General features: G+C 37.5%; 51 protein-coding genes (2 of these 51 cut by a window edge). 45 read left to right on the top strand and 6 right to left on the bottom strand.

What is annotated here, in order from left to right:
* The 11 genes from H9650_RS01500 to H9650_RS01450 all read left to right on the top strand — a co-directional run.
* Window positions 1-411 carry the end of a solute carrier family 23 protein gene (locus H9650_RS01500; RefSeq protein ID WP_191696408.1) on the top strand. 909 nt of this gene lie to the left of the window's left edge, so only the last 411 of its 1,320 coding nucleotides appear in the window; its start codon lies beyond the left edge, outside the window; the stop codon is at window positions 409-411.
* 148 nt (window positions 412-559) lie between these two features.
* Window positions 560-1,438, top strand: a complete 879-nt coding sequence (locus H9650_RS01495) for an aspartate carbamoyltransferase catalytic subunit (RefSeq protein WP_191696407.1) — start codon at window positions 560-562, stop codon at window positions 1,436-1,438.
* Between the two features lies 1 nt (window position 1,439).
* A complete protein-coding gene (locus H9650_RS01490; protein WP_191696406.1) occupies window positions 1,440-2,720 on the top strand; it encodes a dihydroorotase in 1,281 nt (426 codons plus the stop codon).
* Window positions 2,717-3,817 (top strand): carbamoyl phosphate synthase small subunit, encoded by a 1,101-nt coding sequence (locus tag H9650_RS01485; protein ID WP_191696405.1) that lies wholly within the window; start codon window positions 2,717-2,719, stop codon window positions 3,815-3,817. Before H9650_RS01490 ends, H9650_RS01485 begins: the two co-directional genes overlap by 4 nt.
* Complete coding sequence (gene carB, locus H9650_RS01480) at window positions 3,810-7,007, top strand: carbamoyl-phosphate synthase large subunit (protein ID WP_191696404.1); 3,198 nt, start codon at window positions 3,810-3,812, stop codon at window positions 7,005-7,007. Before H9650_RS01485 ends, carB begins: the two co-directional genes overlap by 8 nt.
* Window positions 7,004-7,780, top strand: a complete 777-nt coding sequence (locus tag H9650_RS01475; protein WP_191696403.1) for a dihydroorotate dehydrogenase electron transfer subunit — start codon at window positions 7,004-7,006, stop codon at window positions 7,778-7,780. The genes carB and H9650_RS01475 overlap by 4 nt, the downstream gene beginning before the upstream one ends.
* Entirely contained in the window at window positions 7,777-8,691 is a 915-nt protein-coding gene (locus tag H9650_RS01470; protein ID WP_191696402.1) for a dihydroorotate dehydrogenase, read from the top strand. Before H9650_RS01475 ends, H9650_RS01470 begins: the two co-directional genes overlap by 4 nt.
* A complete protein-coding gene (gene pyrF, locus H9650_RS01465) occupies window positions 8,688-9,398 on the top strand; it encodes an orotidine-5'-phosphate decarboxylase (RefSeq protein ID WP_144537986.1) in 711 nt (236 codons plus the stop codon). Before H9650_RS01470 ends, pyrF begins: the two co-directional genes overlap by 4 nt.
* Entirely contained in the window at window positions 9,395-10,027 is a 633-nt protein-coding gene (gene pyrE / locus H9650_RS01460) for an orotate phosphoribosyltransferase (RefSeq protein ID WP_144537987.1), read from the top strand. Before pyrF ends, pyrE begins: the two co-directional genes overlap by 4 nt.
* Window positions 10,028-10,470: 443 nt before the next feature.
* Window positions 10,471-10,794, top strand: a complete 324-nt coding sequence (locus tag H9650_RS01455; RefSeq protein ID WP_144537988.1) for a hypothetical protein — start codon at window positions 10,471-10,473, stop codon at window positions 10,792-10,794.
* Between the two features lie 366 nt (window positions 10,795-11,160).
* Window positions 11,161-11,910 carry a hypothetical protein gene (locus tag H9650_RS01450; protein WP_144537989.1) on the top strand — a complete coding sequence of 250 codons (750 nt, stop codon included), beginning with the start codon at window positions 11,161-11,163 and terminating at the stop codon, window positions 11,908-11,910.
* A gap of 196 nt (window positions 11,911-12,106) precedes the next feature.
* Here the strand turns inward: H9650_RS01450 and H9650_RS01445 are convergent, their stop codons facing one another.
* A complete protein-coding gene (locus tag H9650_RS01445; RefSeq protein WP_144537990.1) occupies window positions 12,107-13,297 on the bottom strand; it encodes a coenzyme F420-0:L-glutamate ligase in 1,191 nt (396 codons plus the stop codon).
* A gap of 112 nt (window positions 13,298-13,409) precedes the next feature.
* Here H9650_RS01445 and H9650_RS01440 point away from each other — a divergent pair, with 112 nt between their 5' ends.
* Window positions 13,410-14,288, top strand: coding sequence for a LysR family transcriptional regulator (locus tag H9650_RS01440; RefSeq protein ID WP_144537991.1), 879 nt, complete (start codon window positions 13,410-13,412; stop codon window positions 14,286-14,288).
* Between the two features lie 299 nt (window positions 14,289-14,587).
* On the top strand, window positions 14,588-15,067 hold the full coding sequence (gene psiE, locus H9650_RS01435; RefSeq protein WP_144537992.1) for a phosphate-starvation-inducible protein PsiE: 480 nt from the start codon (window positions 14,588-14,590) through the stop codon (window positions 15,065-15,067).
* 136 nt (window positions 15,068-15,203) lie between these two features.
* Here psiE and H9650_RS01430 read toward each other — a convergent pair whose 3' ends face one another.
* On the bottom strand, window positions 15,204-16,910 hold the full coding sequence (locus H9650_RS01430; RefSeq protein ID WP_191696401.1) for a transglutaminase domain-containing protein: 1,707 nt from the start codon (window positions 16,908-16,910) through the stop codon (window positions 15,204-15,206).
* A gap of 893 nt (window positions 16,911-17,803) precedes the next feature.
* Between H9650_RS01430 and H9650_RS01425 the strand changes: the two genes are divergently transcribed.
* From H9650_RS01425 to H9650_RS01395, 7 genes are all read left to right on the top strand, one after another.
* On the top strand, window positions 17,804-19,261 hold the full coding sequence (locus H9650_RS01425; RefSeq protein ID WP_144537994.1) for a DASS family sodium-coupled anion symporter: 1,458 nt from the start codon (window positions 17,804-17,806) through the stop codon (window positions 19,259-19,261).
* Window positions 19,262-19,306: 45 nt separating this feature from the next.
* A complete protein-coding gene (locus tag H9650_RS01420; RefSeq protein WP_191696400.1) occupies window positions 19,307-22,102 on the top strand; it encodes a 2-oxoglutarate dehydrogenase E1 component in 2,796 nt (931 codons plus the stop codon).
* A gap of 23 nt (window positions 22,103-22,125) precedes the next feature.
* Window positions 22,126-23,358 (top strand): 2-oxoglutarate dehydrogenase complex dihydrolipoyllysine-residue succinyltransferase, encoded by a 1,233-nt coding sequence (odhB, locus tag H9650_RS01415; RefSeq protein WP_151110617.1) that lies wholly within the window; start codon window positions 22,126-22,128, stop codon window positions 23,356-23,358.
* A gap of 734 nt (window positions 23,359-24,092) precedes the next feature.
* A complete protein-coding gene (locus H9650_RS01410; RefSeq protein ID WP_144537997.1) occupies window positions 24,093-25,361 on the top strand; it encodes an ammonium transporter in 1,269 nt (422 codons plus the stop codon).
* A gap of 63 nt (window positions 25,362-25,424) precedes the next feature.
* On the top strand, window positions 25,425-26,378 hold the full coding sequence (locus H9650_RS01405) for a DUF294 nucleotidyltransferase-like domain-containing protein (RefSeq protein WP_318245376.1): 954 nt from the start codon (window positions 25,425-25,427) through the stop codon (window positions 26,376-26,378).
* 20 nt (window positions 26,379-26,398) lie between these two features.
* Complete coding sequence (locus H9650_RS01400; protein WP_191696399.1) at window positions 26,399-27,118, top strand: exonuclease domain-containing protein; 720 nt, start codon at window positions 26,399-26,401, stop codon at window positions 27,116-27,118.
* Window positions 27,119-27,600: 482 nt separating this feature from the next.
* Window positions 27,601-28,467: an alpha/beta fold hydrolase gene (locus H9650_RS01395; RefSeq protein WP_225215856.1), complete on the top strand. Its 867-nt coding sequence runs from the start codon at window positions 27,601-27,603 to the stop codon at window positions 28,465-28,467.
* Between the two features lie 69 nt (window positions 28,468-28,536).
* Here H9650_RS01395 and H9650_RS01390 read toward each other — a convergent pair whose 3' ends face one another.
* The 3 genes from H9650_RS01390 to H9650_RS01380 all read right to left on the bottom strand — a co-directional run bounded on the left by H9650_RS01390 (window position 28,537) and on the right by H9650_RS01380 (window position 32,175).
* Window positions 28,537-29,727 (bottom strand): M14 family metallopeptidase, encoded by a 1,191-nt coding sequence (locus H9650_RS01390; protein ID WP_144538001.1) that lies wholly within the window; start codon window positions 29,725-29,727, stop codon window positions 28,537-28,539.
* A gap of 113 nt (window positions 29,728-29,840) precedes the next feature.
* On the bottom strand, window positions 29,841-30,323 hold the full coding sequence (rraA, locus tag H9650_RS01385) for a ribonuclease E activity regulator RraA (RefSeq protein WP_191696397.1): 483 nt from the start codon (window positions 30,321-30,323) through the stop codon (window positions 29,841-29,843).
* Window positions 30,324-30,489: 166 nt separating this feature from the next.
* Window positions 30,490-32,175, bottom strand: a complete 1,686-nt coding sequence (locus H9650_RS01380) for an Rqc2 family fibronectin-binding protein (protein ID WP_191696396.1) — start codon at window positions 32,173-32,175, stop codon at window positions 30,490-30,492.
* Between the two features lie 284 nt (window positions 32,176-32,459).
* Here H9650_RS01380 and gmk point away from each other — a divergent pair, with 284 nt between their 5' ends.
* From gmk to spoVM, 13 genes are all read left to right on the top strand, one after another.
* The gene (gmk, locus tag H9650_RS01375) at window positions 32,460-33,080 is read left to right on the top strand and encodes a guanylate kinase (protein ID WP_144538004.1); all 621 of its coding nucleotides are present in this window, start codon (window positions 32,460-32,462) and stop codon (window positions 33,078-33,080) included.
* Window positions 33,081-33,305 carry a DNA-directed RNA polymerase subunit omega gene (rpoZ, locus tag H9650_RS01370; protein WP_144538005.1) on the top strand — a complete coding sequence of 75 codons (225 nt, stop codon included), beginning with the start codon at window positions 33,081-33,083 and terminating at the stop codon, window positions 33,303-33,305.
* Window positions 33,306-33,466: 161 nt separating this feature from the next.
* Window positions 33,467-34,675 carry a bifunctional phosphopantothenoylcysteine decarboxylase/phosphopantothenate--cysteine ligase CoaBC gene (gene coaBC / locus H9650_RS01365; protein ID WP_144538006.1) on the top strand — a complete coding sequence of 403 codons (1,209 nt, stop codon included), beginning with the start codon at window positions 33,467-33,469 and terminating at the stop codon, window positions 34,673-34,675.
* Window positions 34,672-37,083 (top strand): primosomal protein N', encoded by a 2,412-nt coding sequence (gene priA, locus H9650_RS01360; RefSeq protein WP_191696395.1) that lies wholly within the window; start codon window positions 34,672-34,674, stop codon window positions 37,081-37,083. Before coaBC ends, priA begins: the two co-directional genes overlap by 4 nt.
* A 24-nt stretch (window positions 37,084-37,107) precedes the next feature.
* On the top strand, window positions 37,108-37,599 hold the full coding sequence (gene def, locus H9650_RS01355; RefSeq protein WP_144538008.1) for a peptide deformylase: 492 nt from the start codon (window positions 37,108-37,110) through the stop codon (window positions 37,597-37,599).
* The gene (gene fmt, locus H9650_RS01350) at window positions 37,596-38,537 is read left to right on the top strand and encodes a methionyl-tRNA formyltransferase (RefSeq protein WP_151110601.1); all 942 of its coding nucleotides are present in this window, start codon (window positions 37,596-37,598) and stop codon (window positions 38,535-38,537) included. The genes def and fmt overlap by 4 nt, the downstream gene beginning before the upstream one ends.
* Window positions 38,534-39,886: a 16S rRNA (cytosine(967)-C(5))-methyltransferase RsmB gene (gene rsmB / locus H9650_RS01345; RefSeq protein ID WP_151110599.1), complete on the top strand. Its 1,353-nt coding sequence runs from the start codon at window positions 38,534-38,536 to the stop codon at window positions 39,884-39,886. The genes fmt and rsmB overlap by 4 nt, the downstream gene beginning before the upstream one ends.
* Before the next feature lie 38 nt (window positions 39,887-39,924).
* Window positions 39,925-40,671: a Stp1/IreP family PP2C-type Ser/Thr phosphatase gene (locus tag H9650_RS01340; RefSeq protein WP_151110597.1), complete on the top strand. Its 747-nt coding sequence runs from the start codon at window positions 39,925-39,927 to the stop codon at window positions 40,669-40,671.
* A 2-nt stretch (window positions 40,672-40,673) separates the two neighbouring features.
* Entirely contained in the window at window positions 40,674-42,662 is a 1,989-nt protein-coding gene (gene pknB, locus H9650_RS01335) for a Stk1 family PASTA domain-containing Ser/Thr kinase (protein ID WP_191696394.1), read from the top strand.
* Window positions 42,663-42,678: 16 nt separating this feature from the next.
* On the top strand, window positions 42,679-43,560 hold the full coding sequence (gene rsgA, locus H9650_RS01330; RefSeq protein ID WP_191696393.1) for a ribosome small subunit-dependent GTPase A: 882 nt from the start codon (window positions 42,679-42,681) through the stop codon (window positions 43,558-43,560).
* Between the two features lie 2 nt (window positions 43,561-43,562).
* On the top strand, window positions 43,563-44,231 hold the full coding sequence (rpe, locus tag H9650_RS01325) for a ribulose-phosphate 3-epimerase (RefSeq protein ID WP_144538014.1): 669 nt from the start codon (window positions 43,563-43,565) through the stop codon (window positions 44,229-44,231).
* On the top strand, window positions 44,228-44,884 hold the full coding sequence (locus tag H9650_RS01320; RefSeq protein ID WP_151110591.1) for a thiamine diphosphokinase: 657 nt from the start codon (window positions 44,228-44,230) through the stop codon (window positions 44,882-44,884). The genes rpe and H9650_RS01320 overlap by 4 nt, the downstream gene beginning before the upstream one ends.
* Window positions 44,877-44,993, top strand: a complete 117-nt coding sequence (gene spoVM / locus H9650_RS20860) for a stage V sporulation protein SpoVM (protein WP_370455728.1) — start codon at window positions 44,877-44,879, stop codon at window positions 44,991-44,993. The genes H9650_RS01320 and spoVM overlap by 8 nt, the downstream gene beginning before the upstream one ends.
* A 61-nt stretch (window positions 44,994-45,054) precedes the next feature.
* On the opposite strand, the gene rpmB is transcribed toward spoVM, so the two are convergent.
* Window positions 45,055-45,243 (bottom strand): 50S ribosomal protein L28, encoded by a 189-nt coding sequence (gene rpmB / locus H9650_RS01310; protein ID WP_093263405.1) that lies wholly within the window; start codon window positions 45,241-45,243, stop codon window positions 45,055-45,057.
* A gap of 322 nt (window positions 45,244-45,565) precedes the next feature.
* On the opposite strand from rpmB, the gene H9650_RS01305 reads away from it, so the two are divergent.
* The 12 genes from H9650_RS01305 to smc form a co-directional block, all read left to right on the top strand.
* Window positions 45,566-45,928, top strand: a complete 363-nt coding sequence (locus H9650_RS01305) for an Asp23/Gls24 family envelope stress response protein (protein ID WP_151110589.1) — start codon at window positions 45,566-45,568, stop codon at window positions 45,926-45,928.
* A gap of 16 nt (window positions 45,929-45,944) precedes the next feature.
* Window positions 45,945-47,600 (top strand): DAK2 domain-containing protein, encoded by a 1,656-nt coding sequence (locus H9650_RS01300; RefSeq protein WP_191696392.1) that lies wholly within the window; start codon window positions 45,945-45,947, stop codon window positions 47,598-47,600.
* A 213-nt stretch (window positions 47,601-47,813) separates the two neighbouring features.
* Window positions 47,814-48,476, top strand: coding sequence for an L-serine ammonia-lyase, iron-sulfur-dependent subunit beta (sdaAB, locus tag H9650_RS01295; protein ID WP_144538019.1), 663 nt, complete (start codon window positions 47,814-47,816; stop codon window positions 48,474-48,476).
* An 11-nt stretch (window positions 48,477-48,487) separates the two neighbouring features.
* On the top strand, window positions 48,488-49,387 hold the full coding sequence (gene sdaAA, locus H9650_RS01290; RefSeq protein ID WP_144538020.1) for an L-serine ammonia-lyase, iron-sulfur-dependent, subunit alpha: 900 nt from the start codon (window positions 48,488-48,490) through the stop codon (window positions 49,385-49,387).
* Window positions 49,377-51,425: an ATP-dependent DNA helicase RecG gene (recG, locus tag H9650_RS01285; protein ID WP_144538021.1), complete on the top strand. Its 2,049-nt coding sequence runs from the start codon at window positions 49,377-49,379 to the stop codon at window positions 51,423-51,425. Before sdaAA ends, recG begins: the two co-directional genes overlap by 11 nt.
* Before the next feature lie 97 nt (window positions 51,426-51,522).
* Window positions 51,523-52,089 (top strand): transcription factor FapR, encoded by a 567-nt coding sequence (gene fapR, locus H9650_RS01280; protein ID WP_144538022.1) that lies wholly within the window; start codon window positions 51,523-51,525, stop codon window positions 52,087-52,089.
* Window positions 52,090-52,104: 15 nt separating this feature from the next.
* A complete protein-coding gene (gene plsX / locus H9650_RS01275) occupies window positions 52,105-53,100 on the top strand; it encodes a phosphate acyltransferase PlsX (RefSeq protein WP_151110585.1) in 996 nt (331 codons plus the stop codon).
* The gene (gene fabD / locus H9650_RS01270) at window positions 53,093-54,043 is read left to right on the top strand and encodes an ACP S-malonyltransferase (RefSeq protein WP_144538024.1); all 951 of its coding nucleotides are present in this window, start codon (window positions 53,093-53,095) and stop codon (window positions 54,041-54,043) included. The genes plsX and fabD overlap by 8 nt, the downstream gene beginning before the upstream one ends.
* Window positions 54,036-54,782: a 3-oxoacyl-[acyl-carrier-protein] reductase gene (gene fabG / locus H9650_RS01265; RefSeq protein ID WP_151110583.1), complete on the top strand. Its 747-nt coding sequence runs from the start codon at window positions 54,036-54,038 to the stop codon at window positions 54,780-54,782. Before fabD ends, fabG begins: the two co-directional genes overlap by 8 nt.
* Before the next feature lie 115 nt (window positions 54,783-54,897).
* A complete protein-coding gene (acpP, locus tag H9650_RS01260; protein WP_093263354.1) occupies window positions 54,898-55,134 on the top strand; it encodes an acyl carrier protein in 237 nt (78 codons plus the stop codon).
* Between the two features lie 177 nt (window positions 55,135-55,311).
* Window positions 55,312-56,070: a ribonuclease III gene (gene rnc / locus H9650_RS01255; protein WP_151110581.1), complete on the top strand. Its 759-nt coding sequence runs from the start codon at window positions 55,312-55,314 to the stop codon at window positions 56,068-56,070.
* Between the two features lie 3 nt (window positions 56,071-56,073).
* A protein-coding gene (gene smc, locus H9650_RS01250) for a chromosome segregation protein SMC (protein ID WP_191696391.1) crosses the window boundary here: on the top strand, window positions 56,074-57,671 show its beginning. It continues 1,957 nt past the right edge of the window; only the first 1,598 of its 3,555 coding nucleotides appear in the window; it begins with the start codon at window positions 56,074-56,076; its stop codon lies beyond the right edge, outside the window.

The following is a 57,671-nucleotide window of genomic DNA, read 5'->3' as shown; positions in this document are numbered from 1 at the left end:
ACTTATGGCGAAAATATTGGTGTGTTAGCCATTACACGAGTTTATAGTGTGTACGTAATAATGGGAGCAGCAGTTGTTGCAATCTTGCTATCCTTCTTTGGTAAAGGAATGGCGCTTATCACAACAATACCTACCGCAGTTCTCGGAGGGGTATCTATCCTGCTGTTTGGGATTATTGCTTCTAGTGGGTTGCGCATGCTAGTAGAAGCAAATATTGATTTTGGAAACAGTCGCAACCTAGTTATTGCATCTGTTATCTTAGTAATCGGTATTGGTGGAGCTAAATTTATCGTAACGGAAGCATTAAGTATAGAAGGAATGGCACTAGCTGCCATCGTTGGAGTAGTTTTAAACTGGATTCTTCCTGGAAGAAAAGAAGCTGAATCATCTGGAAATGACACAATAGAATAATGACCTTTTAATAAGTTGAACAGAGAGTCAGCGAAGGGTTCGGACCAAAAAAGAGATTTTTACTTATAGAATCTCTACTTTGGTTATGCTTAACGGACCTTCTCGAATTTTTCGAGGAGGTTTTTTTATAAAAGAAAGGCGGATATTCATGAAAAATTTAGTATCAATGAAAGATTTGTCAGTTGAACAAATACTAGCTATTTTAAAACAAGCACAAGCGTTTCGTGAAGGCGCCGTCTCAACTTTAAAAAACAAATATACAATGGCTAACTTATTCTTCGAACCGAGTACAAGAACGAAAATGAGCTTTGAAATGGCTGAAAGAAAGCTACAGCTGGAGGTGTTACCTTTTGATGCGGGTTTTTCTAGTACATTAAAGGGTGAGACACTATATGACACAGTAAAAGTACTAGAATCTATAGGCTTGGATGCATTAGTTATAAGACATGAACAAAATAACTATTTCAATGAACTGGTAGGGAAAGTGAGACCTGCAATCATCAATGGAGGGGACGGCACTGGAAACCATCCCACTCAAAGCCTTTTAGATATCTTTACTATTTGGCAAGAATTTGGGGGATTGAAGGATAAAATAGTCACAATAGTAGGGGACATAGCGCATAGTAGAGTGGCAAGATCGAATGCAGATGCTTTAACTAGGCTAGGAGCTAAAATTCATTTTGTGTGTCCACGTGAATGGCAAGCAGAATTTGAAACTACTAATAGTTTTGATGATGTAATTGAAGTAAGTGATGTTTTAATGATGCTACGAGTGCAACATGAAAGGCACGATGGTTCGATATCATTTTCAAAGGAAGAATACCATCAATCCTATGGTCTGACTTTGGAGCGAGAAAGCAGGATGAAAGAAGGATCAATTATTATGCACCCTGCTCCGTTTAATCGTGATGTGGAAATTGCAAACGAATTAGTAGAATGTGAGCGTTCTAGAATTTTTAAGCAAATGGAAAATGGTGTTTATATCCGAATGGCTGTTATTGAGATGATCTTGAAAGGGAGAGAATAACATGACAAAAATAATTCAAAACGTTCAACTAGTAAACCAATCAGGTGAATTAGAAACTACTTCTGTTGTAGTTAAAGAAGGGATAATAACAGAAATCCACCCTACTCCAACTTTAGCAGAGGCACAAGTAATCGATGGTAAAGGAATGTTACTCTCATCAGGTTTTATTGACGTACATGTGCATCTACGTGAGCCAGGTGGTGAACAAAAAGAAACGATTGAAACTGGTACAAAAGCTGCTGCAAAGGGTGGATATACAACTATCTGTGCAATGCCTAATACTCGTCCAGTCCCAGATACAGCTGAAAACTTCTCACATGTACTAAACTTAGTAGAAAAAAATGCACTTGTAAGAGTGCTTCCATATGCTTCAATTACAATACGCCAAGCTGGTAAAGAACGCACAGATATTGCTTCACTTAAAGAGCTTGGGGCATTTGCTTTAACCGATGACGGCGTGGGAGTACAGACGGCGGGGACAATGCTAGAAGCAATGCAAGAAGCAGCAAAGTACCATATTCCTGTAGTAGCACACTGTGAGGATAATTCACTTTTATATGGTGGAGTAATGCATAAAGGGAAACGAAATGAAGAGCTTGGATTAAAAGGAATCCACTCTGTTTCAGAATCAGTACATATTGCGAGAGATATATTACTAGGTGAAGCTGCAGGTGCACATTATCACGTATGCCATGTTAGTACTAAGGAATCTGTTCGAGTGATACGAGACGCAAAGAAGGCAGGCATCCATGTAACGGCAGAAGTAAGTCCTCACCATTTAATACTTTGTGAGGAAGATATTCCATCCAATGATGCAACTTGGAAGATGAATCCCCCCTTAAGAGGAAGGGACGATATGATGGCATTGCGTGAGGGACTATTAGATGGAACATTAGATTTTATTGCGACAGATCATGCACCTCACACAGAGGAGGAAAAAGCACTAGGATTTGAAAAGGCTCCATTTGGAATCGTTGGATTAGAAACGGCTTTTCCATTGTTGTATACACATTTTGTGAAAACTGGAGAATGGACGTTAAAGCAACTTTTAGATTTCTTAACAATCAAACCGGCGAACGTATTTGGCTTTGAATTTGGCAAGTTAGAGATTGGAGCTCCAGCAGATCTAGTATTGATAGATTTAAATAAAGAACAAAAAATAGAAAAAGAAGCATTCTTATCTAAAGGGAAGAATACACCATTTGATGGCTGGGTTTGTGCAGGTTGGCCACAAGTTACTATCTTTAACGGAGAAATCGTATGGCAGGAGGAACAAGCATGAAAACTAGATATTTAATATTAGAGGACGGTTCGGTATTTAAGGGGAATGCTTTTGGAAGCGAAAAAGGAACTGTTGGTGAGGTTATTTTCACTACAGCAATGACAGGCTATCAGGAATCTATTTCGGATCCATCCAATTGTAGTCAAATTCTGACTTTCACGTATCCTATGGTTGGTAACTACGGTATAAATCCAGATGATTTTGAAGCTATTGAAATAGGCTTGTCAGGAATCGTTGTTCGTGAATTGGCGGAGCATCCATCTAACTTTCGCAACCAAAGTACATTAGATGAATTTTTAACAGAAAAAAATGTACCAGGAATTGAAGGAATAGATACGCGTAAGCTAACACGCATTATTCGAAAGCATGGTTCACTCAAGGGTAAGATGACAAACGCTGGAGAAGAAGTAAATGTGGGAGAAATTGTAGCAATACTAAAAGCTACTGAAATACCTAAAAACGTAGTCGAGCAGTCATCTATTACTAGACCGTATCCAAGTCCTGGACGTGGAAAACGAGTAGTATTAGTAGATTTTGGCATGAAGCATGGTATTTTAAGAGAGCTAAACAAGCGTGACTGTGACGTGATTGTAGTACCTTTCAACACATCAGCAAAAGAAATTCTAGCAATGCGTCCCGATGGGGTCATGTTATCTAACGGACCTGGGGACCCAACAGATATACCAGAAGCAATTGAGATGGTAAAGGACTTAATCGGTAACGTCCCGATCTTTGGAGTTTGTCTTGGTCATCAGTTAATTTCTCTAGCGAGTGGTGCCACTTCATTTAAATTAAAATTCGGTCATCGAGGTGGGAATCATCCAGTAAAAGACTTAACTACTGGAAGAACTGAGCTAACTTCTCAAAACCATGGCTATGCGATTGATGCAGATTCTATATCCAATACTGACCTTGAAATTACTCATGTAGCTTTAAATGATGGAACAGTTGAAGGTGTAAGACATAAAACATATCCAGTCTTCTGTGTACAGTTCCACCCGGAAGGTTCATGTGGACCAGAGGATTCCACACACTTATTTGATCAATTTATAGAGTTAATGAATAAAGAAAGCAAAAAGGAGACTTCACATGCCTAAACGTAAAGATATAGAAACTATTTTAGTAATCGGATCTGGTCCAATTGTAATCGGTCAAGCTGCAGAGTTTGACTATGCGGGGACACAAGCATGTATTTCCCTAAAAGAAGAAGGCTATAAAGTAATACTAGTTAACTCCAATCCCGCAACTATTATGACAGATACGGAAATTGCGGACAAAGTATATATTGAGCCAATAACTCTTCCATTCGTAAGTAAGATTATCCGTAAAGAGCGCCCAGATGCAATACTTCCGACATTAGGGGGTCAAACTGGCTTAAACATGGCTATTCAGCTAGATGAATCTGGCATATTAGACGAGTTAGGGATAGAAATTCTTGGTACGAAGCTAGAGGCAATTCACAAAGCAGAGGACCGGGATTTGTTCAGAACATTAATGAATGAACTGAACGAGCCAGTACCTGAAAGTGACATTATCCACAATCTTGAGGAAGCAAAAACCTTTGTGGAGCGTATTGGATACCCAGTAATCGTAAGACCAGCATTCACATTAGGTGGAACTGGAGGGGGTATTTGCCATAATGATGCAGACCTAGTCGAAATCGTTACAAGTGGTTTAAAGTATAGTCCCGTGACTCAATGTCTATTGGAGAAATCCATTGCGGGCTATAAAGAAATAGAATATGAGGTAATGAGAGATTCAGCTGACAATGCAATCGTCGTATGTAATATGGAAAACGTAGACCCAGTAGGGATTCATACTGGAGATTCAATTGTAGTGGCTCCGACGCAAACATTATCTGATCGTGAAAACCAAATGCTTCGAAATGTATCCTTAAAGATTATTCGTGCTTTAAAAATAGAAGGTGGATGTAACGTACAACTTGCTTTAGATCCACATAGCTTCAATTACTATATTATTGAGGTTAATCCACGTGTAAGCCGTTCATCTGCGCTTGCTTCAAAGGCGACAGGTTATCCAATTGCAAAGCTCGCAGCAAAAATAGCGGTAGGACTTACATTAGATGAAATGATGAATCCTGTTACGGGAAAAACATACGCTTGCTTCGAGCCAGCTTTAGATTATATTGTAGCGAAAATACCTAGATGGCCTTTTGACAAATTTGAATCAGCTAAACGTAATCTTGGCACCCAAATGAAGGCAACAGGAGAAGTAATGTCCCTTGGACGTACTTTTGAAGAAGCAATTCTAAAATCAGTTCGTTCTTTGGAAACAGGTCACTTTCATCTTGAAATGAAAAATAGCGATTCTATTACAGATGAATGGATTGCTAAGAGAATTCGCCGCGCAGGAGATGAGCGCTTATTCTTTATCGGTGAAGCGTTACGCCGTGGAGTGACAATCGAGCAAATTCATGCGTGGAGTCAAATTGATTTATTTTTCTTAAATAAATTACAAAATATCGTTAAATACGAAAAGGTAATTCAAGATAATCCTTTCAATAAGGAAATTTTATATAAAGCAAAGAGAATGGGCTTTGCAGACAAAACAATCGCAAAATATTGGAATGTGAAAGAGATAGAAGTATATAACTTTAAAAAGGAAAGCGATATTGTCCCAGTTTATAAAATGGTAGATACATGTGCTGGAGAGTTTGAATCAGAAACGCCTTATTTCTATGGAACGTATGAAGAGGAAAATGAATCTATTCGTACGGATAAAGAAAGCGTGATTGTGCTTGGTTCTGGTCCAATTAGAATCGGGCAAGGTGTAGAATTCGACTATGCAACTGTTCACTCTGTATGGGCGATAAAAGAAGCCGGTTATGAAGCAATTATTATCAATAACAATCCAGAGACAGTTTCGACTGATTTCTCTATTTCAGATAAATTATACTTTGAACCGTTAACTGTGGAAGACGTTATGCATATCGTGGATCTTGAGCAGCCAAAAGGTGTAGTTGTACAGTTTGGTGGTCAAACAGCGATAAACCTAGCAGAAGCATTAGAAGAAAGAGGAGTAAAAATATTAGGTACTACTTTAGAGGATATCGATCGAGCAGAAAACCGTAATAAATTTGAATCTGCTCTTCACGAAATTGGAATACCTCAACCACTAGGTAAAACTGCAGTATCTGTAGAAGAAGCAATTGAAATTGCTAATGAAATTGGTTACCCGGTATTAGTGAGACCTTCTTACGTACTTGGTGGACGCGCAATGCAAATCGTTTATAACGAAGATGAGATTAAGCACTATATGGAAAATGCTGTAGAAGCAAGCCCTGAAAAGCCGGTTCTAATCGACCGTTATTTAACAGGAACAGAGGTTGAAGTAGATGCAATCTGTGATGGAGAGAATGTCTTAATACCAGGTATTATGGAGCATATTGAGCGAGCTGGAGTCCATTCAGGCGATTCTATTGCCGTATATCCACCACAAAAGTTATCTCAAAAACATATAGACACCCTGGTTGACTACACAACAAGGCTTGCTAGAGGCTTAAAAATCGTAGGTCTGATGAATATTCAATATGTAATTTCTAAAGATGAGGTTTATGTGATTGAGGTAAACCCACGCTCAAGCCGTACAGTACCATTTTTAAGTAAAATAACCTCTATACCAATGGCAAACATTGCAACAAAAGCGATTCTAGGACACTCTATTGTTGAGCAGGGATACAAAACAGGACTGGCACCAAATAGTCCAGAAGTATTCGTAAAAGTACCAGTTTTCAGTTTTGCTAAGCTTCGTAGAGTTGATATTACACTCGGACCTGAGATGAAATCAACAGGAGAGGTAATGGGGAAAGACATAACACTAGAAAAAGCACTTTATAAAGGCTTAGTGGCAGCAGGTATGGAAATTAAAGATCATGGATCTGTACTAATGACTATTTCTGACAAAGATAAAGAGGAAGCAACAGATATTGCTAAACGTTTTCACGCAATTGGATTCCGTATCATTGCGACAGAAGGGACGGCAAAAGCGATTCTATCTGCAGGTATTCCAGTAGATATAGTAGACAAAATTGGCTCGAAGGGCACTACTTTATTAGATGTGATACAAAAAGGGGAAGCTCAATTTGTTATTAACACTTTGACGAAAGGAATGCAGCCAGAGCGTGATGGCTTCCGTATTCGAAGAGAGTCAGTCGAAAATGGAATACCTTGCTTAACTTCATTAGATACTGCAGAAGCTATGGTTCGAGTAATTGAGTCGATGAGTTTTTCTACAGATACGATGAAATTACAGGAGGTTCGCGCATGATTAGACAAGAGCAAATGTGCGTTGTACATCAGCAAAAGATAGCAACGAACATTTTCGAGCTTACCTTAAAAGGACAGCTCGTGCAGGATATGAAACAGCCAGGCCAATTTGTTCATATACGAGTGTCTAATCAAATGGAACCTTTATTGCGTAGACCAATTAGTATTAGTTCTATAAACAATGAAGCTTTAGAGTTTACAATGATTTATCGTGCAGAGGGAAGTGGAACAGTTCTACTTTCGAAGAAAAAACCAGGGGATATTGTAGATGTGCTTGGTCCCTTAGGTCAAGGTTTTCCTGTAGATAAAATTACAGCTGGAGAGAAAGCTCTGCTAGTAGGTGGGGGTATTGGTGTTCCACCTCTTTATGAACTGTCCAAAAGACTGGTGGAAAGAGGTGTGCAACCCATCCATGTATTGGGCTTTCAATCGCTAGATGTTGTTTTTTATGAGGAGCTGTTTAAACAACTAGGTGAAACTTATATAGTAACAGTAGACGGAAGCTATGGACATAAAGGATTTGTCACAAACGTTTTAGACAAAATTGCTGACGACTTTGTCATGTATTATAGCTGCGGTCCAACTCCTATGCTTGCAGCACTTGAAAAAATGTATCCACATAAAGAAGGCTATCTTTCTTTTGAGCAACGTATGGGCTGCGGTATCGGAGCATGCTTTGCTTGTGTATGCGAAACAACGGAAAAAACGGATGTTGACTATTTGAAGGTTTGTTCTGATGGTCCAGTCTTCCAGTCAGGAGTGATTCGAGTATGAACAGATTAGCGGTAGAGTTACCAGGTCTGTCGTTAAAAAATCCAATAATGCCGGCTTCAGGGTGCTTCGGATTTGGTAAAGAGTATGCACAGCTTTATGATTTGTCTAAATTAGGTGCAATTATGATTAAAGCTACCACACTAGAAACTAGACTAGGAAATCCCACTCCTCGTGTCGCAGAAACTCCTGCGGGAATGCTTAATGCAATTGGATTACAAAACCCTGGTCTTACAAAGGTAATGGCAAATGAGCTTCCTTGGTTAGAGCAATTTGATGTACCCATTATCGCAAATGTTGCTGGTACCTTAACGGAGGATTACGTTGCAGTTGCGGAAGCTATTTCCAAAGCTCCAAATGTGCATGCACTTGAGTTGAATATATCATGTCCAAACGTTAAACAAGGTGGAATAACGTTTGGTACAGACCCTCAAATAGCAGAAGAGCTGACAAAAGCAGTTAAAGCAGTATCTTCTGTAGCTGTGTATGTGAAGCTGTCTCCGAATGTCACAAACGTTGTAGAAATTGCCAAAGCTGTGGAAGCCGGTGGTGCAGATGGTATAACAATGATTAATACTTTACTTGGTTTACGGTTGGATACTCGAACGGGACGTCCTGTTATTGCTAATGTAACAGGCGGTCTCTCTGGCCCTGCTATTAAGCCTGTTGCATTACGCATGGTGTATGACGTTGCTAATCAAGTCTCACTACCTATTATCGGAATGGGAGGGGTATCTAACATAGATGATGTTATTGACTTCTTATCTGCAGGGGCAAGCGCAGTAGCTATTGGAACAGCTAACTTTGTTGATCCATTCATTTGTCCGTCGTTAATCGAGCAGTTACCTGATAAGCTTGACGAGCTAGGGTATGAAACAGTAACCGATTTAGTTGGAAGGAGCCATCGATTATGATAAACAATCCGATTATTGCATTAGACTTTGCTTCTGCTGAGGAAGTGTACAGTTTTTTAACCCCCTTTAACGAACCTCTCTTTGTTAAGGTAGGAATGGAACTTTATATGCAGGAAGGTCCAGCTATAGTTTATAAGCTGAAGGAAATGGGGCATGATGTATTTCTAGATTTGAAGCTACATGATATTCCAAACACAGTTGGCCAAGCTATGAAAGGACTAGCTCGTTTAGGAGTCGATCTTATCAATGTTCATGCTGCTGGAGGAGAGGCAATGATGATTAAAGCTCGTGAAGGACTGGAAGCGGGAACCCTAGCTGGAAAAATGAGACCTGCTATTATCGGCGTTACTCAGTTAACCTCTACATCAGAGCAACAAATGCAGGAGGAGCAGCTTATCCATACTTCTTTGGAGGAATCTGTTCTTCATTATGCTAGGCTTTCAAAAAAAGCGGGATTAGATGGAGTGGTATGCTCTGTGCTCGAGGCAGGAAAAATAGTTGAATCTTGTGGGGAAGGCTTTTTACGAGTGACACCAGGTATACGACTTTCTTCTGGAGAAGCACACGACCAGGTAAGAGTGGCAACTCCCTCTATTGCTAGAAAGCAAGGCTCTTCTCACATTGTAGTTGGACGTGCTATCACAAAGGCAGATAATCCAGTTGAGGCTTACAAAACTATCTTTAATATGTGGGAGGAATACGCATGAAACTTGATCATAAAATTGCAAAGGCACTACTTGAGGTAGGAGCAGTAGAGTTACAGCCAAACAACCTTTTTACTTGGGCTTCAGGCATTAAATCGCCTATCTATTGTGATAATCGTATAACTATGTCTTCTCCAGCCATTCGGAAAGAAATTGCAAATGGCCTTGCAGAAGCCATTAACAACAATTTCCCAGGGACAGAAGCAGTAGCGGGAACTGCCACAGCTGGTATTCCTCATGCTGCATGGGTAAGTGATGTGTTAGACCTTCCTATGCTGTACGTACGGTCGAAGGCAAAGGAACATGGTAGAGGAAACCAAATTGAAGGAAAAGTAGTACCTGGTCAAAGGGTAGTAGTCATTGAGGATTTAATATCCACAGGTGGAAGTAGCTTAACAGCTGTAGAAGCGTTAAGAAAATCAGGATTAGAAGTACTTGGAGTTGTAAGTATTTTTACATATGGACTTCCGAAGGCAGAGGATTCGTTTAATGAAGCAGGTATTAACTTTATTAGCTTGACTAATTATGATGCTTTAGTTGATGCAGCATATGAGGCAGACACAATTACGGAGGCAGATATTCCTATGCTTTCTAAATGGCATAATGATTTAAAGCACGGCTTGTTGAAATAACTTACTTCCCCGGAAATGTTAGAGGTTTGTAAAACATTCCGGGGTTTTAATGTTAAGTATTATTGTTATATTTAAATGGGAAATTAAGTACTAATAAGTTTTAACAAAAAAAACCTCTGTAATTGACCTTCACAAGAAGCGATATCTTTACAATTTTCGCTTCCATATTAAGAAAGCTTTAGATTAACCGCAAGTTTCATCGCTACTCAGATAATTGTTTTATCCACCTTTAAAAATAATTACATTCTTTTACCCAACTTGTTATAAAGACCTTAAGTACTAAAGATGACATATTCCATATTATGGATTAAAATTGGTGAACTTAACTTAAGTTTATTATTATTTAATAGGTAAAAAAACATAAGAAAGCCAAGACATACGAGAAGGAATATGTTATATTTTTAATAATATTAAAAATAATTCAAACAAAGGATGTCGCAATTATGTCAAACACAAAAATATTAAAATGGGTTACAGGAGGATTGGAGGCACTTTTAGGGATACCAGTTCTAGGTGGAATTATAATCATGAGCTTTCTCTGGATACCTTTGGTAATTATGTTGGCTTTGCATATCGTTACCCTTATCATAACGAAAAAAGAGGGAGGGGAAACTACGACTGGGAGTATTCTGGGAATAGTAACCTCTTGTATCGGCTTTATACCTATTGTTGGAATGATAATGCATATTATAACAGCCGTCATATTAATGCTTGAAGCGTCTAAGCCAGATGTTCACAAAGAAAGCATGTTCAACGAAGAGTTTTAAAAATATAAATAAAGACATACACTTAGCTTAGAGAAGGTGTATGTCTTTATTTGTTTATCCTAAACCCTAAAAATCAAGTGGAAAGAGGTGATGAATAGAGAATTTCCTTTCCCGGACTCTTATGGGCATATATATAACCCCTAAAGCTTTTATATGTATTGGAGATATAATTACTTATAAATGTACAAAAATAGGGTTATGTTAGCTGGAGGACTATAAAAAGACGTACTAAAAGTATTCCCCCAAGTTTTGTTTATAGAATTTTTATTGCTTTCTTCTTAAACCAGTAGTATTTATCAAAAAAATAATCCTTAATAAATTGTCCAATTTGTTCTTCATTAAGAAGATAACAGAAGGAGTTTTAGTATGATACGTGGCAGGAAGACTAAATGGGCTATTCCAATTTTAGCGATAATCAGTATTGAAATATTTTACATTATTATTCTCATAACCGGTTCATCAATTAGTAATGTCTTTTGGGAAGGAACCTATATGCCAACATTACTTTCCTTCATTCCCCTTGCATTAATCCTTATTATTTATTTTTCGTGGATGAAAAAATGGAGCTTTTATGGATTTAATCTCCAACTTAAAAGTGAAAGTCTCGTCTTTTTTTTACCACTTATTTTAGTAATCGTTATATTAAGCAATCAAGATTTTTCTAAAGAATCATTTTTAATGACCACTTTCCTTATTGCTTATGCTATATTAATCAGCTTTGTGTTACTAGGCATATTTATTGGGATAGTGGTTACCACTTTATTACCTTTAGGCAACATAGCTGCCATCTTAGCTTCAGGAATATTGTATTCACAAGATGGATGGTTTCTTCTCCTAACAGGCAACAATCTGACTGAGACGAGTGTTCATATTGTTTTATGCTTTTTGTTAGGCATTGTGCTGGCTCAAGTATTTGTAATCACTCGAAATTTATATCCTTTATTTGTATTTCAAAGTTTATTTTCCTTGATTAATACAATGGGTATAGAATCTTTCAATTTGTGGAGAGAGGGACTGGTTATATCATTCCTAGCTGTAACAGTGATTTTTCTATGCTTTTCTATTAGAAAAGATGAGAGTCTTGTAAGTCGATCATTCAATGAATCAACATTATGAATTGTAAAGAGAAAAGAGATGAAAAATCATTTCTTTTCCTTCTCTTATTGGAGGGCAATTTTGTTTTCGATAGCCTTACGATTGTAAGATTAGCGATTTAACATTTAACTATACTATACCTTGCTAATTTGCATTTTATTTAGTACAAAAAAAGAAGGCTCGAGACATTTAGTCCAAGCCCCCATAAGTAAGGAAGTTATTTAGTATAATTATCAAAGTAGCCCTGAATATATATCATTGGAGTACCCTTATCTCCACTACCTGAGGTTAAATCAGAAAGCGATCCAATAAGGTCTGTTAATCTTCTAGGAGTAGTGCCTTGCGCCTCCATTGCACCAACGAGATCATCACCTTTGTTGTTAATATGCTCGGTAATTGCTTTTTTCAGTTCTTCGCCTCTCAAATGTGCAAAATTATTATCGGCAAGATATTTTAATTTTACTTCGTTTGGTGTCCCTTCTAATCCAGCAGTAAAGGCAGGTGAAACTACTGGATCAGCAAGCTCCCAAATATGTCCGACCGGATCTTTAAATGCTCCGTCTCCGTATACCATTACTTCCACATGTTTACCTGTTTTTTCTTTAAGCATATCTTGAATATTATCAACAATTGGTTGGCAATTACGCGGGAATAACTTCACACTATCTTCAGTGGATTTGTTGGACCCAAGTAAACCATATTCTTCATTAAAGCCACTTCCATCTACTGACTCAGAGAGTAGGTTATCCAGGCTATAAATTTTTTCTCCGCCATTGGCTTTAAGGATTTTTTTCGTTCTAAATCTCGAATGAATATCACAAGTTAGTACGTTCTTAGTATAATCCAAAATAGATTTCGGGTTGTTAGAGAATATTACTTCACATTCAACTCCATATTCTTCTATTAGAGCTTTATAGTAAGCGATGTAATCTACTCCAGTAAAAGGATGTAGCTTATAACCAAAGTGGTCACGGAATTGTTTTTCTGTAAGAACATCAGTCCAAGGGTTAACTCCCTTTTCATCTAACTCATCGATATCTACTAGATGATTACCGACTTCATCTGAGGGGTAGCTAAGCATCAAAACAATTTTCCTCGTACCTTTTGCTATACCACGTAGAACGACTGCGAAACGGTTACGACTTAGAATAGGGAAAATAACACCCAGTGTGTCGTCTCCAAATTTTGAATGAACATCTTTTGCAATTTGGTCAATGCTTGCATAATTTCCTTGAGCACGTGCAACGATCGATTCAGTCACTGTCACGATATCTTGATCGTTAATAGAAAAACCTTCCACTTCTGAAGCTTTTAAAACGCTATCTACTACAATCTCTTCAATATTGTCACCTTTATTTATAATAGGGCCACGAAGACCTCTAACAACTGTACCAACTACTCTTTCCAAATTGAACGCTCCTTCAACTGTAATATATATATTATTTCCACTTGTAATATTACTCAATACAATGATATAAGTAAAATTAATATATATAATAATAGATATAAGAGGTGCTTATATGTCAGAGAAACTGGATCTATATAAAATATTTTGTGTGGTTAGTAAAAATAGTAGCTTCTCAAAGGCTGCAAAAGATTTGTTTATGACACAACCAGCAATTAGCCAAGCAATTATGCAACTTGAAAGAGAACTAGACACAAGGTTGTTTTATCGAACAACTAAGGGAGTAACTCTGACAACAGAAGGCTCTGTATTGTTTGAATATGCTAGCTCTGCCTTGAAACTAATTGATACAGGGGAGGAAAAAATACTAGAATTTAAAAATCTAACTGCAGGGGAGCTTAAAATTGGAGTAGGAGATACAATTTCACGATTTTTCTTGCTCCCTTACTTAGAAGAATTTCATAATAAATATCCTAGTATTAAATTTACAATTGTGAATGGTACAACAACAGAGCTTTGCGCCATCTTAAAAGCAGGCGAGGTGGATATTGCTTTTTGCAATTTTCCAGTAGAGGACGATAGTCTTGGACAAAGACCTTGCTTAGAGGTGCAGGACATTTTTGTTTATGGGGAAAAGTTTAATAAAGTCTTGTCAAAGCCAATTAGTTTAAATGAGCTAGTAAAATTACCTTTAATATTTCTCGAGTCAAAATCTATTTCTAGACGATATGTAGAAGATTATATGCTCTCAAAAGGAGTAAAAATTTCTCCCGAGTTTGAATTGGGTTCTCATGATTTATTATTAGAATTTGCTAAAATAAACCTAGGTATTGCTTGTGTGACTAAACAATTTGCTAAAGAATATTTAAATAAGGGAATATTAAAAGAAGTGCAATTAAAAGAGGACATACCTAAAAGAAATATAGGGGTATGCTTTTTAAAAAGAGTACCCCTATCAACAGCTGCCACAAAATTTGTCGACTTAATCGAATAGGATAGATAAAAGAGGCTAGTACAAAACTTGTCTTTTAAATTCAAAACCCCCGGAAATTTTATCATTCGTAAAATTTTCGGGGGTTTTGTTTTTTTATCCACTTCGTAGCAATTTTTGCTCTTTTCACTAGACATCTGATTCATTAAATAAAATTAAATTAGTTTTATCAACAAATAGACGCCTTTAAAAATAGACTGAATGCCTTTAAAGAAACAAAAATAATTTTAAATTTCAGAAAAAAATAGACATGTTAGGTTATCTTACATTATAATAATGTATTATTAAAAAGGAGGAATTGAATGGTTAAATTTACAGCTATGTTATCGATCATCCCAAAAGCCTTGCAAGTTTTTTTAAATCTCTGTTTAGTCCTCTTGGCATTTATATTAGCATTTTTGCTAATGAAGGAACTTACAATTTTTATCCAAATGTTAGTCACCGTAGGTACCAGCGACTATAAAATGTTCCTTGCTAACATCCTCATATTCTTTTTATATTTTGAGTTCATCACCATGATTGTGAAGTATTTCAAAGAAGACTACCACTTTCCTCTCAGGTATTTTTTATACGTAGGTATTACCGCTATGATTCGCCTCATTATTGTAGAACATGATCACCCTATTGATACACTTCTTTACTCGCTAGTTATACTCATTTTAATTGTAGGATATTTTATTATGAATATCACTCCTTTGGAAAGACCGAATAATCCGTGGTTTATAAAAAAAGGAGAAGAAGGGAGAGTTGTTGGGCTAGAGGGTAAAAATGAAGGTGCTTGATAGCAGTCACCTTGAGTCTATTATTTTTTTCATTAAAAAAGACAAAGACAGTTGAACAACAGGGCTTCCTTTTGATCAACTAGCTTTGTCTAAATTTGTAAGGTATTAGGTGTTTGAGTTTTTCTTAAGAATAAATTTAGTAGACTATACCATTGCGTGTATGGGTTTTGTTAAAATCCTCATCAGATGGGTCAAAGTAATCTTCACTAAAGCTTGCTATAAATTTGTTTTCTTTAATATAGCCAGCCCCCCAGGTTGGATCCATAGTTAACCAGCGGTCATCCACCCTTGCCTCAACCCAAGCGTGCCTATCAGTTGTGTATCCTTCTACAAAGCGAGCCTCAATATTGACTGCTCTTAAAAGGGCAATTGTTAAATAGGCATAGTCTTGACAAACTCCAGTTTTTAACTCCAGCGTTTTTAAAGCACTATCATCCCAATTAAAATCTTCATTTTGAAATTTAGTAAAGTCGTAGGAAATATTGTTTGCAACAAAGTCATAGATGGCTTTTGTTTTATCTCTTTCGGAAATTTTGTCTTTTATGAGATTGTTTGCTAGTTCAATAATTTGAGGTGAATCTGATTCTACTCCTCTAGAAGGAAGGATATCTCGTTTATCTTGTTCTATAGTTGAAAGTACTTCAAATTTTGCTACCTCATAGTATCTAAAAAAGTTATTCTTTGTGCTAGTGATTTCAGGAACGCTAATAGAAATCTCATATTTTCCAGGACCAAACCTCAAGTAAAAAGAATGATCAAATGCATAATTACTAATAGGAATTACTTCTAAGGCTAGGTCTTCTCCTTTTTTAGTTTGTACATAGAGGTGAGTTGTTTCCGCTGATAGTAACGCTTCTGGATCGATAAAACCTTTTATATGAAATTTATGCTCGCTAACGCTACTAGCATAGATGGGCTCTAATAGATTAACTCCTCGTTCGGTATATAGGGAGGAGTAATGAATAGGCTCCATTTCTTCAATAGATGTATTTTCTATGAGTAAATCTGTTGCAGTTTTGTAATAGTTTTCTTTATCTGAATCAGGAATCATTACCTCTAGAGTATGTAATCCTTGACCATATAAAAGGGGAATCTTAGTAGTAAAAGTTCCATTTTTAACAGGAATCACTTTGCTCCATATCTGGCCATCCTTAGTCAACCGAACCATAATATCCTGGTAACCTGCGGCTTTCAGGATTTCCCCATTCAATGTAAATACACCATCTTCTTCTACTACATAACTAACCTTGGTATCAAGACCTAGCCCAGCTTCTAAACCAAGTGGTGTATAAGTAACGTCTCTTATCCTTTCTGGGTTGATATTAATAACCTCAAAGTTTGCTGTATCATAATAATAGTTTTCTCGCTCAGTGCTAGGGACTTGAACTTTTATTTTATATGTTCCTTCTCCGTTAAAAAAATGAACTGTTTGATTAAATTCCCCATCATTAATAGGAACGAAATAATTCTGTTCTTTTCCTGCAACTCCTACTTTTTCTGCTTGGATGTTAATCCATATATAGTGTGATTTTAAGTCATCTATTTTATCTATTTTCCCAGCAATGGTGATTTCTCCATTAGCAGAAAATTTCTTGTATTTTGGTTCAGAAAAAGTAATACCAAGCTCGCTTGCATTAGGGGATGTGATATCAAGCGGGAGAAGGTTTATGCTTTTGTTTTTTTCTTCTACTATCGCTTCATAATCATCTTCTTGCATAGCTATAGGCACAATATTGGTCTGCTCTTTTGTTAAGGGTTTTTCAAGGGAGATGGAATCTTTATTGCAAGCTGTTAGAAAACATAGTAGGTAAAGTAGGGAAATTCGCGCTATCCAAGGCTTCATAGACTTCCTCCTTTCATTTTTAGATAACTTCTTCTCATAACCATTCTCTCATAAAAATTGGAAAAAGAGAGGATTATTTTAATCTCATTTATTCAAACACTAATTGAACTTATTTAAAATTATATGCGTGTTAAATGTGCCCGCTTCTTGAGCAGGGAGAAAAATCATACCAACTCATGTGAAGTTCTACAAATTCGTTTAGCTCACTGAGGAAAGACGTATAGATCAATTAGCTAGACACTTAATAATTCAAATTTAATTATTAAGTACTACTTAAGAATTGGGTTAAATGTGAGTATATACCTTTTAAACCATAAAATATTGACAAAAATATGAACAAAAGATTAAAAATTATTTAAAAATTTATGAAATAGATTGGTATATATAAACAAAAAGAAATTGTAGAGGTATACTTATTGTGAATTAATTCACATTGTTTGATGATATATAGTTCTTCCTAGTTTACTAAGTAACCAAGAAAGGTAGAGATAACCTAACTGAAATGCATTTTTAATATCCTTTCGGAAGAAATTTAACAGTTAATAGTGCATATGCAAGGAATGACAATATCTGTTACACCGAGAGAGGCATAGTAGTTTACAGTAAAAAAATTAAGAATTTTATTGCAGCTAATTAGATCTTTGTATGAGTCGGAAAACGACAGTCAAATTTGCTTAGAAAGCATCGTATAAAAATGAATTCTATTAGCAAAATAAGTAACGATAACTAGCATGGATTCTCGAAGGGTCATATTAATGGATTAGGTAAGATGTTTGAAGAATCACAGTAATAGAAAGTGTACTCCTATAGTTTGCAAAATAAAACTATATAAAAAATTTTAAGATATATTCTATTTTACAATAATATTCTATAGAAATAGAGGAGGAATTGTAATGAAAAAGAATAAAACGTTTTTTATTCTCCTAGCTTTTGCAGTATTTTTAATTATTGTATTATTACCCACTCCTGAAGGACTTCCGGTTGCAGGGCAGAGAGCTCTAGCGATTCTTGCATTGGCGGTAATTCTATGGGTAACGGAAGCCGTATCGTTTCCAGTGAGTGCGGCAATAATCATTGTACTTATTTCTGTATTCATCGGTCTAGCACCAACCATCGATGATCCTTCAATAGATTACACAACTTCAGGTGCTTTAAAGTTAGCATTAGGAGGTTTTAGCTCCTCGGCTGTCGGCCTAGTTGCTGGAGCAACATTCATAGCTGCAGCAATGGAGCTTACTGGATTACATAAACGTTTAGCACTGTTCATCATGTCTAAGGTAGGTACAAAAACAAAAAGCCTAGTTTTTGGAACAATAGTTGTAAGTATCGTGCTAGCGTTATTTGTTCCAAGTGCTACAGCTCGGGCAGGTACTATCTTGCCTATTCTATTAGGGGTAGTCGCTGCCTTCAACCTACCTAAAACAAGTAGACTTTCTGCCCTATTAGTAGTCACAGCAGTTCAGTCTATTTCTATCTGGAACATAGGGATTAAAACAGCAGCCGCTCAAAACATGGTCGCTCTAGGATTCATTGAAGAAAACTTTGGTATCAATATTACTTGGGGTCAATGGTTTATATATGCTGGGCCGTGGTCAATTTTAATGTCTTTCGTATTATTCTTCATCATGAACAAGCTTATTAAACCGGAGCTATCTGAATTAGAAAATGGCGATGTAGTCATTAAAAATCAATTAAAAGAATTAGGTCAAATAACTGGTAAAGAAAAACGGTTAATCATTATTTCAATTGCTTTATTAATTCTTTGGGCAACTGAAGGCATACTTCACCCACTAGATTCAACGACTGTTACATTTATAGCTGTAATGGTTATGCTCTTGCCGGGTATTGGAATTTTCACTTGGAAAGAAGTCCAAAATAAGATTCCTTGGGGAACTCTAGTAGTATTCGCAGTTGGAATCTCTATGGGAACAGTACTTTTACAAACAGAAGGTGCATCTTGGTTATCTGAAAATACATTAGAGGCAGTCGGGTTAACAGAAATGCCACTTATTTTCATTATCATGGTTCTCTCACTGTTTAATATATTGATTCACCTAGGTTTTGCAAGCGCAACAAGCTTAGCTTCGGCGTTTATCCCTATCGTTATTGCGTTGGTGGTTTCAATGCAACCTACTTCGTTTAACGGTCCAGGTCTAGTATTGATCCAGCAATTTGTTGTTTGCTTTGGTTTTTTGCTTCCAGTAAGTGCGCCTCAAAACATGCTCGCATATGGTACTGGAGCATTTACAACAAAAGACCTTTTAAAATCTGGGCTACCAATTACTATTATTGGGTACGCATTAATCATTATCTTCAGTATGACTTATTGGCAATGGGTGGGACTACTTTAAGACGAGGTACGTTACGAACTAAAAAGATTAGGATGTGTTAGTAAAATGAAAAGTAATTTATATCCGTGGAATGAATTTCAAGGTCCCAATTTGGCCTACCTTTTAGAACAGTATGATCTATATTTAAATTCTCCTGAAAATGTTTCAGAGGATATAGCGAATCTCTTTAAACAATACGGGGCACCGGTCGATTCTTTAAACAAAAATGAAGCGGTTGTAGGAAGAGGGAGTTCGGAAAACCTAGAAAAGATTCTTCGAGCTATTGAATTAGCAGATTCCATTCGAAGACATGGACACCACAACGCTAATATTTATCCGCTTAATAACGGCATGAAGGACCCTTCTAGAATTGATATGCAAGGATATGGTCTTTCTGAACAGGACCTTATGGAAGTACCAGCTGTACTAATAATATCTAATCCTCCTGGTGACATAGTTAATGGTCTACAAGCTATAAATTATTTAAAGTCTATATACACAGATAATATAGCATTTGAAATTAGGCATATAGTTAACTCTGAGGAACGACAATGGCTTCAAAATAAAATTGAAGGAAATGCTATCAAGGCAAATCTTTCCACTGGGGAAAAGAAAGAACTTTTGAAGCGTTTAACCAAAATTGAGGGCTTTGAAAAATTCATACATCGTACGTTTGTAGGTGCTAAACGGTTCTCTATAGAAGGATTAGATTCCTTGGTGGTCTTAATTGATGAATTAGTATCTCAAGCAAATCTAACCAATACAAAGCAGATTAATATTGGAATGGCACACCGTGGTCGATTAAATGTACTAACACATGTTTTGAAAAAACCTTATGAAATGATGTTCGCTGAATTTGCCCACGTTCCATCTGAATCTTTTTTACCAAAAGATGGTTCATTGGAGATTTCAGAGGGTTGGTATGGAGATGTGAAATATCATAAAGGGGCAACCTATCATTCAGGTGATGGAATGACCATTAAACTTGCCTATAACCCATCCCATCTCGAAGTTGTAAGTCCAGTAGTAACTGGTCAAACACGAGCAGCTCAGGAAGTGAAAAATGTTCCTGGCTATCCAGAGCAAGACAAAAACGCGGCTTTCGCAATTTTAATACATGGAGATGCAGCTTTTCCAGGACAAGGAGTTGTAACTGAGGTACTAAATTATAGTCGTGTGCGCGGTTTTCAAACAGGGGGCTCTATTCATATTATAGCTAATAATATGATTGGATTTACGACAGAGCAATACGATTCACGCTCCACTAACTATTCTTCTGACCCTGCTAAAGGATTTGAAGTTCCGGTTATTCATGTAAATGCGGATAATCCTGAAGCGGTTATAGGAGTAGCTCAACTTGCGTTTGAATATCGTAGACAATTTGGCAAGGATATAGTTATTGACCTCATTGGTTATCGTCGTTATGGGCACAATGAGATGGATGAGCCTTCGGTAACTAATCCAATGATGTACCATATAGTCCATAAGCATCCTACTGCAAGAAAAATTTATGGAGATCAGCTTGTAGAAGAGAAGGTAATTGAATCGACTGAAGTAGATGCACTAGATGAAATGATCTTAGAGGAAATGCAACAGGCATATGATCGTGTCAAAGAGTTACCTCAAACAACTGCACATGAAGTGATTATTCCAGAAGCAGTGTTAACTGGTTATCCCAAATTTACAACAGGAGTAGAGGGTGAAAAGTTAAGAAAGGTTAATGAGGAACTTTTAACTTGGACAAAAGAATTTACTCCATTTAAAAAGCTTGAGAAAATATTGAAACGCCGAGAAGAGCCTTTTACTAGCAATGGTAAAATTGACTGGGGGCATGCGGAAACACTTGCATTTGCCACAATCTTGCAAGAAGGGATTTCCGTGCGTTTATCCGGACAAGACGCTCAACGTGGAACGTTCTCTCATAGACATTTAGTTTTACATGATGAAAAAAATGGTGAAGAATTAATTCCTATGCATTTTATTGACAGTTCAAATGCATCCTTCGTTGTCTATAATAGCCCATTAACCGAATCAGCTATTTTAGGCTATGAGTTTGGATACAGCCTAGAGGACAAAAATACTTTGACAATTTGGGAAGCGCAATACGGGGATTTTGCAAATATGGCCCAAGTAATGTTTGATAACTTTATTAGCTCCGCACGAGCTAAGTGGGGGTTAAAATCAGGGCTTGTTATGTTGCTGCCACACGGTGCTGAAGGGCAAGGAGCAGAGCATACAAGTGCAAGGTTAGAACGTTATTTACAGCTTTCTGCTGAAAATAACTGGACAGTGGCTAATCTTTCGAGTGCAGCAAACTACTTCCATATATTGCGCAGACAAGCGGCATCATTAAATGAAGAGTTTGTTCGTCCGTTATTAATCGTTTCACCAAAATCTCTGTTACGAAATCCTTTAGTAGGTGCTGATGTATCAGATTTGACTGAAGGAAGTTTCCAAGTTGTGATTGAACAGTCTGGTCTTGGTGGACAACCTGAAAAAGTAAAAAAAATCGTCTTTGCAAGTGGTAAATTAGCAATTGATTTAGCGGAAAAAGTAAAGGACAGCTCTGAATTTAATTATTTGCATATTATTCGCGTGGAGCAGTTTTATCCTTTCCCAAAAGAAGAAATTACTGATATTGTGAAACGTTACCCTAATGTAGAACAACTCACTTGGGCACAAGAAGAACCTGAAAACATGGGATCTTGGAATTATGCTCTTCCGTATTTGTTGCATATAGCAGATGGAAGAAACATTGTTTATACAGGACGAGTTCATCGTGCGAGTCCCGCCGAGGGTGATGCAGATACTTATAAAGTAGAACAGGCAAGAATTATAGAAGAAGCATTGAAAGGCTTGTAAGCAACTAAGAGGAGGAAGTTTAAGTGGCTGAAATTATTGTTCCGGAACTAGCAGAGTCTATTACAGAGGGCACTATCGCTCAGTGGTTAAAAAAACCAGGTGATACTGTTGAAAAAGGTGAGTTCATTGTTGAGCTTGAGACAGATAAGGTAAATGTTGAGGTTATTTCGGAGGAAGCAGGAGTAGTTAGTGAGCTATTATTTGGTGAAGGAGATACAGTGCAAGTAGGAGAAGTTATTGCGATTGTTGGTGAAGGATCTGGAGCTCCTGCTTCACAACCTAAAAATGAGGAAGTGAAAGTAGAAGAGAAAGCACCAGAAATACCTAAGGCAGAAAATGCACCGATTACTAATACAGAAGGGACCTCTGATCATCAAGGTCGACCAATTGCTAGTCCTGCTGCACGAAAACTTGCAAGAGAAAAAGGTATTGACTTAAATGATGTATCACCTGTCGATCCAATGGGACGGGTTCGTGTACAAGATGTATCTGCTCATGGTTCAAAACAAACAACAGAGTCGCCTAAATTAGCATCTGCTCCTGTTAATGAAAATGATGGGCGTACCACTCGCGAAAAAATGTCTCGTCGACGCCAAACCATTGCTTCACGTTTGTTAGAAGTTAGACAAAGCACTGCAATGCTAACGACGTTTAATGAAATCGATATGACGAATGTTATGGCTTTACGCTCTCGTAAAAAAGATAAATTCTTTGAGGATAACGATGTTCGTTTAGGATTTATGTCATTTTTCACAAAAGCTGTAGTTGCTGCTCTTAAAAAATATCCTTATGTCAATTCTCAACTCGATGGAGAATATATTGTCAAAAACAACTTCTATGATATCGGTATTGCTGTATCTACAGAGGGAGGTCTTGTAGTACCTATCGTCCGTGATGCAGATCGCAAAAATTTTGCGGAAATTGAAGGAGATATTGCTGGCCTTGCTAAAAAAGCTCGAGATAACAAGCTAGCTCTTTCTGACATGACTGGAGGCTCCTTTACCATAACAAATGGTGGTGTATTTGGTTCACTCATGTCGACGCCAATCTTAAATGGGACTCAGGTTGGTATTTTAGGTATGCATACGATACAAAAACGTCCGGTAGCTGTGGGTCTCGAAATAGAAATTCGTCCAATGATGTATGTGGCTTTGTCTTATGATCATCGCGTAATTGACGGAAAGGATTCCGTGGGGTTTTTAAAAACCGTAAAAGAGCTACTGGAAAACCCGGAGGATTTAATGCTTGAATCCTAACAAATCTAGATGGGACAATAAAAGGAATTATAAAGTTAACTCAGCTAGAAATAATTTGAAAAATAGAATTTAAACATTTTCCAAGGAATGGTATTCAATAAATAACCTTGTTAATTCCTAATGGAAAAGTGATTCAAACAACACAAAAGCTTACTGGATAGATTGTATAATCCAGTAAGCTTTTTTTATTATTAAGAAACCGTAAATCTTATAAAGAAGTAACGAAGCGATAGAGTTATTATTTTCTGGGAAATACTTTTGCGTAACGGATAATTGAAATGATATGAATTACCCTGTATTTAAGTGGTGACACATTAAATTTTATTTCAAGGGACATTTCATGTCTGATGGTAGGGATCTTTTAGATAAAAAGATTTAGGATTAAGGTGGATATGTGAAAGGCACTGAGATACATTTCATATGTCTGTTCTAATTCCAATAAATTTGCATGCACCTCTCAACTATTCTTCTTTAAATTGGAGTTGTTTGTCATGTCATCTTTAAAAAAAGCTTAAAGTAGTTATTAGCCTTGTGTGCAAGGAAAAGGGAAGGATTTATTCATAAATCGTATTCACAAGTCTATGTTACATATATTCACACAAAATAAATTAAATTCAGAAAACTATATTGACATTCGTTATAAAACCAGTAAAATAAAAATATAAATAATTTATGTTATATTTCCTAACATAATTAAGGGAATAAACATAACATGAATAAAAGGGGGAGTTAGAATGGAAGATGTAATGTATTTGATGAACAGCTTATGGACCATGGTTGCTGCAATTTTAGTTATTTTTATGATTGGTGGATTTATACTTTTAGAAGCTGGTTCAACAAGAATGAAGAATGCTGGTCACGTTGCTGGTAAAACAATTTTTACATTCGGCTTGGCTTCATTAATATTTTGGGCCGTCGGATATGGATTTATATTTGGAGGAAATGCTAACTTTTTTGTAGGAATGACTGATTTCTTCTATGGTGGTGGAGTACAGGAGGGAGCGAGCGTTTCTCCGACTGTCTTTTTTGTCTTTCAATTAGCGTTTGCTGGGATTGCAGTTACCATTGCTCTTGGTGGTTTTGCAGAGCGTGCAAAATTATCTGCGTATGTTATTTTTACCATTCTATTTGGCATAATCGTTTATCCGGTAATCGCTCATTGGGTATGGGGAGGCGGATGGCTAGCGGAGCATGGTAAGCAAGATTTTGCTGGATCTACAGTAGTTCATTTAACAGGTGCAGCGGCAGCACTTGCTGCAACAATGATTCTTAAGCCTAGAATTGGAAAATATAATAAAGATGGCTCTGCCAATAATTTAGCGGGTCATAACCAAGTGTATACTGCATTAGGTGTATTGATCCTATGGGTTGGCTGGTTTGGTTTTAATGCAGGCAGTACTGTTTCTGTAGATGCGGCATTCTTTGGGTATGTAGCCTTAAATACAGCACTTGCAGCTGGTGCAGGAGCTGTAGCGGCGACATTTATATCGTGGGTAGCTTTAGGGAAATCGGATATACCGACTATTTTAAACGGTGCTTTAGCTGGGTTGGTTGCTATTACTGCGTCGTGTGCTTTTGTAGATGTATGGGCGTCGGTTGTGATTGGTTTAATCGCTGGCGTTTTAGTATTCTATAGTGCACGATTCTTTGAAAAGAGAAAAATTGACGATCCAATATATGCTCTTTCGGTTCATGGAACTGCTGGTATTTGGGGAACTTTATCAACGGGTTTCTTTGCTACAACAGAACTTGCGACTACTGGTAAACCAGGTTTATTTTATGGAGGTGGGATTGACCAATTATTAGTCCAATTAATGGGAGTAGCGGCGTGTGGAGCATTCGCATTTGCCGTGTCATATGCTATCCTATTTATAATGAAAAAAGTCATGGGTGGTATTCGAGTGACTGAAGAAGAAGAAATTATGGGCTTAGACATGAGCGAGCATGGAAACTATGGTTATCCAGAGCAAATGGTTTTAGAGGAAGCAAAAGGCACTAATTGATTCGAATAAAATAGAAACAAAAGCCTCTGGTTCAGAGGCTTTTTGCTTAAAGGGAGTGTGGTCGTGGAAACATATGAATCCATAAGAGAATGGAAGGACCGGCAAATAATGTCCTATTTGAAAGATACCATTTCTCTCAATGTTTTTCATGATCAAGTAATGCACAAAGTAATGGATGTTGCTAAAACCACGGCAGGAATACCTCCTTGTGATTTTACTTGGTTTATCACGGGTAGTGGTGGGAGAAAAGAGCAAGGCTTGATCAGTGACCAAGACCATGGAATTGTATACGAATGGTCGAGTGAAAAGAATGATGCTTATTTTAAAACACTGGGAGATGAGCTTGCGCTTGGACTGAACGCAGTGGGTTATCCTTATTGTAAAGGGAATGTTATGAGTTCCAATCCTATGTGGTGCAAATCGTTTGAGCAGTGGCAAGAACAATTGGGTGAATGGTTGAGTGATGAAGGATGGGAAGCTATTAGATATCTACAAATATTCTTTGATGCAAGAGCATTGTACGGCAATCAAAGTTATACACAACAATTAAAATCTATTATTTGTGAATTCATACGGCAACATCCATCTACTCTCCCTCGCTTTTCTTCCAATATAAAGTATATAAAAAATGTGATTGGTCCTGTCGGTCAAATATTGGTAGAAAGACATGGACCCTATCAAGGAAATGTGAATTTTAAGTACGCGGCTTTTTTGCCATATGTAAACGCAGTGCGCTTATTGTCGATAAAGGAAGGTGTTTTGGAGACCTCTACTTTAAAAAGGATAAATCAATTGACTAGGTTAAATGATTATAAAAAAATGCTTCAAAATTGTGAAAAAAATTTCATAGAGTTATTAATATACCGGATGATTTTACTCCAAAAAGAAAATTATGAGGATACTCATTACTTAAATATAAACAACTTGAACAAGGAACAACTGCAAAATATGAAAAGAATATTAAAGGATGGAAAAAGGCTACATTCGGAAGTAATTGAACTAACTAGTATAAGTTAAAGAAACAAAGGGTGTTGGCGATGGCTTTTGAACCGTTTATGCAAATATTGAGAGGGCTACAAGGGAAGCGGACAAATGTGGGTATTAGTGACGTACAAAATGCTCAGCAAATGGCATTTTTACGTAATTTGCAAAAGGAAATAACTCAAGATGTGCTGAATATCCCTTTGGAGAATTTAAATGTTGTAGTCTTTGATATTGAAACAACGGGCTTCTTTCCTGAAAAAGGTGATTGCATCATTTCTATAGGAGCTATTAAAATGACAGGGGAAAAGCTTATAGAAGAAGAGTTTTTTTATTCTCTTGTACATGTCAAACGAGAAATTCCTGATGAAATTGTTCAATTAACTGGCATTACAAATGAACAATTAAGGGATGCATTGTCACTTGAGGAGGTATTTATTAAGTTTCTTCAATTTAAACAAAATAGCACCTTGGTTGCTCATCATGCTACTCATGAAAGGAACTTTATGGAACATACCAGTTCAACCTTATTTCGAACACCATTTAAGCATCGGATTGTAGATACATCTTTTCTTTTAAAAGTAATAGAGCCTAATTTGAATATAATAGCATTAGAAGATTTGTGTGATTATAACAATATTCCAGTAATTGGACGTCATCATGCTCTAGGAGATGCTAAAATGACTGCTAAGCTATGGAGTATTTATGTGAATAAAGCAAAAGAGGTTGGCTGCGAGACGTTAAACGATGTCTACCATCGCTTTGCAAGAATATGAGGGAAATAAACGAGATTCAAGTAAGCGGACGGGTCAAAATCCAACATAAAAATTTATACGCCCTAAAAATTTATTGATTAGTAAATTTTTAGGGCTTTTTTCTACTGCATAGCAGTTGTTCTCCGTTGAGGCGGCAGCTTTTCTGGGGGATGGGTCGAGCCTTTAGTCTCTCCCGCGAGCTTGTCCCCTAGGTGTCGCCGTCTTCGCTCCGAACAACTATAATTTTCTTCTATATCAAGTGAAAACTGTACATAATTTCAGGAATAACAGAGGACAACTTCACTTAAATTAATGTTTACGAAACCAGAAAATCACTCAGAATGAATTGTACTTTTGGTAAGAAATTATAACAAGAATCAATTCCCGGCATTTTTATCTAGCATTAAACTACTCATTTTCCAGCCTCTTATTATTATTTTAGAAGAGGGTATCTCTATATTTAAATCGAATATATACAGGAGATGAAGATAGGGAGTGAGTGCTTGAAGGATAAACAGCAATTAATAGATAGAAGAAATATTATTAATTACTATGAAGCTGGTGATAAACGAAATCCTTTAATTATTTGTCTACATGGACTGGCTGGGAACTCTATTTACACATACAGTGAGCTATCTGTTCTATTAGACAAGGATTTTCATCTTATCATGTTGGATCTTCCTGGTCATGGAGGCTCAAGCCCTTTAAAGGGAGAAGACGATTATTTATTTTCTTCATTGGCACAGTGGTTGCAAAAAGTTATTAAACAAATTACTATAAAACCTTTTTATATAATGGGCCACTCCTGGGGAGCTGATTTAGCACTTCATTATACACGGTATCATCCTACGGATCTATTAGGGATTATTTTGTTGGATGGAGGATTTACATTTCCTGTGAATCAACCAGAAATGACATTTGACTTAGCATTAAGTGGATGGGATACATATATGGATAATTCCACATTAGTAGATTGGGATACTATTATAGAGGAATACAAGACTTATACAAAACAATGGAATAATGAAAAGGAGGAGTTTGTAAGTTCGCTTTTTCGAAAAGAAGAGAATCGATATACTTTAATCTCAACTAAATTTACGGTCATATCCATTATAAAAGCTTTCTTCCTAGAGCCTTTTACCGATGCCTATCCATCCATACGTGCACCATTATTGCTTATTCACGCAACCTATCCGAAGTCTTTAGATAAAGCTCGTTTACTAGGTATACATCAGATAGAAACAGCTATCAATGACGTAACCATTATTGCTATGGAACATTCAGGACATATGCTTCAATGGGATGAACCAGAACAAACCGCAATTGAAATTAAAAGATGGATTTTACAGAAAGAATATATAACCAAATAGAAATTATATTGTCGTTTTTATAGGTTAAAGGACTTAATCCGGTTTCACAAAAGGAAACCGGATTTTTGCTTACAAATATAAGGCTGATAGAAAGATTCCTAGTGCGTCCTCATAAATTTCATCAAATTGAGATAGTGGAAGGGGATTGGTACCAATGCCAAGCTCAATAGTGAATCCTGGCCTCCTCCAATCTTGTATGAACCAGTCTTTATAGCCAGCATAGCTATTAGTTGTTTCTACAGGAATATAGCCGCTAGCTTCACCAAATTGAATAGCGAGGACCTCGTTTTCAGGAGGTTGAAGATCTTCAAAACCCCAATATATGACTTGACCTTGTGTGTGAAAAGGGAGTACTCGAGCAAAGTCTCTTTTTCTAGTTAAATCAGCCATTGCGATTGCCTCTGGTTCAGAAAGGGGGCTTTCTCCGCCGTAATCTCTCGGTCCGGGACTTTTAGGGTTTCTATCTCTTTCTAGCTCCCATAGTGCGGGAAACTGATCATTTAAGTCTACACCGTTTATATTGGCCTTCCATCCAGAAAAGTTAGTACTTCCGCTATTCCATTCGATAACGTTGCTTCTATAAGGCTCCTCAGTTGGAGGACCATTAATGACTAAGTTTACACCGTCTGGATTGACCATCGGCACTATAGAAAGGAAGGTTTGCTCATATAATGGTGTTGTAAGAACCCCTCTAATCGAACCTTGACTTGTCAAAGAGAGTAAATAGTCATTTAAAAAAGTCATAATAATTGGTGTGGTGATCCATTCATTTGCGTGGAAGGACCCATCATAATGGACTCGCTTGTTTCCGTTGCCGATTATAATTTCTTGGAGGTCTTTGCCCATAACAGAGCTGCCAATCGAAGAAACTTTAATAAATGGATACACTGTTTGGAGGCGTCTAATATCGATAGACAATGCCTCGTAGTCGTAATTTTGTTTACCATTAACGACTCTCCATGTAATTCTTAGGGGAATTTTAATTGTTTGACCAATCTGCAAAGAGCTTGGATCAATATTGGGGTTAGCTAAAAGAATTTCATCTACTGAAACATTTCGACTTTGAGCAAGCGCCCACAGAGATTCTCCTCGTCTGATTTGGTAATCCAATCCTACGTATCCAGGGACTTGTATACGCTGGCCTAATGAAATTTGTTGTGGGTTTACGCTTTGGTTAGAATCGAGAATTAACTGTAGTGGAATATTAAACAACTGACTATAATAATAAAGGGAATCCCCCTGTCTTACAAAAACATCCATGCCTTTCCTCCACTTCATTCTATACATCTTAAAAGTATATGTATGTAGGGAGTGTAAGATGACTTTTTAAACAATACAAATAAGCGGCCAAAATATATTTCGACCGCTGTTGTTTAGTCAATCAATTTTCTCTTAGAAATAACTAAGCCATCCTCATCGACATAAACATAATCTCCTGGATGCCAATCAACCCCTAAGAAAAACAATGGGATATCTTCTTCACCGGTCCCTTCTTTTTTACTTTTTAAAGGATTGCTTCCAAGTGCTAAAATTCCAATATCTAGCAGAGACAAATCTTTAGAATCTCGAATACAGCCATTTATAATAATTCCGGCTAAATTTCGACTTTCGGCAATTCTTGCTAGCCGATCTCCCAATAGAGCGCACTTTTTAGACCCCCCGCCATCGATTACTAAAACATTGCCTGCTGGAATGCTTTCTAAAGCATGACTTACTAACACATTGTCCTCGAAAACTTTAACGGTACAAATAGGGCCAGAAAAGCTATGGCTTTTACCGTAAGATTTAAATTCTGAACCTATCACCTGTAGCTCATTTGAATTATCATCACATAAATCGGCAGTTTGGAATGTCATAGAATTTGCCTCCTAGGTTATTAAAATTATATTTCTACTAATTTACTATTAATTTATTCTATTATCAAAGGTTATGAGATATAATTCTGAAAATATTTGTGTATTTTACTGATGTATTAGACTAAAAAAACGACTGGCAGGGATAGCCCTACCAATCGTTTCTAAATTATCTTTTCATCTGTCTTATTTTCTCCTCATCTGGAGTAACGAACAGGGTAGTTTGTTCAAAATAAATGACAAATCCAGGTTTTGAGCCATTTGGCTTTTTCACTTGTTTTACAACTGTGTAATCAACTGGTACTGAGGAAGATTCACGTGCTTTACTATAATATGCTGCGAGGTTAGCTGCTTCTGACAATGCAATTTCTGATGGTTTATCAGAATGTATAACTACGTGGGAACCAGGTATATCCTTTGTATGCAGCCATGTGTCTGATTTCTTCGCTAGTTTGAAGGTCACATAGTCGTTTTGTTTATTGTTCTTTCCTACAGAAATTTCTGTGCCATCAGAAGCGATATACTTTTCAGGTGTTGGTTTTACCGGCTTTTTCTTCTTTTTCGAAGCACGCATTTTTAGTAATCCCTGCTCCATCAATTCTTCTCGGATTTCCTCTATATCCGTTGGAGAGGCTTGCATCACTTGCTGAAGTAGCAATTCAAAATAGTCGATATCTTCTTTAGTAATTTCAAATTGCTGTTCAATTTTTAATAAGGCAGTTTTAGCTTTTGTATAGCGGTTATAGTAGCTCTGTGCATTCTGTGTAGCCGTCTTTCTACTATCTAAAGGAATAACTATTGTTCCTTGGGTTTCATCGTAATAGTTAACGAGCTCAACCTCAGACAACCCTTTTTCGATTGCGTAAGCATTCGCCATAAGCAATTCACCGTACAATTGGAATGTATCTAATCTTTCGGCCTGCTCGAAATCCTTCTGGAGTTTTTTCATTTTTAGTTTTAGCTTATTTAGTTCGTTTTGGAGCCATCTTTCTAAGTCTCCTGCCTGCTGCTTCACTCTGTCACGTTCAGCCTTAGCAAAATAAACGCGATCGAGTAAATTACCTAGTGTTTGTTCATTGAATTTATCTCCATCCAAATGAGTAAGTGCGTTCGGAGAGTAATATGTTTTACCATTTACCTCTACAATTTGTTTAGCGATTCCACCTTGTTCAAATTCGTCCATAAATGATTTATATATCATTAGACGATCAGAAACGCCATCCATACGATGAAGTAATTCCTTGGCATGAAGTGGAGAAAAGCCCGAAATTTGCTCAACTATTTCTTTAGAATCCTGAACCGAAAGAATCACATTTTTCAGGTCCTCTGAATATACTAGTGGGTTGAGCTTGTTCTGAGATGGTGGCGAGATATAGGGTTGGCCAGGCAAAATCGTCCGATAGCTGTTCATAGATGGTGATAAGTGCTTAATGCTTTCTAATATAAGATTTCTGCTAGGGTCTATTAATAGTAGATTACTATGACGACCCATAACCTCCATATGAATCTCACGTGTAATTTCATCACCTATCTCATTTTTTCCAAGTATTTCAAGAACGATAATGCGGTCCGTTTCATGCTGGCGTACCGCGGTGATGATTCCTCCTTCTAAATGCTTGCGAAGTACCATGCAAAACATTGGGGGAGAAGATGGGTTATCGATTGTTTCATGTGTAATTTGTATGCGCGAGTATGAAGAATGAACAGAAAACAGTAATTTGAAATTTTTTCCTTGAGCACGGACTTGCATTAATATTTCCTGAGCGTTTGGCTGGTGTATTTTAGAAATACGGCCTGTTACTATTTGTTGTAATTCAGTTGTCATTGAGATAGTAAATAATCCATCAAAAGCCATAATAATTCCTCTTTCAAAAACATTTTTTTATCATTCGAGTGTTAGCTATAATTGTGAGAGATGTATATCTGTCTAATTTGCTAATCTTTAAAGTGATTCATCTAGCTCTACTTTTATACAAAAGACTAGAAAAAAAGTAAAAAGTCATTGTTACATTATAAAAGTAACAAACAAGTCTTTGCTTTTCTTTTAATCTTATCATTTTATAGAGGACTTGTGTTATAATCAGTAAAGTATGTATTAAAGTTAGCAGTCTGAGATAGCATGTAATTGAAGGAGATTTTATGCGAAGAGAAAAAGGTATACTAATCGTATTATCAGGTCCATCCGGAGTAGGTAAAGGGACAGTGAGAAAAGAATTATTCTCGGAACCGGGAACAAACTACGAATATTCCATATCTATGACGACAAGACTTCCGCGCGAAGGTGAAGTAGATGGTGTGGATTATTTCTTTAAAAAGAAAGAAGAATTCGAAGAGTTAATTGAGCAAGGTAAGTTGTTAGAGTATGCCTCTTACGTAGGGAATTACTATGGAACCCCAATCGATTATGTGAATGAAACGCTTGACTCAGGTCGAGATGTCTTTTTAGAAATTGAAGTCCAAGGAGCTGCATTGGTACGTGAAAAAGCACCAGATGCACTTTTTATTTTCCTTGCACCTCCTAGCTTGAGTGAGTTGGAGCAACGTTTAATAGGTAGAGGAACTGAAACAGAAGATGTCATCAATTCACGTATTCTTGCTGCAAGGCAGGAACTAGAGATGATGCATCTGTATGATTATGTCGTGGAAAATGATGAAGTAACAAAAGCTTGTTCAAAAATTAATGCAATTGTTGCTGCAGAGCATTGCCGACGCGAACGTGTAGAAAAAAGATATTTATCCATGTTGGAAGGGGAATTTTAAATGTTATATCCATCAGTAGATTCATTAAAAAATCAAATCGATTCAAAATATTCATTAGTAAGCGTTGCTTCTAAGAGAGCACGTCAATTGCAAGAAGAAGGTGGAGAGCGTCTTGGCATCTACGTTTCTGCAAAACAAGTTGGAAAAGCGTTAGAAGAAGTAGCAGCTGGCGAACTTAAAATCGAATCAGCTAACGAAAACGCTGTATACGAGGACGAAGTATAAAATAACCTTCATTTAGCTTAGATATTGTTAGCTAAAGGAATTGTTAAAAGCCTCGACGGATACCTTAGGAGTAAACCCGCAAGGCCAATCGGATGATGAAGACACCTCCCAAAGAATGTATCTGTTCTTTGGGAGGTTGTTGTTTAGAGAGGGGATTAATAATGTTAACTTCTAAAAGAATTCTTGTTTGTGTTACGGGCGGTATAGCTGTTTATAAAGCGGTTGCTTTAGTAAGCAAGCTTTCACAGGCTGGAGCTGAAGTAAAAGTGATTATGACAGAATCCGCTATGGAATTTGTAAAGCCGTTAAGTTTTCAGGCGATGTCACGAAATGATGTTTACTTTGACACGTTTGATGAAAAAAATTCTAAAGTCATCGCCCATATAGATTTAGCTGACTGGGCTGATTTAGTTATTGTTGCTCCTGCAACAGCTAATACTATCGCAAAGTTAGCAAATGGAATTGCTGATAATATGGTGACCACTACCCTTTTAGCAACTACCGCAGATGTTTGGATCGCACCTGCTATGAATGTACATATGTACGACAATCCTGCAGTAATACGTAATATTGAAAGGCTTTCAAACGACGGATATTCATTTATCGAGCCATCTGAAGGCTTTTTAGCATGTGGTTATATTGGTAAGGGAAGACTAGAGGAGCCGGAAAAAATAGTTAAGCTTGTGGAAGAACATTTTGTACCTTGTGATTTTCCTTTAAAAGGTAAAAAAGTAGTTGTCACCGCTGGTCCAACTAGAGAAAAATTAGATCCAGTCCGCTTTTTGACTAATTTTTCTAGCGGAAAAATGGGTTATGCAATGGCAGAGGCTGCATCTAGGCTAGGTGCAGAGACTATTCTCGTTTCGGGTCCAGTTGCTATAGAAGCACCAAGGAATGTTGAGGTAGTTAATGTTGAAAGTACTGAAGACATGTTTGTTGCAGTACTGGAGCATTTTGATAGTGCATCAATTATAGTCAAAACAGCTGCAGTAGCTGATTATAAAGCGAAAGAAATACACCCTCAAAAGATGAAGAAAAAAGATGGTGAAGTCACTATAGCTCTCGAAAAAACTACGGATATATTGTCAGAGCTTGGGAAACGTAAATCACATCAAATACTAGTTGGTTTTGCAGCTGAAACGAATGATGTAGTCCATTATGCTAAAGGTAAATTAGAGAAGAAGAATGCAGATTATATAATAGCTAATGATGTTACTGAAGAGGGTTCAGGTTTTGGGACAGAAACTAATTCTGTTACGCTGGTTGGAAAGAACGATATAGAAGTTCATTTCCCTCAAAACAGTAAGAAGGAGCTTGCCCTTCAGTTATTTCACACTATTATTGAGCTAGAAAAAGATGAGGCTCTATGATTGTAGAGGTCATAGTTGACGTAGCCGCATATCCTATTGATCGGCCATTTGATTATGTAGTGCCAGGGCATTTAGAGGATTTAGTGGAGCGAGGAAGCCGTGTCCATGTTCCTTTCGGTAATCGAAAAGTGCAAGGATTTATCACGAATATAAAACGAGAAACAGAAGTAGATAGATCGAAGCTAAAGGAAGTTCAATCTATAATAGATGTAGAGCCAGTTATTACAGAGGAATTGCTCAAATTATCCAAGTGGATGACAAAGAAAACTCTCTGCTATGAAATTGATGCTCTTCAAGTAATGCTTCCCGCAGCATTGCGAGCTTCTTATAAAAAAAATATTAAAATTTTAGACCCCACCCAATTGGAAAAAGAGATTCTAGAGCTTTTTGGTAGAAAAGAAGTGCTTCCTTATGAAGCTTTTGAAAAATCGGGAATGCTAAAGATGATGAAAAAGCATTTAATTGAAGGTAGTTTAGAGCTCGAAAATGTTATCAAGCAACAAGCTAGGGTCAAAACCGTTACTAAATATACCCTTGTAGATGATAAGGATTTTGTTGTTGGCCAGCTCAATAAACTCACAAAACAAGCAGTGAAACAAAAAGAGTTAATCGAGTGGCTATTAGCTCAAGAAAAAACCTCATTTACAATGCAGGAATTAATTCAGGCTGCAAATGTTAGTAATGCTACCGTCAATACTCTTATTAATAAAAAAATATTAGTGAAAGAGCAAGAAGAAGTGTATCGAGAGATTACTTCGCTCGATTATCAGGATCGTGACAATCACGTTCAGCTAACAGTCGAACAGGAAACTGCATTATCTCATATAACTAAAGCTCAAAACAACGAAGAGAATACAACTTTCCTACTTCATGGCATTACTGGCAGTGGTAAAACAGAAATCTACTTACATGCAATTGAAAAATCTATAGCAGAAGGAAAACAGGCGATAATGCTAGTACCTGAAATTTCCTTGACACCTCAAATGACACGCCGTTTCAAGCTTCGCTTTGGTGATCAGGTGGCTGTCATGCATAGCGGTTTATCTACCGGAGAGAAATTTGATGAGTGGCGCAAAATTTGGCGTGGTGAAGTTATGGTTGTTGTCGGGGCAAGGTCCGCAGTATTTGCTCCATTTAAGAATTTAGGTGTCATTATTTTAGATGAGGAACATGAGTCCTCTTATAAACAGGAGGACACACCTCGCTATCATGCAAGAGATGTGGCAATTTGGAGAAGTGAGTTTCACAAATGCCCAGTTATTTTAGGTAGTGCCACCCCATCATTAGAATCATATGCTCGTGCATCAAAGGGAGTTTATACACTATTATCGTTAAGCATGAGAGCAAAAGAGCAGGCTCTGCCAACAGTTAATATAGTGGATATGCGCGCGGAACTGAAAAGTGGCAATCGCTCCATGTTTAGTCTACCTTTAGCAGATGCAATTCGAGAAAAATTAGAAATGAAGGAACAAATCGTATTATTTCTTAACAAAAGAGGGTTCTCTTCCTTTGTACTTTGTAGAGATTGTGGGACAGTTGTAGAATGCGACCAATGTGATATTTCCTTAACCTACCATCGAGAAGGCGAACGATTAAAATGTCACTATTGTGGACATGAGGAGCCTGTGCCCCAAGAGTGCCCTGAATGTCAAAGTGAGCACATCCGTTTTTTTGGTACGGGTACACAAAAGGTTGAAGAGGAAATAACTAAATTATTTCCTTATGCCAGAGTATTACGTATGGATGTGGATACTACAAGGACAAAGGGATCCCATGAACGTATACTTAAAAAGTTTGGCGATGGCGAAGCAGATATTTTATTAGGTACACAAATGATAGCCAAGGGATTGGACTTTCCTAATATTACTTTAGTCGGGGTTTTAAATGCAGATACAACTTTGCATATTGCAGATTTTCGTGCTGCTGAAAAGACGTTTCAGCTTATGACGCAGGTTAGTGGTAGAGCAGGAAGGCATGATAAAGAAGGAGTTGTATATATTCAAACGTATACACCAGAGCACTATGCGATAGAGTACTCAAAGGATCAGTTGTACGAGCCTTTTTATCACAATGAAATGATCATGCGTAAGCAATATGAATATCCACCCTTCTATTTCGTAACACTTGTGCAAGTGACTCATGAAAATGTACTCCTTGCAGCTGAATATGCGAAACTTGCTACCGATTGGTTAAGAGATAATTTATCAAGCACGAGTATGGTAATAGGACCAACAGCAAGCGCAATAAGCAAGATACAAAATAGATATCGTTACCAATGTTTGATAAAATACAAAAAAGAACCACTATTAATCGAAAAACTACAGCAACTGATTAAAATTTATCGTACGGAGTGGATAAAAAAAGGTGTCGTGCTTACGGTAGACCTTGACCCATCCACAATTTTATAGGCTGTTTGAAAAGAGGAATAAGAAATGGCAATTAGAAATATTATTACACACCCAAATGATTTATTGACTAAAAAATGTGAAGAGGTTCATGTATTTGATGAGAAGCTTGCAAATTTATTGGATGATATGTATGACACGATGATCGCCTCAGATGGAATTGGTCTTGCTGCGCCACAGGTTGGCGAAACAATTCAAGTGGCTATCGTGGACCTAGGAGAAGGACAAGAGGTGATTGAAATGGTCAATCCAGAAGTCGTCGAAATAGGTGGATCAGAAGTAGAAGTTGAAGGCTGTTTAAGCTTCCCGGATATTTATGGAGAGGTGGAGCGACCTTTTTATGTGAAGGTAGAGGCACAGGATCGTGACGGCGCTTTATATGAGTTAGAGGCAGAGGACTATGAAGCAAGAGCAATCCTTCATGAAATCGATCATCTACACGGGGTTCTATTCACTACTAAAATTACTCGTTATGTTGATGTGGAAGAATTGGAGAATGAACTGGAGGAAGAGTTATGACATCCATTGTATTTATGGGCACACCTGCCTTTTCGGCTCCTATTTTACGCATGCTAGTGGAAGAGGGTTATGAAGTAAGTGCAGTCGTAACTCAACCTGACCGCCCAGTTGGAAGAAAAAAAGTTTTAACGCCGCCACCTGTAAAGGAAGAGGCTTTAGAACTTGGATTACCGATTATTCAACCTAACAAGTTAAAGGGCTCTGAGGAGCTCAATCAAATACTTAACCTTGCTCCAGATTTAATCATAACTGCTGCCTTTGGACAAATATTGCCGAAGGAGCTCTTAGAGGCTCCAAAATACGGTTGTATTAATGTGCACGCTTCCTTGCTTCCTTCCTATCGTGGAGGAGCTCCAATACACCAAGCAATAATAGATGGCCAAGAAAAAACCGGTGTTACCATCATGTATATGGAAGAAAAGCTAGATGCAGGAGATATTATATCGCAACGTGAAATCCCTATTACTCATTTAGATGATACCGGAATTCTTTTTGATAAATTAAGCGAAGTAGGTACACTGCTTTTAAAAGAGACTTTGCCTCTAATCATCACAGGTCGAAACGAACGCATAGTACAAGATGAATCGCTTGTGACCTATGCGAAAAATATTTCTCGTGAGCAGGAAAGAATAGACTGGACTAAATCTGCTTTAGAAATTCACAACCAAATACGTGGTCTTCATCCATGGCCAGTAGCATATACAACATTGGATGGACAAACGGTGAAGCTTTGGAAAGCAGATATAATAGAAGTAAATACAAAAGAACTGCCAGGTACAGTTGTAAAAATAGAATCGGATTACCTTGTTGTCCAAACAGGTGCTGAAGAAGCAATTCGAATTGACGAACTACAGCCAGCTGGAAAGAAAAGAATGTCTGCAAATGACTATTTGCGTGGCGTTGGTTCTAAATTGCGAATAGGAGATAAATTTGAATGACAAAAAAGAACGAAAAAATATGGACTGGTAATGTTAGGGATGCAGCCTTAACTATTTTAATGGCGGTTGAAAAACAACAAGCATATAGTAACCTTTTGCTGCATCAGACAATTGAAAAGTACGATATTGAACCAAAAGATCGAGCGTTGTTAACCGAGTTAACCTATGGAACACTTCAGCATAAAATGACTTTGGATTATTATCTAAAACCATTTATAAAAGGAAAGCTTGACGATTGGGTTAGACAGCTTCTTCGATTATCTCTATATCAAATCCATTATCTATCTAGAATTCCTGATCATGCAGCAGTGAATGAAGCGGTTAATATAGCAAAGAGAAGAGGTCATAAAGGAATTTCAGGAGTAGTGAACGGTATTTTGCGTTCAATTCTTCGAGAAGGGGTTAGTTCGACAGAAAGTATTGTGGACGATGTCGAGCGTCTTTCTATTGAAACAAGTCACCCTCTTTGGATGGTTAAACGATTTATATCAGAATATGGTTTCGAAACAACTAAGAAAATGCTTGAGGAAAACAATGAGCCACCAGTAACAACTTTACGTGTCAATTTGTTTAAAAGAACGGTAGAGCAAGTGATGCATTTGATGACACAAGAAGGATATGTCGTTGCACAAAGCGAAGTTATTCCAGAGTGTATTTATTTGTTTAATGGCCAGGCAGCAAAAACCACCGCTTTCCAAAAAGGATTTGTTACGATTCAAGACGAAAGCTCCATGATTCCAGCGTATGCCCTTCAACCTGAACCGGGCATGATTGTTTTAGATATGTGCTCAGCACCAGGAGGAAAAACAACACATATTGCTGAAAAAATGAAAAACACTGGTAAGCTTGTAGCTATGGATATCCATCAACATAAATTGAAGCTAGTAAAAGAAAATGCGGAAAGGCTGGGCTTTAGTTTCATAGAAACAGTTGAAAAGGATGGACGCAAAGCTTCTGAGTTATTCCCAGAGCAAACATTTGACCGTATTTTAGTGGACGCTCCTTGCAGTGGTTTAGGTGTTATGAAAAGAAAGCCAGATATTAAATACACAAAAAATGAAAAGGATTTTGATTCATTAAAGCCTATTCAGCTCAAATTGTTAGATGAAGCATATAAGCTATTGAAGCCAAATGGATTAATGGTTTATAGTACGTGTACTGTGGATAAGGAAGAAAATGAAGGAACCGCTAAACTATTTTTGGAAAATCACCCAGATATGCAACTAAAATCTTTTCCAGACGTTGTAAAAAATATAAAACAACAAGAAGAGGATGGTATGTTACAGCTGTTTCCTCAAGACTTAAGAAGTGACGGATTTTTTGTAGCAGTTTTTCAAAAACAGAGCTGATTGCAACGAGCTCTATCTATGAAGAGGTGAAGGTATAAATGAGGTTCGTTGTTAAAACTGATGTAGGCATGAAAAGAACGATCAATGAAGATCGTGTGGGTGTATTTCAGCGAGAGGATGGTCGTGTATTAGCGGTTGTTGCAGACGGAATGGGCGGACATAATGCCGGGGATGTAGCAAGTGAAATGGCCATTACAGAATTTGAAAAATATTTTCATGCTTATAATCCTTCTGTTGTTCCAGAAAAAGAATGGTTAATGTACACTTTCCAAACGATAAATCAGCTTATAGCTCAGCATTCTACCTCAAATACAGGCTGTGAAGGAATGGGGACGACATTAATTGCCGGCTTGTTTGAAAACAGTAAAGACAGTAAAGGAATTATTGCGCATATAGGAGATAGCCGTGTTTATCAAATTACAGAAAATTTGGTTCAACAGATTACGAGAGATCACTCTTTTGTAAATGTACTGCTCGATTCAGGAGAAATTAATGAAGAGCAAGCAAAAACCCATCCTATGAAAAATGCAATTATGAAGGCTGTCGGAACAGAAAAAACTATTCATCCAGATTTTTTTGAGGTAGAATTTGTCGCTAATTCTTATTTTCTTTTTTGCACAGACGGATTAAGTAACAAATTAAGTGAATCCTTTATACAAAGCCTGCTTTACTCTAAGAAGTCTCTTCAAGTAATGGGAGATGAATTAGTGGAGGAAGCGAACAAGTCAGGTGGAGAAGATAATATCTCACTGATTTTGTTAACAAACAAGGATGAGGAGGTGTAAGGATGTTAATCGGTAAAAGAGTTAGCGGCAGATATAAATTGCTAGAAATGATTGGTGGAGGCGGCATGTCCAATGTTTATTTGGCACATGACATGATTTTAGACAGAGACGTCGCGATTAAAGTATTGCGATATGATTTTTCTAACGAAGAAGAATTACGTCGTCGCTTTCAACGTGAAGCACTATCTGCAACAAGCCTTACACACCCTAATATAGTCAATATTTATGATGTCGGAGAAGATGAAGATATTCATTATATTGTTATGGAACATGTAAAAGGTGAAACGTTAAAACAATACATACAGAGTAATGCACCGGTTTCACCGATCAAATCAATCACTATTATGAAACAGTTAACTTCTGCTATTTCTAATGCACATAATAATCATATTATTCATCGGGATATTAAACCCCAGAATATTTTATTGGACGAGCAAGAAAATGTGAAAATAACTGATTTTGGAATAGCGATGGCATTGAGTGCGACCTCCCATACGCAGACCAATTCAGTATTAGGTACAGTACATTATTTATCACCAGAACAAGCACGTGGGGGCACAGCAACTAGAGAATCTGATATATATGCATTAGGTATAGTATTATTTGAACTTCTAACAGGACAGCTGCCTTTTTCTGGAGAATCAGCTGTTTCGATTGCCTTAAAGCACTTACAGGCTGAAACTCCTTCAGTTAGAGCTATTAATCCAGCAATCCCACAAAGTCTTGAAAACGTAGTATTAAAAGCAACTGCAAAAGATCCTAGAAATAGATATCGTTCTGCTGAGGAAATGGAAAGAGACTTATCAACTGCCATGTCACCAGAAAGGTCTAATGAACCAAAATTTGTTGTACCGGTAGACGATGGAGCTACCAAGGTGCTTCCTATTATTAAAGAGCCTGTTTCTTTCGAGGATGTAGCAGAAACAAAAAAAATACCTACGGAGGCTCCTTCACCAGTATCAACAAAGAAGCCAAAGAAAAAAATAAAAAAATGGAAAGTTATAACAGGGATAATTGCTGGCTTGATTTTACTTGCATTAATCATTATTATTGCTTTCCCGGGATTGTTTAAACCAGACAAGATAGAGGTTCCACCTATTGCTGGGTTAGAATTAGAGGCTGCCATAAAGCTACTTGAATCAGAAGGCTTCGTCATTGGGGAACAAATATTGGAATTTGACGATGAGATTGAAAAGGATCATGTTATTCGTACAACTCCGGAAGAGGGGAAAATGCGCGATAAAGAAACTGAAGTAGATCTTTACGTATCTCAAGGTAAAAAAACATCAGCAATGAGTAACTATGAAAACCAGGATATTGATCAGGTGAAGGCTTTGTTACAAAAGCAAGGATTTCGTAGTATCGATGATAGTGATAAAATATACTCTTCTGCTTCCGCAGGTACCATCTTAAAGCAAGAACCTGCAGCTGGAGAAGATATTATACCAGAAGAAACTGACATCTATTTCCAAGTTAGTCTTGGACCAGAAATGATTACACTAAGAGACTTAAGGGAATATAATGAAAAAAACCTTAACGAATATGCAACAAGTACAGGTATAAAGGTCGTAAGAACAAAAGAAGTACATCATGATAAGATTCCTAAGGGAGCAGTTGTAGAACAATCCCCTGCACCTAATGTGAAGATAGTTAAAGGGAGTACGGTAGAGGTAGTAATTTCTAAAGGACCTCAGCAAAAGAAGACTCAGACAGTTGTGAAAACCGTAACCATTGAATATATACCTCCAGAAATAGATGGAGAGGACGGAGAAGAGGACGGAGAGATGGAACAGGAAGTGGTTCCACAAATTATTCGTATCTACATCCAAGACAAAAACCATAAATTAACTGATCCCCCTGTGGAAGAATTTGAAATTACTTCAACAATCGATAAAAAGATTTCATTAGAAATTGTAGAAGGCGAGACAGGTGGATACCTTATCAAAAGGGATCAAGAGGTTGTAGCGCAAGATAGCGTATCATATGAATAAATTAGGGAGGCATAGGATGCCAAACGGACAAATAAGAAAAGCACTTAGTGGATTTTACTATGTATATGACAACGGTAACATCATTCAATGCAGAGGGAGAGGCGTCTTTAGAAATAGAGGCGAGTCTCCTCTAGTAGGTGATTTTGTCGACTATACGGTAGAAGGAGAAAATGATGGAACTATCACCGTTCTTCATGAAAGAAAAAACAACCTAGTTCGTCCGCCAATTGCTAATATTGATCAAGCGATTTTGGTTTTTTCTATTAAAGAACCAGATTTTAATACCATTTTATTGGATCGCTTTTTAGTAGTTCTCGAATCGTTTAATATTGAGCCAATCATTTGCTTGACGAAAAGTGATTTAATGGATGAAAAAATGAAAAAAACAATGGCAGTATATATTTCTGACTATGAAAAAATCGGCTATGAAATATTAATGACCTGTAAAGATGATCCGGCTTTTCATGAAAAAATTTCACCGGTTTTAAAAGGAAAAACCACGGTACTAGCTGGTCAGTCTGGAGTAGGGAAATCTACTTTACTGAATACAATTCTACCTTCCCTAGATTTAAAAACAGGTGTAATTTCTGATGCTTTAGGAAGAGGAAAGCATACGACAAGACATGTAGAGTTAATAGAGGTTTGTGATGGTCTTTTAGCGGATACACCTGGTTTTAGTTCCTTTGAATTCGATTTAATGGAAAAAGAAGAACTATCTAGTTGTTTTCCAGACTTTGTAGAACGTCAAGATGGTTGTAAATATCGTGGATGCTTACACGTAAATGAACCTAAATGTGCAGTTAAGCAAGCAGTAGAGCTAGGAGAAATAAAAGATTACAGATATAAACATTATCTACAGTTTTATGAAGAAATCGTAGAAAGAAAGCCGAGGTACTAAAAATGATAAAAATTGCACCTTCCATCTTAGCCGCAAATTTTGCTAAATTAGGAGAAGAAGTTTTAGAGGTTGAAAAGGCTGGAGCTGAACTTATTCATATTGATGTGATGGACGGCCACTTTGTTCCCAATATTACGATGGGTCCAATTGTTGTGGAAGCTCTTCGTCCACTAACAAATCTACCGCTAGATGTACATTTAATGATTGAAAATGCAGACCAGTACATTGAAGCTTTCGCTAAGGCAGGAGCTGATTATATTACAGTACATGTGGAGGCTTGTCCGCATCTGCATAGAACTATTCAACTGATTCGTTCCTTTGGAGTTAAGCCTGGGATCGTATTAAACCCCCATACACCAATAGAAACTATTCAACATGTGTTAGAGGATATAGACATGGTTTTATTTATGACAGTGAATCCAGGATTTGGTGGTCAAAAGTTTATTCATTCTGTTGTACCGAAAGTAAAACAGCTTTCACAGATTATCAAGGAAAGAAATCTTTCTATAGAAATAGAGATTGATGGCGGTATTAACGAAGAAACTATTGTTCCTTGTGTAGAAGCTGGTGCAACTATTCTTGTAGCTGGCTCTGCTATATACAACGCCCCAGATAAAGCTAAAGCTCTTCAAAGAATTAAAGCTGCTGGATTAAGCGCGGTTTCTAGATGAAACGTGTCTTCATTTGTTCTGGAGGCCCTTTAGAGGAAGTTGTTGATCTTAGACAGCTTCCTTTTTTTCAAGAAGAAACTATTTTCATTGGAGCAGATAGAGGTGCCTTTCATTTAATCAATGCTAACATTATTCCAAATGAGATTATTGGTGATTTCGATTCTATTAGCGAGGAAGAGCTGAACGTTTTACGTGAAAAAATAACTCATATATCTATTTTGCCAACGGATAAGGATGAGACAGATACACACTTAGCGTTATTAGAGGCTATGAAATATAATCCAACCGAAGTCATTTTAACTGGTGCAAGTGGCGCACGCTTAGATCACTATCAAGCTGCTTTACATGACGTTTATTACTTTCAAATACGATATCCAAAAGTATCCTTTTATATTCAAAACAATAAAAATAAACTTCAATTTTTACTACCTGGTACTCATTACATCCAAAAACAGGAAGAATACAAATATATTTCCCTCTATCCTTTTGGTGAGAAAATTGAGAACGTGAATCTTGATGGTTTCTTATACAATGTAGAAAATGAAGTAGTTAATTATGGTAATGCAAAGTTTACTAGTAATGAACAAGTAGAACGAACAAGTACTATCTCCTTTGAGTCGGGCATATGTTTAATGATAAGAAGCAGTGACTAAAAGGGAGGAAATATGTGTGAAGGTCTACACTTTTAAATTACCTAAATCTGTTAGTAGTATTATGAAGGTCTGTATTCGTCTGTTTAAAAAGGACGAGGAGAAAAAATAGTTTTAGACAGAAATAATGCCAGGTCGACGAATAGTCAACCTGGCATTAACTATGAGAGCGATTATACGCGCTCAATTTTTCCTGATTTTAAAGCTCTAGCAGAAACCCATACACGTTTAGGTTTACCGTCTACAAGAATACGGACCTTTTGAAGGTTTGCCCCCCATGTACGCTTGTTAGCGTTCATTGCGTGAGAACGAGCATTACCAGAACGAGCTTTACGCCCAGTGATTGCACATACTTTTGGCATTATAATTTCCTCCTTTAAAAAAGAAGCTGAAAGATTTTTCAGTTCGATATTTCACATACTTTAATAATTTACCACAGTCTCTTTTGATAAGCAAGTATATCAAGAAAAAAACCTTTACACTATAAAATAGAAAAGTTGGTTTGGCTTTGACTTGCAGTAATGGTCTTTACATAGTTACTATAGTATCAGGAATTGTATTTTCACGAAATGGCAATCTAATTACACTTTATGCAAAAAGTAGACGAATAGAAACGTGTCTTTTATAATTTTAAAGGGTGTAGTACAATAAGGGATAGTCAAAAAGGACTTGGGAGGTTTCAACATGTCAATAGAATTAACAAATGAATTCGGGCACATTGATATATCACAAGATACAATTGCACAGATTGCTGGCGGAGCCGCGATTGAATGCTATGGTATCGTAGGTATGGCATCAAAGCATCAAATCAGAGATGGTTTAACAGATATATTAAGAAAAGAAAACTTTACTAAAGGTGTTATTGTTAGACAGGAAAAAGTAGATCTACATATCGATATGTATATTATTGTGAGTTACGGAACAAAAATTTCTGAAATCGCTTATCAAGTCCAATCCAAAGTGAAATATACACTGAATAAATCTCTTGGTATGTCGGTGAAATCCGTAAATGTTTACGTACAAGGAGTTCGCGTGGCAAACGTGTGATTAAGGAGAGAAAACAATGAAATCAATCAATGGTAATCAATTTGCAGATATGGTCAAGATGGGAGCACACCATCTTTTTCAAAACGCGGACTATGTCGATGCATTAAACGTATTTCCTGTTCCTGATGGTGACACAGGGACAAATATGAATCTTTCAATGACCTCGGGAGCTAAAGAAACTGCTGCCCACACGAGTGAGCACATCGGTAAAACTGCTCAAGCATTATCCAAGGGGTTATTGATGGGGGCAAGGGGAAACTCAGGAGTTATCTTATCTCAGCTTTTCAGAGGCTTCGGTAAATCTATTGAACAATATGCTACTTTGGATGCGAAGCAATTTGCTCAAGCTCTGCAATACGGCGTGGAAACTGCCTATAAAGCGGTTATGAAGCCGGTCGAAGGTACAATTTTGACTGTTGCTAAAGACTCTGCTAAAAAAGCAGTGGAAGTTAGTGAAACTGTTACAGATATCCCTGAACTAATGGCAGCTGTTGTAGAAGAGGCAAAACAATCACTGAATAGAACTCCAGACCTATTACCTGTTTTAAAAGAAGTTGGGGTAGTAGATAGTGGTGGACAAGGCTTAGTATTTGTATATGAGGGCTTCTTAGCAAGCTTAAAGGGAGAAGAACTTCCTGAGAAAACGGTTAGTAACTCTATGGATGATTTGGTAAGTGCCGAGCATCATAAAAGTGTTCAAGGATTTATGGACACGGCAGACATTGAATTCGGATTTTGTACGGAGTTTATGGTTCGTTTCGAAGAAGGGAAAAAATCCTTTGACGAAAATGATTTCCGCAATGATTTAAGTGCATATGGAGATTCTCTATTAGTAATTTCTGACGATGAGATTGCTAAGATTCATATACACTCTGAAACTCCAGGTGAAGTATTGACCTATGGTCAGCAATATGGAGATCTTATCAAAATTAAAATTGAAAATATGCGTCAGCAACATACGGAAATAGTTGGTGAAGGCCATTCAGCTGAAGCTGCTGTAAAAAAAACTGAAGTGCATCCATATGCAGTGGTTACTGTTGCAATGGGTACCGGAGTTGCAGAATTATTAAGAAGCTTAGGTGCTTCAGCTGTAATAGAAGGTGGACAAACAATGAACCCTTCTACAGAGGATATTGTAAAAGCAATTGAATCGGTAGGAGCAGAGCGTGTATTAATCCTTCCAAATAACAAAAATATTGTAATGGCTGCAGAACAAGCGGCTGAAGTTTTAGGAATAGAAGCAGCTGTTGTGCCAACAAAAACGATTCCTCAAGGTATGGCTGCAATTTTGGCATTCAATGCTCAAGCAAGTGTAGAAGAAAACAAAAAGAATATGACTGCAGCATTTTCTCATGTAAAAACTGGTCAGGTTACCTTTGCTGTTCGTGATACGTCCATTGACGGCGTTGAGATTAAAAAAGATGATTTCATGTCTTTAGCAGAAGGTAAAATTATTCTTTCTCAGCCTTCTAGAGTCGAAGCAGCCACTAAGCTGGCAAATGAATTGATTGATAATGATTCAGAAATAGTAACAGTTATATACGGCGAAGATGTTTCTGAAGAAGAAGCAGGCAAGTTTGCTGCTTATATCGAAGAACAATTTGAGGATGTTGAAGTAGAACTTTATAACGGTAAACAACCGTTATATCCATATATCTTATCGGTCGAATAAAGAAGAGCAACTCCGCGTGGGAGAAATCCCACGCGTTTTTTTAAGATGTGAGGGTGTAATTATTAAAAAAATATTGCTCACATTTACATCAAAGTCTGTAGAAAATCATCCTTTAACAAGCGTGAGTATTGTATCTCTTTCGTACAATACTTTTGTTTAAACATCCCAATAAGTGTAAAATAGAATTATTAAGATGAAAGAGAGGTCTGTCAATTGAAATTCAAGTCTGTTTTTGACATAATTGGACCGGTTATGATTGGACCATCCTCTTCTCATACTGCTGGAGCAGCACGTATAGGGCGGGTGGCAAGAGATTTATTTGGAAAGCAACCTACATGGGCAAAAATCCATCTTTATGGTTCCTTTGCCGAGACATATAAAGGACATGGAACTGATGTCGCAATTATCGGCGGCTTACTTGATTACGACACTTTTGATGAGCGGATTAAAACTGCGTTTAGTGATGCAGAAAAAGTTGGCTTATCTTATGAGTTTATCCCTGAGACAGGACATACCGAGCATCCAAACACAGCAAGGATTGTGTTAGGAGACGACGAGCGAGAAATGTCGATGGTTGGTATTTCTATTGGTGGAGGGAAGACAGAAATAACTGAACTTAATGGTTTTCCATTAAGGTTATCCGGCAACTTAGCTGCTATATTAGTAGTTCATGAAGATCGTTCAGGATGTATTGCAAGCGTTGCCAATTGCTTGGCAAAGTATGATATAAATATCGGTCATATGGAGGTTTCTCGAAAAGAGAAAGGGAATATGGCCTTGATGGTTATTGAAGTAGACCAAAATGTGAACGAGGATATATTAGAAGAACTTAAGACCTTGCCGAATATAACCAAGGTTACAAGGATAGTAGATTAAGGAGGGGTACGATGGAAGTCTTATTTCGGAATGTGCGTGAATTAGTAGATAGAGCTAACAAAGAAAATAAGCTGATATCTGAAATAATGATCGAGCAAGAAATTCTTATGACAGAACGCACCCGTGAAGAAATTTTAACACAAATGGATCGTAATCTAACGGTTATGGAAGAAGCTGTAGAGAAGGGACTTAAGGGAGTTCATTCAACTTCTGGGTTGACTGGAGGAGACGCGGTACTTTTACAAGCTTATATGCAAAAGGGGAACTCTCTTACAGGAGAGTTAATGCTGGATGCTGTAAGTAAAGCAGTGGCAACCAATGAGGTAAACGCGGCAATGGGTACTATCTGTGCAACACCTACAGCTGGATCTGCAGGTGTTGTGCCAGGAACTTTATTTGCAGTCAAAAATAAATTAAATCCAACTCGTGAACAGATGATCCGATATCTTTTTACTGCAGGTGCATTCGGATTTGTCGTAGCTAACAATGCTTCTATATCTGGAGCTGCGGGTGGTTGTCAAGCAGAGGTAGGGTCTGCAGCGGGTATGGCCGCAGCCGCTATTGTAGAGATGGCTGGTGGTACACCGGCACAATGCTCAGAAGCATTTGCTATTACACTAAAAAACATGCTTGGATTAGTTTGTGACCCTGTTGCCGGATTAGTGGAAGTACCTTGTGTGAAGAGAAATGCAATGGGTGCCTCTAATTCTTTAGTGGCAGCAGATATGGCTTTAGCCGGGGTTACTAGTCGAATACCATGCGATGAAGTAATAGATGCTATGTATAAAATAGGTCAAACAATGCCAACAGCATTAAAAGAAACTGCTCAAGGAGGATTAGCTGCTACACCAACAGGAAAATGGTTAGAAGCAAAAATCTTTGGTGGGGCTGTGGTCAGCAGTGGAAAATAAGGTAGACGAATTAGTTACCTCTTTAAAGGGTGTTGGAAGTGGGACTGCTAAGGCGTTAGAAGAGTTAGGGATTATCACATTAGAGAATTTAGTGATGACCTTCCCTTATAGACATGAAGATTTTCGATTAAAAAACTTAGCAGAAACAGCTCATAATGAGAGAGTAACAGTGGAAGGAAGGGTCGAAAGTGAACCTTCTCTTCTTTTTTTAGGAAAAAATAAATCCAGATTGCAGGTTCGTTTGTTGGCTGGACAGCATCTGATTAAGGCAGTATTTTTTAACCAAGCCTATTTGAAATCTAAAATTACACCAGGATCTGTAATCACGGTTACTGGCAAGTGGGACAGAGGGCGTCAGGTTATTAATGTCTCTACCTTTTCTGCAGGGCCGAAAACGGACCAACAGGATTTTGAACCTGTCTATTCGTTAAAAGGGTCCATAAGCCAAAAGATTTTCAGACGATTCATGAGACAAGCTTTAGATGAGTTAAAAGGGTATATTATGGACCCTTTACCGGAATCTATCCGTTCCGCTTATAAACTACCCGAAATAGTAGAAGCTCTCGAGGGGATACATTTTCCTCAGGATGCCAATCATTCAAAAAATGCAAGAAGACGGTTTGTTTATGAGGAATTACTTAACTTTCAACTAAAAATGCAGGCGATTAAGAAAGTCCGAAAAGAGCAAAATGTTGGGAATAGTATTGCTTTTGACAATGACCGATTAAAAATCCTCATTGAATCCTTACCTTATGAGCTAACGGATGCTCAAAAGAGAGTGGTCAATGAGATTTGTCGAGATTTGAAGGAGCCACATCGTATGAATAGACTTTTGCAAGGGGATGTGGGATCTGGAAAAACAGTCGTGGCCGCTATTTGTTTATATGCAATTATTACTGCTGGATATCAAGGAGCTTTGATGGCGCCAACAGAGATTCTTGCAGAGCAGCACGCGGCTTCCTTAGATGCATGGCTCGCTCCGCTTGGAGTTAGAATTGCACTTTTAACGGGATCTACCAAACAAAAAGCAAGAAGAATTGTATTGGAAAATTTAGCAGAAGGTAATATTGATTTGCTCATAGGTACTCATGCATTAATCCAACCTGAAGTTTCTTTTAAAAAGCTTGGTTTGGTTATAACCGATGAGCAGCATCGTTTCGGTGTAGAGCAAAGAAAAGTATTAAAGGAAAAAGGAGAAAATCCTGATGTACTTTTTATGACGGCAACTCCTATTCCACGAACTTTAGCGATAACAGCATTTGGAGAAATGGATGTTTCTATTATCGATCAAATGCCAGCTGGAAGAAAATCAATTGATACACATTGGATGAAGGAGGACCAACTTCCTAAACTAATTAGTCGGTTGAAAAAAGAACTAGCAAATGGTAGACAAGCCTATATTATTTGTCCACTAATTGAGGAGTCTGAAAAACTAGACGTTCAAAATGCTGTCGATGTTTACAATATGATGTCATATGAACTTGGTAAAGATTACACTGTTGGCTTAATGCACGGTCGACTTCACTCCGATGAAAAGGATGAAGTGATGAGAGAATTCACGGATGGAAATATTCATGTGTTAGTTTCTACAACAGTTGTGGAAGTAGGAGTAAATGTTCCTAATGCTTCGTTCATGATTATTTTTGATGCAGAACGCTTTGGACTTGCTCAACTGCACCAACTTCGCGGAAGGGTAGGACGTGGAGAGCATCAATCTTATTGTATACTTCTTGCAGATCCTAAAACAGAAGAAGGAAAGGAACGCATGATGTCTATGACGGAAACTAACGATGGATTCGTTTTGGCAGAAAAAGATTTAGAACTTCGTGGACCTGGGGATTTCTTCGGGAAAAAGCAAAGTGGCTTACCTGAATTCAAAATTGCCGATTTGGTTCATGATTATAGAGCTTTAAATACAGCTAAAATAGATGCAGAACGTCTACTAGAATCTGAGCATTTCTGGAAATCGGATGAAATGGAAGGTCTTCGAAACACTCTGATAAATTCAAAAGCATTGGATGGAGAAAGGATTAACTAAAAAGAATGCATGGATGATGTGAAATCATTCCTTGCATTCTTTTTTTAATGTTTATATACTGATATTAGTACCAAGTGCTAAAATGGCGGTGAATAGCTTGAAATATACGAAAAAAGAAAGACAAAGGCTTTTATTAGAAACTCTAGATAAAAATCCTTTTATAACGGATGAAAATTTAGCATCTACCTTTAAAGTGAGTGTGCAAACTATTCGTTTGGATCGAATGGAGTTGTCCATTCCTGAGTTGCGTGAGAGAATTAAGTCTGTAGCTGCTCATAATTTTGAAGAAGAGGTTAAATCACTCCCAATCGATGAAGTGATTGGAGAAATTATAGATATAGATTTGGATAAGCAAGCAATATCCTTGTTGGATATAACACAAGACCATGTTTTTGCTAGAAATGGTATAGCTAGAGGACATCATCTATTTGCCCAAGCAAATTCATTGGCGGTCGCGGTCATTAACGATGAGCTGGCTTTAACGAGAAAATCCAACATTACATTTGTGCAGCCAGTGAAGGCTGGAGACCGAGTTATAGCAAAAGCTGTAGTTCTTTCCAGTGATCCTGAAAAAAATAGCACACTTATTAAAGTCACAAGCAAGGTAGAAAATGAAACAGTGTTTGTTGGCGAATTTAATATGTATCGAGAAACTATGACTTAAAAAAGGTGATTAAAAATGAAAATATCTATAGATGCAATGGGCGGAGATAACGCCCCTCATGAAATAGTTAAAGGGGTCTATGAAGCTTTAGAGGCTTTCGACGATCTAGAAATTATAATGTTTGGGGACGAGAATAAACTAGAAACGCTTGTAACTAAGCATGAACGCTTGAAGGTTGTCCATACAGATGAAGTGATTGAAGGAACAGATGAGCCAGTGCGTGCCATCCGTAGAAAGAAAAATTCCTCTATGGTCAAAATGGCAGAATCGGTCAAAAACGGTGAAGCGGATGCTTGTGTTTCTGCTGGTAACACAGGGGCACTGATGGCAGCGGGACTATTCATAGTCGGCAGAATTGACCAAGTAGATCGTCCGGCATTGGCTCCTACTCTACCAACTATTGATGGAAAAGGGTTTGTAATGCTTGATCTTGGTGCAAATGCAGATGCAAAGCCCGAACATTTGCAACAATTCGCAGTAATGGGAAGTGTCTATGCGGAGAAGGTTCGTGGGATTTCTAATCCGCGCGTTGGTCTTTTGAATATTGGAACGGAAGATAAAAAGGGAAATGAGCTAACGAAAGCCGCGTTTACACTTTTGAACGAGACCCCTGTTAATTTTATAGGCAATATAGAAGCTAGAGATTTATTGTATGGTGTGGCGGATGTCGTGGTAACAGACGGATTTACAGGCAATATGGTATTAAAAACGATTGAAGGTACAGCAGCAGGGATATTTACTTTATTAAAAGAAGCTTTTAATACTTCGACAAAAACTAAAATCTCAGCATTGCTTGTAAAGGATCAACTAAAAGTATTAAAAAATAAATTGGACTACTCAGAGTATGGTGGAGCAGGGCTTTTTGGCTTAAAGGCTCCTGTTATCAAGGCACATGGTTCTTCTAATGGACGTGCGGTATTCCATGCGATTAGACAAGCGCGAACAATGGTAGAAAATAATGTTTCCGACATTATCTACACAACATTACGAAAGGAATCCTCCAATGACTAAAATAGCTTTTATATTTCCAGGACAAGGTTCCCAGACGGTCGGGATGGGGCAACAGCTAATCGAAAGTAACAGTGAAAGAAAGAAATTTTATGAACTAGCAGATCAAAAGTTAGGGTTCTCCCTATCGGACATCATGTTGAATGGTCCAGCTGAGGAACTTACTAAAACTTATCACGCACAGCCGGCGTTACTAACAACAAGCATAATGATTGCAAAATCTCTGATTGACATAGGTATTACGCCAGATTATACTGCTGGTCATAGCTTAGGTGAATACTCTGCGTTAGTAGCATCTGGAGCACTTAGCTTTGAAGATGCAGTTTCGCTAGTTCACCAGCGTGGTCTTTATATGAATGAAGCTGTTCCGGCTGGAGAAGGGGCCATGGCTGCAATATTAGGCCTCGAAGCTTCTTTGTTAAAAGAGGTCACGCAGGAAGTTTCAAACAATGGAGATATAGTGCAAATTGCAAATCTTAACTGTCCTGGTCAAATTGTTATTTCAGGAACAGCGGCAGGAGTAGAAAAGGCTTCTGCTAAAGCGAAGGAGGTAGGTGCTAAAAGAGCAATCCCCTTAGCTGTAAGCGGGCCATTCCATTCCGAATTAATGAGACCAGCTGCACATAAACTAGATGCAGCAATTGATTCTATTAATCTTTCGGATGCAATACCTCCAGTTATTTCAAATGTTACAGCCTTGCCAGTAGAGAAGGCTGCAGATATGAAGGATCTATTAGTGGAGCAATTGTATTCTCCAGTCCGCTGGGAAGAGTCTATTCGACAAATGCTTGATCTTGGTGTGGATATATTTATCGAATGTGGCCCTGGTAAAGTATTAAGTGGTCTAGTCAAAAAAGTAGATCGCTCTGTTGCTACTTATTGTGTTTATGATGAGGCTTCCATGCAGCAAGCGATTACTGAAATAGGAGAGGTTATCAATGGGTAAATTAGATGGTAAATCCACAATTGTCACAGGTGCATCTCGAGGTATTGGTAAGGATATTGCTCTTTACCTAGCAAGCGAAGGAGCAAAGGTAGCGGTAAATTATAGTGGAAGCAAAGAAAAGGCAGAAGCCGTAGTGAAAGAAATTCAATCGCGCGGTGGTGAAGCCTTTGCTATTCAAGCAAATGTAGATCAAGCTGAGGATGTCCAAAACTTAGTCAATCAAACCATAGAAACCTTCGGCTCCATTGATATTTTAGTTAACAATGCTGGCATTACTCGTGATAATCTACTGATGCGTATGAAGGAGCAAGAGTGGGATGATGTTTTGAATACAAACCTAAAAGGTGTGTTTCTCTGTACGAAGGCTGTTACGAGACAAATGATGAAACAGCGCAAAGGGCGTATTATAAATATAACTTCAATTGTCGGGGTATCTGGAAATGCTGGACAAGCCAATTATGTAGCTGCAAAGGCGGGTGTAATAGGTTTAACAAAATCCTCTGCAAAGGAATTAGCTTCCCGTAATATTACAGTTAACTCAGTTGCTCCTGGTTTTATCACAACTGATATGACTGATGCTTTACCTGAAGATATCAAAAAACAAATGCTTAGCCAAATACCTTTGGCAAAATTCGGTAATCCTGAAGACATTGCTAACGCGGTAGCATTTTTAGCATCAGACGATGCTAGTTATATTACTGGGCAAACTATCCACGTCAATGGCGGCATGTATATGTAATGCCAGACGGAACTTAAGTAAGCACTATCTGATTTAGAATGTATTATATTTCATGTGAAATAGCCTTTCATAGACAAGAAGTTTTTTGTATAATCATTGAGGGGAGGTGACAAATGTGTCAACAGTTTTAGAACGTGTAACTAAAGTTATCGTAGATCGTCTTGGAGTAGACGAAAGCGAAGTAAAATTAGAAGCATCCTTCCGTGATGATTTAGGTGCCGACTCACTAGATGTAGTTGAGTTAGTAATGGAGCTTGAAGATGAGTTCGATATGGAGATTTCGGATGAAGATGCTGAGAATATTTCAACTGTGGGTAGCGCAGTTAGCTATATTGAAAGCAAACAAGGCTAATATTAAATAGTCACATTTTTATATAGTTGCTCTATATACGAAGGTGGATAAAGTTAAATAGCAACAGAGACGTTTTTTATTCTTCCGAATAAAAAGCGTCTCTATTTCTTTTTGCACATTGCTTTATAAACAGGTAAACTTAAACAGATAGATGTTAAGTAAGAAAGGCAGATCAGGATGAAAGTAAATAGAAAAAACAACCACCCTAAAAAAACGGGGTTCCCAGAAAGCGTTAAACAACAGTTCCAAAAATTTCAAAATCATTTTGAAATCCAATTCAATAATCCGACATTATTGTATCAAGCCTTTACCCATTCATCCTATGTGAATGAGCATCGACGTAAGTTTTTCACCGATAACGAACGCTTAGAGTTTCTTGGAGATGCCGTATTAGAATTATCGGTTTCTCAGTACCTATTTCAGCAATATGAGGTAATGAGTGAAGGTCAGCTTACTAAGCTTCGCGCAGCTATTGTATGCGAGCCTTCTTTAGTTGTATTTGCCAATGAATTAGGATTTGGTAAATATGTATTGCTTGGTAAAGGAGAAGAATTAACCGGCGGGCGTGAAAGACCGGCACTTTTAGCAGACGTGTTCGAAGCATTTATCGGTGCATTATATTTAGATCAGGGATTAGAGGTAGTCGTTTCTTTTCTAGAAAAGATTGTCTTTCCTAAAATCGAAGTCGGTGCTTTTTCGCATGTGATGGATTATAAAAGCCAGCTACAAGAAGTAATTCAACAAAAAAACAATGGTACACTTAGCTATGAAATTGTAGAGGAAAAAGGTCCGGCACATAACCGTACCTTTGTTTCACGTGTTATTTTAAATACTAAAGAACTTGGCGTCGGTATAGGACGTTCTAAGAAAGAGGCAGAGCAGCAAGCTGCCAGACTGGCGATACTCGCAATAAAGGATCAAGAACAGGAGGAATAATCGTTGTTCCTTAAGAGATTAGAAATTATTGGATTTAAATCATTTGCTGACAGAATTGGAATAGATTTCGTTCCAGGGGTAACAGCAGTGGTAGGTCCAAATGGTAGTGGGAAAAGTAATGTAACGGATGCTATCAGATGGGTACTAGGGGAACAGTCTGCAAAGTCGCTACGTGGAGCAAAGATGGAAGACGTAATCTTTGCAGGAAGTGATTCTAGAAAGGCATTAAACTTTGCAGAAGTAACCTTAATACTAGATAATTCTGATAATCGCGTCCCTCTTGATTTTGCTGAAATCAGCGTAACAAGAAGAGTTTATCGTTCTGGTGATAGTGAATATCTTCTGAACAAGCAACAGTGTAGATTGAAGGATATAACAGATTTATTTATGGATTCAGGACTTGGAAAAGAAGCGTTCTCTATTATTTCTCAGGGACGAGTGGATGAGATATTAAACAGTCGTCCAGAGGACAGAAGAACGATATTCGAGGAAACAGCAGGTGTTCTAAAATACAAGCAACGCAAGAAAAAAGCAGAATTCAAACTTATCGAAACCGATGACAATTTAAACCGAGTGCTCGATATTCTTCATGAGCTAGATGGACGAATGGAACCTCTGAAAATTCAATCCTCATTGGCTTCTGATTATTTAGAGATGTCTACGGAACTAAAGGATATTGAAATAGCGGTCATTGCTCATGATTTAAATCTTTTTAAGCAGGAAAGTGCAGAGCTACATAATCAACTTCAGCAAATAGACGAACAGAAGAAGCTTCTTCTAACGCAGGTTAGTGAGGCAGAAGCTGATATTCTTACTGTTAGAAGAATTATTGGTACAACTGATGAAAAGCTAGATAAAGATCAAGGGGAATTACTTGAAGTAAGCTCTGAGCTAGAACGTTTAGAGGGAAGAAAACTGCTACTTGCCGAGAAAAAACAGAATGCAAGTCAACAAATATCACAGCTTAAAAGAGCTTTGGAAGAAGAAAAGACCAAGCTGCAAACATTTGAAAAGCAATTGGAAGAAAACGTAGTATCCAGTTCTGAGAAAAAAATATTATTAAAAGAACTAAGAGCAAAGAAACTTCAAATAGACCATGTACTTAGCAAATCGGCCTCCGAAGTAGAAGAAGAAATCGAAAACTTGAAGGGCTCTTACATTGATTTGTTAAACGAAGAAGCAACGATGAAAAATGAAATGAAGCATATGGAACAGCAGCTTCAATTTGAACTAGTTTCTTCAGAAAAAATGGTAGAGGATTACCGTGAGATTAAAGAAGAGCTCGAAAAGCTTACAAATAGAAAAAAAGAGATAGAGAAGCAGCTAGAAAGTTGTCAAAAGAATTTGGCGCAAAAGGTGTTAGACTTTAAAACTAAACGAGAAACCTCTGATAAATTAGAGGCCTCCTATGAAGAACAACAGTCAATGCTTCAAAAAGCCTATCAAATGAAGCATCAAATGCAGGCAAGAAAAGACTCTTTGGAGGAGCTTGAGTCAGAGTTTTCCGGATATTTCCAAGGAGTTAAGGAAGTACTGATGGCTCGCGACAAAAAAGAACTAAAAGGGATTCATGGAGCAGTTGCGGAACTAATTCAGATTCC

Origin of the sequence: Psychrobacillus faecigallinarum (genome assembly GCF_014836595.1) — a bacterium.
GTDB classification, from domain to species: Bacteria; Bacillota; Bacilli; order Bacillales_A; family Planococcaceae; genus Psychrobacillus; species Psychrobacillus faecigallinarum.
The sequence above is the reverse complement of the archived record's forward strand: the minus strand, read 5'-3'. Positions and strand labels throughout refer to the sequence as shown.

Bases quoted from the DNA above. Each gene is read 5' to 3' on its own strand.
- H9650_RS01425 (WP_144537994.1), top strand. From the start codon at position 17,804: ATGAAAAAGAATAAAACGTTTTTTATTCTCCTAGCTTTTGCAGTATTT.
- sdaAA (WP_144538020.1), top strand. From the start codon at position 48,488: ATGGAAGTCTTATTTCGGAATGTGCGTGAATTAGTAGATAGAGCTAAC.
- def (WP_144538008.1), top strand. From the start codon at position 37,108: ATGGCAATTAGAAATATTATTACACACCCAAATGATTTATTGACTAAA.
- H9650_RS01305 (WP_151110589.1), top strand. From the start codon at position 45,566: ATGTCAATAGAATTAACAAATGAATTCGGGCACATTGATATATCACAA.
- H9650_RS01430 (WP_191696401.1), bottom strand. From the start codon at position 16,910: ATGAAGCCTTGGATAGCGCGAATTTCCCTACTTTACCTACTATGTTTT.
- H9650_RS01470 (WP_191696402.1), top strand. From the start codon at position 7,777: ATGAACAGATTAGCGGTAGAGTTACCAGGTCTGTCGTTAAAAAATCCA.
- H9650_RS01340 (WP_151110597.1), top strand. From the start codon at position 39,925: ATGAGGTTCGTTGTTAAAACTGATGTAGGCATGAAAAGAACGATCAAT.
- H9650_RS01420 (WP_191696400.1), top strand. From the start codon at position 19,307: ATGAAAAGTAATTTATATCCGTGGAATGAATTTCAAGGTCCCAATTTG.
- rpe (WP_144538014.1), top strand. From the start codon at position 43,563: ATGATAAAAATTGCACCTTCCATCTTAGCCGCAAATTTTGCTAAATTA.
- pknB (WP_191696394.1), top strand. From the start codon at position 40,674: ATGTTAATCGGTAAAAGAGTTAGCGGCAGATATAAATTGCTAGAAATG.
- fmt (WP_151110601.1), top strand. From the start codon at position 37,596: ATGACATCCATTGTATTTATGGGCACACCTGCCTTTTCGGCTCCTATT.
- H9650_RS01380 (WP_191696396.1), bottom strand. From the start codon at position 32,175: ATGGCTTTTGATGGATTATTTACTATCTCAATGACAACTGAATTACAA.
- coaBC (WP_144538006.1), top strand. From the start codon at position 33,467: ATGTTAACTTCTAAAAGAATTCTTGTTTGTGTTACGGGCGGTATAGCT.
- H9650_RS01450 (WP_144537989.1), top strand. From the start codon at position 11,161: ATGATACGTGGCAGGAAGACTAAATGGGCTATTCCAATTTTAGCGATA.
- H9650_RS01320 (WP_151110591.1), top strand. From the start codon at position 44,228: ATGAAACGTGTCTTCATTTGTTCTGGAGGCCCTTTAGAGGAAGTTGTT.
- pyrE (WP_144537987.1), top strand. From the start codon at position 9,395: ATGAAACTTGATCATAAAATTGCAAAGGCACTACTTGAGGTAGGAGCA.
- pyrF (WP_144537986.1), top strand. From the start codon at position 8,688: ATGATAAACAATCCGATTATTGCATTAGACTTTGCTTCTGCTGAGGAA.
- carB (WP_191696404.1), top strand. From the start codon at position 3,810: ATGCCTAAACGTAAAGATATAGAAACTATTTTAGTAATCGGATCTGGT.
- rpoZ (WP_144538005.1), top strand. From the start codon at position 33,081: ATGTTATATCCATCAGTAGATTCATTAAAAAATCAAATCGATTCAAAA.
- rsgA (WP_191696393.1), top strand. From the start codon at position 42,679: ATGCCAAACGGACAAATAAGAAAAGCACTTAGTGGATTTTACTATGTA.
- rraA (WP_191696397.1), bottom strand. From the start codon at position 30,323: ATGACATTCCAAACTGCCGATTTATGTGATGATAATTCAAATGAGCTA.
- H9650_RS01300 (WP_191696392.1), top strand. From the start codon at position 45,945: ATGAAATCAATCAATGGTAATCAATTTGCAGATATGGTCAAGATGGGA.
- gmk (WP_144538004.1), top strand. From the start codon at position 32,460: ATGCGAAGAGAAAAAGGTATACTAATCGTATTATCAGGTCCATCCGGA.
- fabG (WP_151110583.1), top strand. From the start codon at position 54,036: ATGGGTAAATTAGATGGTAAATCCACAATTGTCACAGGTGCATCTCGA.
- plsX (WP_151110585.1), top strand. From the start codon at position 52,105: ATGAAAATATCTATAGATGCAATGGGCGGAGATAACGCCCCTCATGAA.
- H9650_RS01440 (WP_144537991.1), top strand. From the start codon at position 13,410: ATGTCAGAGAAACTGGATCTATATAAAATATTTTGTGTGGTTAGTAAA.
- rpmB (WP_093263405.1), bottom strand. From the start codon at position 45,243: ATGCCAAAAGTATGTGCAATCACTGGGCGTAAAGCTCGTTCTGGTAAT.
- priA (WP_191696395.1), top strand. From the start codon at position 34,672: ATGATTGTAGAGGTCATAGTTGACGTAGCCGCATATCCTATTGATCGG.
- rnc (WP_151110581.1), top strand. From the start codon at position 55,312: ATGAAAGTAAATAGAAAAAACAACCACCCTAAAAAAACGGGGTTCCCA.
- H9650_RS01495 (WP_191696407.1), top strand. From the start codon at position 560: ATGAAAAATTTAGTATCAATGAAAGATTTGTCAGTTGAACAAATACTA.
- H9650_RS01475 (WP_191696403.1), top strand. From the start codon at position 7,004: ATGATTAGACAAGAGCAAATGTGCGTTGTACATCAGCAAAAGATAGCA.
- H9650_RS01410 (WP_144537997.1), top strand. From the start codon at position 24,093: ATGGAAGATGTAATGTATTTGATGAACAGCTTATGGACCATGGTTGCT.
- H9650_RS01485 (WP_191696405.1), top strand. From the start codon at position 2,717: ATGAAAACTAGATATTTAATATTAGAGGACGGTTCGGTATTTAAGGGG.
- H9650_RS01455 (WP_144537988.1), top strand. From the start codon at position 10,471: ATGTCAAACACAAAAATATTAAAATGGGTTACAGGAGGATTGGAGGCA.
- psiE (WP_144537992.1), top strand. From the start codon at position 14,588: ATGGTTAAATTTACAGCTATGTTATCGATCATCCCAAAAGCCTTGCAA.
- H9650_RS01400 (WP_191696399.1), top strand. From the start codon at position 26,399: ATGGCTTTTGAACCGTTTATGCAAATATTGAGAGGGCTACAAGGGAAG.
- rsmB (WP_151110599.1), top strand. From the start codon at position 38,534: ATGACAAAAAAGAACGAAAAAATATGGACTGGTAATGTTAGGGATGCA.
- H9650_RS01390 (WP_144538001.1), bottom strand. From the start codon at position 29,727: ATGGATGTTTTTGTAAGACAGGGGGATTCCCTTTATTATTATAGTCAG.
- fabD (WP_144538024.1), top strand. From the start codon at position 53,093: ATGACTAAAATAGCTTTTATATTTCCAGGACAAGGTTCCCAGACGGTC.
- H9650_RS01490 (WP_191696406.1), top strand. From the start codon at position 1,440: ATGACAAAAATAATTCAAAACGTTCAACTAGTAAACCAATCAGGTGAA.